59 protein-coding genes (2 of these 59 cut by a window edge) are annotated in these 57,260 nt (G+C 43.6%); 46 read left to right on the top strand and 13 right to left on the bottom strand.

What is annotated here, in order from left to right:
- From I5J82_RS16175 to pyrG, 7 genes are all read left to right on the top strand, one after another.
- Positions 1-482, top strand: partial view of an acyl-CoA dehydrogenase gene (locus I5J82_RS16175; RefSeq protein WP_198768702.1) — the 3' portion only. The gene continues 658 nt to the left of window position 1, outside the view; only the last 482 of its 1,140 coding nucleotides appear in the window; its start codon lies off the left edge, out of view; its stop codon occupies positions 480-482.
- A 15-nt stretch (positions 483-497) separates the two neighbouring features.
- Complete coding sequence (locus I5J82_RS16170) at positions 498-1,640, top strand: acyl-CoA dehydrogenase (RefSeq protein ID WP_066399058.1); 1,143 nt, start codon at positions 498-500, stop codon at positions 1,638-1,640.
- Between the two features lie 318 nt (positions 1,641-1,958).
- Complete coding sequence (meaB, locus tag I5J82_RS16165) at positions 1,959-2,915, top strand: methylmalonyl Co-A mutase-associated GTPase MeaB (RefSeq protein ID WP_198768701.1); 957 nt, start codon at positions 1,959-1,961, stop codon at positions 2,913-2,915.
- 10 nt (positions 2,916-2,925) lie between these two features.
- Positions 2,926-3,549, top strand: a complete 624-nt coding sequence (locus I5J82_RS16160) for a TetR/AcrR family transcriptional regulator (RefSeq protein WP_198768700.1) — start codon at positions 2,926-2,928, stop codon at positions 3,547-3,549.
- A 15-nt stretch (positions 3,550-3,564) separates the two neighbouring features.
- The gene (gene icmF, locus I5J82_RS16155; RefSeq protein WP_198768699.1) at positions 3,565-6,828 is read left to right on the top strand and encodes a fused isobutyryl-CoA mutase/GTPase IcmF; all 3,264 of its coding nucleotides are present in this window, start codon (positions 3,565-3,567) and stop codon (positions 6,826-6,828) included.
- 623 nt (positions 6,829-7,451) lie between these two features.
- Positions 7,452-7,970 (top strand): DNA-directed RNA polymerase subunit delta, encoded by a 519-nt coding sequence (rpoE, locus tag I5J82_RS16150; protein WP_198769048.1) that lies wholly within the window; start codon positions 7,452-7,454, stop codon positions 7,968-7,970.
- A gap of 483 nt (positions 7,971-8,453) precedes the next feature.
- On the top strand, positions 8,454-10,055 hold the full coding sequence (gene pyrG, locus I5J82_RS16145; RefSeq protein ID WP_198768698.1) for a CTP synthase: 1,602 nt from the start codon (positions 8,454-8,456) through the stop codon (positions 10,053-10,055).
- Positions 10,056-10,357: 302 nt separating this feature from the next.
- Here pyrG and I5J82_RS16140 read toward each other — a convergent pair whose 3' ends face one another.
- Complete coding sequence (locus I5J82_RS16140; RefSeq protein WP_198768697.1) at positions 10,358-10,900, bottom strand: DUF2529 family protein; 543 nt, start codon at positions 10,898-10,900, stop codon at positions 10,358-10,360.
- 164 nt (positions 10,901-11,064) lie between these two features.
- Here I5J82_RS16140 and I5J82_RS16135 point away from each other — a divergent pair, with 164 nt between their 5' ends.
- From I5J82_RS16135 to I5J82_RS16095, 9 genes are all read left to right on the top strand, one after another.
- Entirely contained in the window at positions 11,065-11,445 is a 381-nt protein-coding gene (locus tag I5J82_RS16135) for a response regulator (RefSeq protein WP_171005594.1), read from the top strand.
- 248 nt (positions 11,446-11,693) lie between these two features.
- Positions 11,694-12,557 (top strand): class II fructose-1,6-bisphosphate aldolase, encoded by an 864-nt coding sequence (fba, locus tag I5J82_RS16130; RefSeq protein WP_198768696.1) that lies wholly within the window; start codon positions 11,694-11,696, stop codon positions 12,555-12,557.
- 197 nt (positions 12,558-12,754) lie between these two features.
- Complete coding sequence (gene fsa / locus I5J82_RS16125) at positions 12,755-13,405, top strand: fructose-6-phosphate aldolase (RefSeq protein WP_066399032.1); 651 nt, start codon at positions 12,755-12,757, stop codon at positions 13,403-13,405.
- Between the two features lie 617 nt (positions 13,406-14,022).
- Positions 14,023-15,315 carry a UDP-N-acetylglucosamine 1-carboxyvinyltransferase gene (murA, locus tag I5J82_RS16120; RefSeq protein WP_137791147.1) on the top strand — a complete coding sequence of 431 codons (1,293 nt, stop codon included), beginning with the start codon at positions 14,023-14,025 and terminating at the stop codon, positions 15,313-15,315.
- A gap of 84 nt (positions 15,316-15,399) precedes the next feature.
- Complete coding sequence (gene glpX, locus I5J82_RS16115; protein WP_066244703.1) at positions 15,400-16,368, top strand: class II fructose-bisphosphatase; 969 nt, start codon at positions 15,400-15,402, stop codon at positions 16,366-16,368.
- Between the two features lie 332 nt (positions 16,369-16,700).
- Positions 16,701-17,987, top strand: a complete 1,287-nt coding sequence (gene rho, locus I5J82_RS16110; RefSeq protein WP_137791145.1) for a transcription termination factor Rho — start codon at positions 16,701-16,703, stop codon at positions 17,985-17,987.
- Positions 17,988-18,091: 104 nt separating this feature from the next.
- The gene (locus I5J82_RS16105; protein WP_066399025.1) at positions 18,092-18,337 is read left to right on the top strand and encodes a type B 50S ribosomal protein L31; all 246 of its coding nucleotides are present in this window, start codon (positions 18,092-18,094) and stop codon (positions 18,335-18,337) included.
- Between the two features lie 212 nt (positions 18,338-18,549).
- On the top strand, positions 18,550-19,176 hold the full coding sequence (locus I5J82_RS16100) for a thymidine kinase (protein WP_198768695.1): 627 nt from the start codon (positions 18,550-18,552) through the stop codon (positions 19,174-19,176).
- 299 nt (positions 19,177-19,475) lie between these two features.
- On the top strand, positions 19,476-19,946 hold the full coding sequence (locus tag I5J82_RS16095) for a hypothetical protein (protein ID WP_198768694.1): 471 nt from the start codon (positions 19,476-19,478) through the stop codon (positions 19,944-19,946).
- Between the two features lie 45 nt (positions 19,947-19,991).
- Here I5J82_RS16095 and I5J82_RS16090 read toward each other — a convergent pair whose 3' ends face one another.
- Positions 19,992-21,326: an FAD-dependent oxidoreductase gene (locus I5J82_RS16090; RefSeq protein ID WP_198768693.1), complete on the bottom strand. Its 1,335-nt coding sequence runs from the start codon at positions 21,324-21,326 to the stop codon at positions 19,992-19,994.
- A gap of 154 nt (positions 21,327-21,480) precedes the next feature.
- On the opposite strand from I5J82_RS16090, the gene I5J82_RS16085 reads away from it, so the two are divergent.
- The 4 genes from I5J82_RS16085 (at position 21,481) to prmC (ending at position 24,580) form a co-directional block, all read left to right on the top strand.
- On the top strand, positions 21,481-21,807 hold the full coding sequence (locus I5J82_RS16085; protein WP_137791141.1) for a hypothetical protein: 327 nt from the start codon (positions 21,481-21,483) through the stop codon (positions 21,805-21,807).
- 42 nt (positions 21,808-21,849) lie between these two features.
- Entirely contained in the window at positions 21,850-22,494 is a 645-nt protein-coding gene (locus I5J82_RS16080) for an MOSC domain-containing protein (RefSeq protein ID WP_198768692.1), read from the top strand.
- A 144-nt stretch (positions 22,495-22,638) separates the two neighbouring features.
- Complete coding sequence (prfA, locus tag I5J82_RS16075; protein WP_198768691.1) at positions 22,639-23,712, top strand: peptide chain release factor 1; 1,074 nt, start codon at positions 22,639-22,641, stop codon at positions 23,710-23,712.
- A 1-nt stretch (position 23,713) separates the two neighbouring features.
- Positions 23,714-24,580: a peptide chain release factor N(5)-glutamine methyltransferase gene (prmC, locus tag I5J82_RS16070; RefSeq protein ID WP_198768690.1), complete on the top strand. Its 867-nt coding sequence runs from the start codon at positions 23,714-23,716 to the stop codon at positions 24,578-24,580.
- A gap of 145 nt (positions 24,581-24,725) precedes the next feature.
- Here the strand turns inward: prmC and rbsB are convergent, their stop codons facing one another.
- Genes rbsB through I5J82_RS16040 form a run of 6 tightly spaced genes read right to left on the bottom strand, consistent with a single transcriptional unit; the run spans position 24,726 to position 30,366 of the window.
- Positions 24,726-25,646, bottom strand: a complete 921-nt coding sequence (gene rbsB / locus I5J82_RS16065) for a ribose ABC transporter substrate-binding protein RbsB (protein WP_198768689.1) — start codon at positions 25,644-25,646, stop codon at positions 24,726-24,728.
- Positions 25,647-25,658: 12 nt separating this feature from the next.
- On the bottom strand, positions 25,659-26,615 hold the full coding sequence (gene rbsC, locus I5J82_RS16060; protein ID WP_144696880.1) for a ribose ABC transporter permease RbsC: 957 nt from the start codon (positions 26,613-26,615) through the stop codon (positions 25,659-25,661).
- A gap of 1 nt (position 26,616) precedes the next feature.
- Positions 26,617-28,098, bottom strand: a complete 1,482-nt coding sequence (locus I5J82_RS16055; protein WP_198768688.1) for a sugar ABC transporter ATP-binding protein — start codon at positions 28,096-28,098, stop codon at positions 26,617-26,619.
- A gap of 15 nt (positions 28,099-28,113) precedes the next feature.
- The gene (rbsD, locus tag I5J82_RS16050) at positions 28,114-28,509 is read right to left on the bottom strand and encodes a D-ribose pyranase (RefSeq protein ID WP_198768687.1); all 396 of its coding nucleotides are present in this window, start codon (positions 28,507-28,509) and stop codon (positions 28,114-28,116) included.
- Complete coding sequence (gene rbsK, locus I5J82_RS16045) at positions 28,506-29,384, bottom strand: ribokinase (protein ID WP_198768686.1); 879 nt, start codon at positions 29,382-29,384, stop codon at positions 28,506-28,508. Before rbsK ends, rbsD begins: the two co-directional genes overlap by 4 nt.
- On the bottom strand, positions 29,377-30,366 hold the full coding sequence (locus I5J82_RS16040; protein ID WP_198768685.1) for a LacI family DNA-binding transcriptional regulator: 990 nt from the start codon (positions 30,364-30,366) through the stop codon (positions 29,377-29,379). Before I5J82_RS16040 ends, rbsK begins: the two co-directional genes overlap by 8 nt.
- Positions 30,367-30,775: 409 nt before the next feature.
- Between I5J82_RS16040 and spoIIR the strand changes: the two genes are divergently transcribed.
- The 3 genes from spoIIR to I5J82_RS16025 all read left to right on the top strand — a co-directional run bounded on the left by spoIIR (position 30,776) and on the right by I5J82_RS16025 (position 33,223).
- Positions 30,776-31,441, top strand: coding sequence for a stage II sporulation protein R (gene spoIIR, locus I5J82_RS16035; RefSeq protein ID WP_198768684.1), 666 nt, complete (start codon positions 30,776-30,778; stop codon positions 31,439-31,441).
- A gap of 165 nt (positions 31,442-31,606) precedes the next feature.
- Positions 31,607-32,044, top strand: a complete 438-nt coding sequence (locus I5J82_RS16030; RefSeq protein WP_066398985.1) for a GNAT family N-acetyltransferase — start codon at positions 31,607-31,609, stop codon at positions 32,042-32,044.
- A gap of 123 nt (positions 32,045-32,167) precedes the next feature.
- Positions 32,168-33,223: an L-threonylcarbamoyladenylate synthase gene (locus I5J82_RS16025; protein ID WP_198768683.1), complete on the top strand. Its 1,056-nt coding sequence runs from the start codon at positions 32,168-32,170 to the stop codon at positions 33,221-33,223.
- Positions 33,224-33,298: 75 nt separating this feature from the next.
- Here I5J82_RS16025 and I5J82_RS16020 read toward each other — a convergent pair whose 3' ends face one another.
- Positions 33,299-35,518 carry a PAS domain S-box protein gene (locus tag I5J82_RS16020; RefSeq protein WP_198768682.1) on the bottom strand — a complete coding sequence of 740 codons (2,220 nt, stop codon included), beginning with the start codon at positions 35,516-35,518 and terminating at the stop codon, positions 33,299-33,301.
- A 195-nt stretch (positions 35,519-35,713) separates the two neighbouring features.
- Between I5J82_RS16020 and I5J82_RS16015 the strand changes: the two genes are divergently transcribed.
- The 4 genes from I5J82_RS16015 to I5J82_RS16000 all read left to right on the top strand — a co-directional run bounded on the left by I5J82_RS16015 (position 35,714) and on the right by I5J82_RS16000 (position 38,463).
- Positions 35,714-36,256 (top strand): manganese efflux pump MntP, encoded by a 543-nt coding sequence (locus tag I5J82_RS16015; protein ID WP_233096663.1) that lies wholly within the window; start codon positions 35,714-35,716, stop codon positions 36,254-36,256.
- Positions 36,257-36,690: 434 nt separating this feature from the next.
- Positions 36,691-37,299 carry a low molecular weight protein arginine phosphatase gene (locus tag I5J82_RS16010; protein WP_198768681.1) on the top strand — a complete coding sequence of 203 codons (609 nt, stop codon included), beginning with the start codon at positions 36,691-36,693 and terminating at the stop codon, positions 37,297-37,299.
- 108 nt (positions 37,300-37,407) lie between these two features.
- Complete coding sequence (gene rpiB, locus I5J82_RS16005; RefSeq protein ID WP_066398975.1) at positions 37,408-37,848, top strand: ribose 5-phosphate isomerase B; 441 nt, start codon at positions 37,408-37,410, stop codon at positions 37,846-37,848.
- Between the two features lie 42 nt (positions 37,849-37,890).
- The gene (locus I5J82_RS16000; protein WP_198768680.1) at positions 37,891-38,463 is read left to right on the top strand and encodes a TIGR01440 family protein; all 573 of its coding nucleotides are present in this window, start codon (positions 37,891-37,893) and stop codon (positions 38,461-38,463) included.
- A 280-nt stretch (positions 38,464-38,743) separates the two neighbouring features.
- On the opposite strand, the gene I5J82_RS15995 is transcribed toward I5J82_RS16000, so the two are convergent.
- Positions 38,744-39,214, bottom strand: a complete 471-nt coding sequence (locus tag I5J82_RS15995) for a GNAT family N-acetyltransferase (protein ID WP_198768679.1) — start codon at positions 39,212-39,214, stop codon at positions 38,744-38,746.
- Positions 39,215-39,391: 177 nt separating this feature from the next.
- Between I5J82_RS15995 and I5J82_RS15990 the strand changes: the two genes are divergently transcribed.
- Positions 39,392-40,930 carry a gluconokinase gene (locus tag I5J82_RS15990; RefSeq protein ID WP_233096509.1) on the top strand — a complete coding sequence of 513 codons (1,539 nt, stop codon included), beginning with the start codon at positions 39,392-39,394 and terminating at the stop codon, positions 40,928-40,930.
- Positions 40,931-40,946: 16 nt separating this feature from the next.
- On the opposite strand, the gene I5J82_RS15985 is transcribed toward I5J82_RS15990, so the two are convergent.
- Complete coding sequence (locus I5J82_RS15985) at positions 40,947-41,402, bottom strand: hypothetical protein (RefSeq protein WP_198768678.1); 456 nt, start codon at positions 41,400-41,402, stop codon at positions 40,947-40,949.
- 188 nt (positions 41,403-41,590) lie between these two features.
- On the opposite strand from I5J82_RS15985, the gene I5J82_RS15980 reads away from it, so the two are divergent.
- From I5J82_RS15980 to I5J82_RS15960, 5 genes are all read left to right on the top strand, one after another.
- The gene (locus I5J82_RS15980; protein WP_198768677.1) at positions 41,591-42,826 is read left to right on the top strand and encodes a serine hydroxymethyltransferase; all 1,236 of its coding nucleotides are present in this window, start codon (positions 41,591-41,593) and stop codon (positions 42,824-42,826) included.
- Positions 42,827-43,014: 188 nt separating this feature from the next.
- Positions 43,015-44,379 carry a copper amine oxidase gene (locus I5J82_RS15975; RefSeq protein ID WP_198768676.1) on the top strand — a complete coding sequence of 455 codons (1,365 nt, stop codon included), beginning with the start codon at positions 43,015-43,017 and terminating at the stop codon, positions 44,377-44,379.
- Between the two features lie 72 nt (positions 44,380-44,451).
- Positions 44,452-45,099 carry a class F sortase gene (locus tag I5J82_RS15970; RefSeq protein ID WP_198768675.1) on the top strand — a complete coding sequence of 216 codons (648 nt, stop codon included), beginning with the start codon at positions 44,452-44,454 and terminating at the stop codon, positions 45,097-45,099.
- A 405-nt stretch (positions 45,100-45,504) separates the two neighbouring features.
- Positions 45,505-46,134: a uracil phosphoribosyltransferase gene (upp, locus tag I5J82_RS15965; RefSeq protein ID WP_137791119.1), complete on the top strand. Its 630-nt coding sequence runs from the start codon at positions 45,505-45,507 to the stop codon at positions 46,132-46,134.
- 63 nt (positions 46,135-46,197) lie between these two features.
- Positions 46,198-46,398 carry a hypothetical protein gene (locus tag I5J82_RS15960; RefSeq protein WP_198768674.1) on the top strand — a complete coding sequence of 67 codons (201 nt, stop codon included), beginning with the start codon at positions 46,198-46,200 and terminating at the stop codon, positions 46,396-46,398.
- Between the two features lie 54 nt (positions 46,399-46,452).
- Here the strand turns inward: I5J82_RS15960 and I5J82_RS15955 are convergent, their stop codons facing one another.
- Positions 46,453-46,863, bottom strand: coding sequence for a DUF3889 domain-containing protein (locus tag I5J82_RS15955; RefSeq protein WP_198768673.1), 411 nt, complete (start codon positions 46,861-46,863; stop codon positions 46,453-46,455).
- A gap of 291 nt (positions 46,864-47,154) precedes the next feature.
- On the opposite strand from I5J82_RS15955, the gene I5J82_RS15950 reads away from it, so the two are divergent.
- The 10 genes from I5J82_RS15950 (at position 47,155) to I5J82_RS15905 (ending at position 54,324) form a co-directional block, all read left to right on the top strand.
- Positions 47,155-47,379 carry an AtpZ/AtpI family protein gene (locus I5J82_RS15950; RefSeq protein ID WP_066244770.1) on the top strand — a complete coding sequence of 75 codons (225 nt, stop codon included), beginning with the start codon at positions 47,155-47,157 and terminating at the stop codon, positions 47,377-47,379.
- Positions 47,379-47,762: an ATP synthase subunit I gene (locus tag I5J82_RS15945; RefSeq protein WP_233096508.1), complete on the top strand. Its 384-nt coding sequence runs from the start codon at positions 47,379-47,381 to the stop codon at positions 47,760-47,762. Before I5J82_RS15950 ends, I5J82_RS15945 begins: the two co-directional genes overlap by 1 nt.
- Positions 47,763-47,768: 6 nt before the next feature.
- On the top strand, positions 47,769-48,479 hold the full coding sequence (gene atpB, locus I5J82_RS15940) for a F0F1 ATP synthase subunit A (protein ID WP_137791116.1): 711 nt from the start codon (positions 47,769-47,771) through the stop codon (positions 48,477-48,479).
- 83 nt (positions 48,480-48,562) lie between these two features.
- Positions 48,563-48,775 (top strand): F0F1 ATP synthase subunit C, encoded by a 213-nt coding sequence (atpE, locus tag I5J82_RS15935; RefSeq protein ID WP_066244772.1) that lies wholly within the window; start codon positions 48,563-48,565, stop codon positions 48,773-48,775.
- A gap of 112 nt (positions 48,776-48,887) precedes the next feature.
- Entirely contained in the window at positions 48,888-49,406 is a 519-nt protein-coding gene (atpF, locus tag I5J82_RS15930; RefSeq protein ID WP_144696913.1) for a F0F1 ATP synthase subunit B, read from the top strand.
- Positions 49,403-49,954 carry a F0F1 ATP synthase subunit delta gene (locus tag I5J82_RS15925; protein WP_066398940.1) on the top strand — a complete coding sequence of 184 codons (552 nt, stop codon included), beginning with the start codon at positions 49,403-49,405 and terminating at the stop codon, positions 49,952-49,954. Before atpF ends, I5J82_RS15925 begins: the two co-directional genes overlap by 4 nt.
- Positions 49,955-49,973: 19 nt before the next feature.
- Positions 49,974-51,473: a F0F1 ATP synthase subunit alpha gene (gene atpA / locus I5J82_RS15920; RefSeq protein ID WP_198768672.1), complete on the top strand. Its 1,500-nt coding sequence runs from the start codon at positions 49,974-49,976 to the stop codon at positions 51,471-51,473.
- A 123-nt stretch (positions 51,474-51,596) separates the two neighbouring features.
- The gene (gene atpG, locus I5J82_RS15915) at positions 51,597-52,448 is read left to right on the top strand and encodes an ATP synthase F1 subunit gamma (protein WP_066398937.1); all 852 of its coding nucleotides are present in this window, start codon (positions 51,597-51,599) and stop codon (positions 52,446-52,448) included.
- A 57-nt stretch (positions 52,449-52,505) separates the two neighbouring features.
- Complete coding sequence (atpD, locus tag I5J82_RS15910) at positions 52,506-53,894, top strand: F0F1 ATP synthase subunit beta (protein ID WP_066398935.1); 1,389 nt, start codon at positions 52,506-52,508, stop codon at positions 53,892-53,894.
- Between the two features lie 22 nt (positions 53,895-53,916).
- Positions 53,917-54,324, top strand: a complete 408-nt coding sequence (locus I5J82_RS15905) for a F0F1 ATP synthase subunit epsilon (RefSeq protein ID WP_198768671.1) — start codon at positions 53,917-53,919, stop codon at positions 54,322-54,324.
- Between the two features lie 590 nt (positions 54,325-54,914).
- On the opposite strand, the gene I5J82_RS15900 is transcribed toward I5J82_RS15905, so the two are convergent.
- On the bottom strand, positions 54,915-55,094 hold the full coding sequence (locus I5J82_RS15900) for a hypothetical protein (protein ID WP_198768670.1): 180 nt from the start codon (positions 55,092-55,094) through the stop codon (positions 54,915-54,917).
- Positions 55,095-55,287: 193 nt separating this feature from the next.
- On the opposite strand from I5J82_RS15900, the gene I5J82_RS15895 reads away from it, so the two are divergent.
- From I5J82_RS15895 to glpK, 3 genes are all read left to right on the top strand, one after another.
- Positions 55,288-55,833 carry a glycerol-3-phosphate responsive antiterminator gene (locus I5J82_RS15895; RefSeq protein ID WP_198768669.1) on the top strand — a complete coding sequence of 182 codons (546 nt, stop codon included), beginning with the start codon at positions 55,288-55,290 and terminating at the stop codon, positions 55,831-55,833.
- Between the two features lie 203 nt (positions 55,834-56,036).
- Positions 56,037-56,864 (top strand): MIP/aquaporin family protein, encoded by an 828-nt coding sequence (locus I5J82_RS15890; protein ID WP_198768668.1) that lies wholly within the window; start codon positions 56,037-56,039, stop codon positions 56,862-56,864.
- A gap of 36 nt (positions 56,865-56,900) precedes the next feature.
- A protein-coding gene (glpK, locus tag I5J82_RS15885; protein ID WP_197221529.1) for a glycerol kinase GlpK crosses the window boundary here: on the top strand, positions 56,901-57,260 show its start. Its footprint extends 1,143 nt past the window's final position; the window shows 360 of its 1,503 coding nt (coding positions 1-360); it begins with the start codon at positions 56,901-56,903; its stop codon lies beyond the right edge, outside the window.

Here is a 57,260-nt window from a genome sequence, read left to right as displayed (position 1 = left end):
CTGCTGAAAATCTTTTAGGGAATGAAGGCGAAGGCTTTAAAATCGCGATGAGCAACCTCGATGCGGGCAGGATCGGAATTGCTGCTCAATCACTTGGTATCGCTGAGGCTGCCTTAGAGTTTGCGACGAACTATGCAAAAGAAAGAAAACAGTTCGGTAAGCCGATCGGCGCTAACCAAGGGCTCGGATTTAAGCTTGCAGACATGGCCACTGAAGTTGAAGCGGCCAAACTTTTAACTTATCGTGCAGCAGATCTTAAGACAAACAATTTATCATGCGGAAAAGAAGCTTCGATGGCAAAGCTGTTTGCTTCTGAAACCGCGATGAAGTCAGCGATTGAAGCTGTGCAAGTTTACGGAGGGTATGGCTACACAAAAGAGTATCCGGTAGAAAGACTGTTCCGGGATGCGAAGGTGTGTCAGATCTATGAAGGAACAAGTGAGATTCAACGCATGGTATTAAGCAAACATTTACTAGGATAAGAGGGAGAGATAGAAATGCAATTTATGTTATCTGAAGAACATGAAATGATTCGTAAGATGGTGCGTGATTTTGCTAAAAATGAAGTAGAACCTACAGCAGCGGAACGTGACGAGGAAGAGCGTTTTGACCGTGCTATTTTTGACCAGATGGGTGAACTTGGCCTTTGCGGAATTCCTTGGCCAGAAGAGTACGGCGGAATTGGCGGGGATTATTTAGGCTATGTAATCGCAGTCGAAGAACTATCGCGTGTTTGTGCATCAGTCGGTGTAACACTTTCTGCACACACTTCTCTTGCAGGATGGCCGATCTTTAAGTTTGGTAACGAAGAGCAAAAGCAAAAGTTTCTTCGTCCGATGGCAGAAGGTAAGAAAATCGGAGCATACGGCTTAACAGAGCCAGGATCCGGATCAGATGCAGGAAACATGAAAACAACAGCGAAAAAAGACGGTGATGACTATATCATTAACGGCTCAAAAATCTTCATCACGAACGCCGGCGACGCTGAGATCTATGTCGTGTTTGCGCGCACGGATATTGAAGCAGGGTCAAGAGGAGTTTCTGCGTTTATCGTAGAAAAAGGAACGCCAGGCTTTTCTTTCGGTAAAAAAGAAAAGAAACTAGGCATCCGTTCATCTCCAACATTAGAGATCATTTTTGAAGATTGCCGTGTACCAGCTGAAAACCTTCTAGGAAAAGAAGGGGAAGGCTTTAAGATTGCCATGATGACGCTTGATGGTGGACGAAACGGAATCGCAGCTCAAGCGGTTGGAATCGCCCAAGGTGCACTCGATGCTTCTGTAAATTACGCAAAAGACCGCAAGCAGTTCGGTAAGCCGATTGGTGTTAACCAAGGAATCGGTTTCAAGCTTGCAGACATGGCAACAAAAGTGGAAGCAGCTCGACTATTAACCTACCAAGCGGCTTGGAGAGAGTCTGAAGGTCTTCCATACGGAAAAGAATCCGCGATGTCGAAGCTGTTTGCTGGAGATATCGCAATGGAAGTTACAACAGACGCGGTTCAAGTGTTCGGCGGATACGGCTACACGAAAGAATATCCAGTAGAACGTTACATGCGTGACGCAAAAATTACGCAGATCTACGAAGGTACACAAGAAATACAGCGTCTCGTTATTTCTAAGATGCTTTTGAAAGATTAAGAGCGTGGAGTTTTGCGACACACTGGCTAGGGAAACTCCTTGCTAAGTCAGTTATCTATGGGTGAGGTGCTCTCAAGAAGACTCTAGGCTAATCATCCCTGAAGTTGCAGGTGATGTTCTTAACAGAGTGTTGCTAAGAAAGGTTTTATAACACCTTTGCAGTTGAATGGAGCGGAAGGATGCGAGACTCCTGCGGGACAGGCGGGCAGGTGAGACACTTAATGGCGCAAAGCGGCAAGTGGCTCACCGCCTGCCCCGCGGAAAGCGAGTATCCTGGAGCGGGAATCAACTACCCCGAAAAAGTTTTAGGAGGATATTATGCATCCATTAGCACAGCGCATCCAGCAAAAAGAGGAACGTGCTCTCGCGAAAGCGATCACGCTTGCCGAAAACAACGGTGAAGACAAACTCGAGCTTTTAAAGAGCATCTACCCACAGCAAAAAGGCGCTCATTGGATCGGCATCACCGGTTCACCGGGTGCAGGGAAAAGCTCGCTCGTTAATCGTCTCATCTCTTTTTTGCGTAAAAAGAAGATGACTGTAGCGGTTGTTGCCGTTGATCCAACGAGTCCTTTTAGCGGCGGCTCAATTCTTGGAGACCGTGTGAGGATGGCTGACCATTTTACCGACCCTGGTGTTTTCATCCGAAGCATGGGGACGCGCGGCAGTCTTGGCGGCCTTTCACGGTCGACCAAAGAGACGGTAAGGCTGATGGATGCTTATGGTTTTGATGTGATTTTAATAGAGACGGTAGGAGTGGGGCAGTCTGAGCTCGACATTATGAAGCTAGCGGATTCGGTTGCGGTGGTATTGAATCCGGGTAGCGGAGATGTTGTTCAAGTGTTTAAAGCGGGAATCATGGAGATCGCGGATCTGTTCGTTGTGAACAAAGCGGATATGCCAGGGGTTCCGAAGCTTCTCGCTGAGATCGAAGCGATGCTTGACCTTGTGAAGCACGACAGCCCGTACCGCCCGCCAGTCGTTCAGACGATTTCTACTGAAAATAAAGGATTGCAAGAATTATGGGAATCTCTTCTAGCGCACCGTGAATATTTAGAGAAGAGCGGCGAAGGCAAGGAAAGAAAGCTTTCCAACCTGAAACGTGAGGTGATGGAAGTGGTTCAGCACGAAATTTATCAGCAAGTGTGGACAAACGAACAGAAAAACGGGTTCTCCTGGCTGGCCGACTTAGAATCAGGTACGACAGACCCTTATACAGCTGCAGAAGAGATTTTAACAAAACGATTGCAGCCGGCTGACGGGAAACAGAAATGAGGGAGGCCAATTGGGTAAGAAAGAAGTGCCGTCGCTCGTAAAAGACGAAAAATTGATTCAGAGACGACGGGAAGAGATGGTGAAAGCGGCGGTCTCTCTATTTAAAGAGAATGGTTTCCACCGCACGACTACCCGTGAGATCGCAAAAGCTTCTGGCTTCAGCATCGGCACACTTTACGAGTATATCCGGTCAAAAGAAGATATTCTCTATCTCGTCTGCGACAGCATATATGATGGAGTAAAGCTGAGGCTGCAGCAGGATATCAATGGGGAAGATAGCGGCATTCAAGGAGTCGAGCGTGCGATCGCGGCTTATTTTAAAGTGATGGACGATATGCAGGATGAAGTGCTTGTCATGTATCAAGAAGCAAAGTCGCTCTCTCATGAGGCTCTTCCATATGTACTCAAAAAAGAGTTAGAGATGACGGCGATCTTTGAAGAACTGCTTTTTAAAGTAGTAAAGCAAGGTGAACTGCATTTAAGCGAAAACGAGATTCCGGCAGCGGCTCACAATATTGTGATCATCGGACAGATGTGGACGTTCAGACGTTGGGCGCTGCAGAAGATCTATACATTAGAAGAGTATACACAGTTACAGCTTCAGCAATTGTTGTACGGCATTAAAGGAGCGTAAGAAAGGATGAATGAAATGACTCAGACTGATATTTACCGGCCAAAGAATCCGGTTCGATTTGTAACCGCTTCCAGTCTTTTTGATGGTCACGATGCGTCGATTAACATCATGCGAAGAATCATTCAGTCGAACGGCTGTGAGGTGATCCACCTCGGTCACAACCGTTCTGTAGATGAAGTGGTGAGTGCTGCCATCCAAGAGGATGTTCAAGGGATCGCGATCTCTTCTTATCAAGGCGGACACGTTGAATATTTTAAATACATGATCGATCTATTAAAAGAACGCGGTGCAGAACATATCAAAGTCTTTGGCGGAGGCGGGGGCGTTATTATCCCACCTGAGATCAAGGAGCTGCATGCTTATGGCGTAACTCGCATCTTTTCACCTGAAGATGGAAGATTGCTAGGACTTCAAGGCATGATTAATAAAATGGTAGAAGAGTGTGATTTTCCGACGGTTACCTCGTTAACAGATGAGATTGAAAAAGTGAAAGAGAAAGACGTACGCTCTGTTTCGCGTCTCATCACGTTAGCAGAAAACGTGAAGCAAGCACCAGAAGAGATCGCAGCAACGGCTGAACAGGCGCTAAACGAATTAAAAAGCCTGCAAAAACAAGTGCCAGTTCTAGGCATTACAGGAACAGGCGGAGCGGGGAAAAGTTCATTAACGGATGAGCTCGTTCGACGCTTCCTAAACGAATGTGAAGACAAGACGATCGCGATCATCTCGATCGATCCGACAAAACAAAAGACTGGCGGAGCGCTTTTAGGTGACAGAATCCGTATGAACGCGATCTATCACCCTCGAGTGTATATGCGTTCACTTGCAACACGTGGTTCACGTTCTGAGCTGTCCGATGCAATTAAGGATGCGATTGCGGTAACGAAAGCAGCTGGATTTGATCTGATCGTAGTTGAGACGAGTGGAATCGGCCAAGGGGACGCAGGGATCTCAGAGATCTCCGACGCTTCTCTATACGTGATGACGAGTGAGTTTGGTGCACCGTCACAATTAGAGAAAATCGATATGATTGATTATGCAGATATTATCGCGATCAATAAATTTGAGCGCAAAGGCTCTGAAGATGCGCTTCGTGATGTGAAGAAGCAATATCAGCGTTCTCGCAACTGGTTTGATAAAGACCTTGATGAGATGCCAGTTTACGGAACAATCGCAAGCCAGTTTAACGATGCGGGCACGAACGTCCTTTTTTATCATCTGATGAAAGTGATCGAAGAAAAGTCAGGTATGGATTGGGGCATTCAGCCAGCTCATGATGCTATGACTGCGAAAAAGAACGTCATCATTCCAGGTGAACGTGCGCAATATTTAAACGAAATCGCACAAACGGTTCGCAAATACCATGAAACGGTGAATGAACAGGCGAAACTAGCTCGCAAGTCGTTCCAGATCCAAGGGACGCTTGAAACAGTAAGAGAATATGACGCAGCAGGTGAAGAAGTAGAGGCGAGTTTAAATAAGGCGCTTGAAAAAGTAGAAGAAAAACTTTTGCCAACGACTTCAAAAATGCTGAAACAATGGCCAGAGCTAAAAGAAATGTACAGCAAAAAAGAGTTTGTCACAAAGATCCGCGACAAAGAGATCGTGACCGAGCTTACGACGAAAAGTCTTTCAGGCCTTGATATTCCAAAGGTTGCTCTTCCGAAGTTTGAAGACTGGGGAGACATCGTAAAGTGGATCATGAAAGAGAACGTTCCAGGTTCGTTCCCTTACACAGCGGGTGTGTTTCCTTTTAAACGTAAAGGAGAAGATCCGAAGCGCCAGTTCGCTGGTGAAGGAACGCCGGAACGTACGAACCGCCGATTCCACTATCTATCAAAAGATGACGACGCGAAGCGCCTAAGTACAGCGTTTGACTCGGTAACCCTTTATGGTGAAGATCCGGATCACCGACCAGACATCTACGGAAAAGTCGGCGAGAGCGGTGTAAGTATCTGTACGCTTAACGACATGAAGAAGCTGTATGACGGCTTTGATCTGATCGCTCCTTCCACATCTGTTTCAATGACGATCAACGGTCCGGCGCCGATCATTCTTGCTATGTTCATGAACACGGCGATCGATCAGCAAGTGAAAATCTTTGCAGATACGAATGGCAGACAACCGAACGAAGCAGAGTACAATGAGATTAAGGAGAAGACCCTTGCCTCTGTTCGTGGAACGGTTCAAGCAGACATCTTAAAAGAAGATCAAGGTCAGAACACGTGTATCTTCTCTACGGAATTCGCGCTTCGTATGATGGGTGATATTCAGCAATACTTTATCGACCACCAAGTTCGCAATTATTATTCGGTTTCGATTTCTGGCTATCATATCGCAGAAGCTGGTGCGAACCCGATCACGCAGCTCGCGTTTACACTCGCAAACGGATTTACGTACGTGGAATATTACTTAAGCCGCGGAATGGATATTAACGCATTCGCGCCAAACTTATCGTTCTTCTTCTCAAACGGCCTCGATCCAGAATATAGCGTGATCGGCCGTGTAGCTCGCCGAATCTGGGCTACGGTTATGCGTGATAAATACAAAGCGAACGAGCGCAGCCAGAAGCTTAAGTATCACATTCAAACATCTGGACGTTCACTTCACGCACAAGAGATTGATTTTAACGATATCCGTACGACGCTTCAAGCGTTGATGGCACTCTATGATAACTGTAACTCGCTTCACACAAACTCGTATGACGAAGCGATCACGACACCAACAGAAGAATCCGTTCGCCGCGCGATGGCGATTCAGATGATCATTACAAAAGAGCTTGGTTTGGCTCGTAATGAGAACTCTCTACAAGGCTCGTTCATCATCGAAGAGTTAACGGATCTAGTAGAAGAGATGGTTCTTCAAGAGTTCGAGCGCATGAACACAAGAGGCGGCGTGCTTGGTGCGATGGAAACACAGTATCAGCGCGGAAAGATTCAAGAAGAATCTATGTATTATGAGATGAAAAAACATGATGGATCCCTACCGATCATCGGTGTGAACACGTATCTCAACCCGAACCCACCGTCAGAAGAAGAGTTCAACATGCAGCTCGCTCGTGCAACAAAAGATGAGAAAGAGCAGCAGATTCAGAATCTGAATGCGTTCCAAGAGTCAAGCAAAGATCAAGCGGGTGACGCTCTGAAACGTCTAAAAAATGTTGCCCTATCCGGCGGAAACATTTTCGATGAGCTCATGCATACCGTAAAATTTGCAAGCCTCGGTCAGATCACGAGTGCGCTCTATGAAGTAGGCGGGAAGTATAGAAGAAACATGTAGTGTGAGAGGGGAGAGAGCCGCCATTTTGAGCGGTTCTCTTTTCTTTGCGAGAGTTTTAAGAGAGTTAATTTCCGCTCTTTGTTCTATTTATAACATTCATGCAAGGTTAGAATAACTACCATAGAAAGATCTCTTGAAATTTAGTTCGTTTAGAAGGTTTTTGTTTTTAGTTTTCTTATTTTCCTCCTATGCAAGTTGATTGGAGCAGAAGGTTGCGAGACTCCTGCGGGACAAGCGGTCAGTTCGAAAAGTGGAAGTGGCTCGTTCAGCCCCGACAAGCAAAAGGTGAATGGGCCAGGAAGGCGCACTTTGCCTTCTTGACCATTTAACTTTTGATCTCGAGGGGCTAGCCACTGCAACTAGACAGGTGAGACACTTAAGGGCGCGAAGCGGCAAGTGGCTCACCGCCTGCCCCGCGGAAAGCGAGCAACCTGGAGCGGAAATCAACCACTTTCAAAAGCATCAGAGCCAGACCATAAAACCTTTTATGGAAAAAAGATAGATTACTACTGGCATATACGCATGGGATTTGTTTATAATGAAGAGTATGATTCTTCTAAAGAATGAGCACAATGTGTTGATATAAATGAGTGTGGAGAAGGAAAGGAAGTGCCGATGTGGCTATGTTGAACACGTACACGAAAGAACAAGTCGTTGAAATGTCAATGGTCGAAATCGCATTTGAAATTTTGCAAAATGCTAAGCAACCTGTTCAATTCTATGATTTAGTTAAACAGATCGCTGAAATCAAAGGTTTGTCTAAAACAGCTGTGGAAAACCGAATTGCGTATTTTTACACAGATATGAACATTGACGGCCGATTCGTTTCACTAGGCGATAATAAATGGGGATTAAAAACGTGGTACCCGGTTGAGAGCTCTGAAGAGGAACTTGGTGCAACGAACAAACCAACAAAACGTAAAAAAGCGTCTGAAGATGACTATGACTTTGAAGAGGACTTCGATGATGAAGACTTCGATGAGTTGGAAGTGGAAGATGAGTTCGTTGATGAAGACGATGATCTTGCTGACGACGATGATGACGATGACGATGATGACGAAGAATTAGAGTTTGATGAAGAAGATGAAGACTTCGACGAAGACGACGAAGATGAAGATGCAGATGAGGAAGAAGAGCTGTAAGTTCGATTGTGAGTCGTGAAAACCAGTGCCCTTGTGGCGCTGGTTTTTGTTTTTTTAGATGCAATTCGTGGATTGAAGGCCAAAACTTTTGGATTCAGGGTCGAAACTCGTGGATTGAAGGTCAAAACTTTTGGATTCAGAGCCTAAACTCGTGGATTGCAGGCCGAAATTCGCCGATTACCTAGGCTGAGCGCTATTTCACAACCTTGTCACAAGAATAAATGGATTCTCACAGATCATCTTGACATGTGCTCTAGACTCGGGTAATATTCTTTTTGGGCTATTCCTGTATCTTTTATTTAAAAGACTAATTTTATATGATATCAAAGCAAAAGTGCCCCCTAACCATAGGGGAAGTGTCTTTTGCTTTTTATTTTTTTACGGATAGGACTGTGTAAACAACACGCACATAACCCTCTCCTGATAGTAGAAAAAGCGTTAAACGCACATACTTATTTTAGAAAATTTAGGGGGATTGAAAACATGGCAAAATATATTTTTGTTACAGGCGGTGTTGTTTCTTCTTTAGGAAAAGGAATCACTGCAGCATCATTAGGCCGTTTATTAAAAAACCGCGGAGTGAAAGTGACGACGCAAAAATTCGATCCTTACATCAACGTGGATCCAGGGACGATGAGCCCTTATCAGCATGGTGAAGTTTTCGTAACGGATGATGGTGCGGAAACGGACTTAGACTTAGGTCACTATGAGCGTTTTATCGATATTAACTTAAATAAATACAGCTCAGTAACGACTGGTAAAATTTATTCTACCGTTCTTAGAAAAGAGCGTCGCGGTGAGTATCTTGGTGGAACAGTTCAGGTTATTCCACACATCACGAACGAGATCAAAGAGCGTGTTTTCCGTGCTGGTCGCGAAACAAATGCAGATGTAGTAATCACAGAAATCGGCGGAACAGTTGGGGACATCGAGAGCTTGCCGTTCCTAGAAGCGATCCGTCAGATCAAAAGTGATGTAGGCTCAGAAAATGTTATGTATATCCACTGTACACTGATTCCTTATATCCGTGCAGCGGGTGAGTTGAAGACGAAGCCGACACAACATAGTGTAAAAGAGCTTCGTAGCCTTGGTATCCAGCCAAATATTATCGTTGTTCGCACGGAGATGCCGGTTCCTCAAGAAATGAAAGACAAGATTGGTCTTTTCTGTGATATCGATCCAAAAGCAGTTATCGAAGCGAGAGATGCAGATACGCTTTACCAAGTACCGATCGATCTTCAAGAGCAGAAGATGGACGAGCTTGTTTGCAAACACCTTAAGCTTGAAACGCATGAGCCAGACATGGCAGAGTGGAAAGAATTGATCAACCGAGTGACGAACTTAAAAGGGAAAGCAAAGATCGCATTAGTCGGAAAATATGTATCTTTACAAGATGCTTATATTTCTGTTGTTGAAGCGCTTCGTCATGCAGGCTATCACTTTGATACAGATATTGAGATAGACTGGATCAACTCTGAAAACGTAACAGCTGAAAACGTGAAAGAACTTCTTCAAGATGCTGATGGTATCTTAGTTCCTGGAGGATTCGGTGACAGAGGGGTAGAAGGTAAGATTCTAGCTACTCAATATGCACGTGAGAACAAAGTTCCTTTCTTAGGAATCTGTCTTGGTATGCAGCTTGCTTCCGTAGAGTTTGCTCGTAACGTCCTCGGACTTGATGGTGCTCACTCTGCAGAACTTATGCCTGGTACACCGTTCCCGGTTATCGATCTTCTTCCTGAACAAAAGGACATCGAAGACCTAGGTGGTACACTTCGCCTTGGACTGTATCCGTGTAAGATTAAAGAAGATACAAAAGCGTTCGCAGCATATAACGATGAAGTTGTTTACGAAAGACACCGTCACCGTTATGAGTTCAACAACGAATACCGTGAACAAATGGAGAAAGCAGGATTTATCTTCTCTGGAACATCTCCGGATGGACGTCTTGTTGAGATCATCGAGTTAGAAGATCACCCGTGGTTTGTTGCGTCACAGTTCCACCCAGAATTCACATCACGACCAACACGCCCGCAAGCACTATTCCGTGACTTTATCGGTGCGGTAACACAATTGAAGAACTAAGAATGTATGAACCGGCAGCTTCCTATTCAGTGGGAGCTGTCGTTTTTTATGTGGGTGAGGGGTATTTGTTGCTTGGAATTTGTCGAAATAGATCGACTCGCCGATATATGGGCAAAACTCGCCGGAATAATGGAAAAACTCGCGGGAATATCTTCATAATTCGCGGGATTATCTCAGATATTTCTCGAATTAACGGCATGATTACCCGGGTGGGTATACCACTAAAATGGTTTTCTACGTGAATCTGCACTAATTGTTACTCATAAACAAGAAAAAGCTAGGCACTAAGCCAAGCTTCCACTTTATTCCTCATCATATTCTTCTAAAATCTCTTCTGTCGTTAAAAATAGGGCGTAATACGCGAATAAAGCAGTCAATCCAGACGGAAAACCTAGTCGTGAACCATCATCAAGCGGCACTAATCCACGAACGGCCTTCGTGTCGATCACGATATCGGCTAATTCATCAAGATTCACGTCCATTTCTGCTTCTTTTCTTCGTCCGCCGATCAAAATGACGTTGCAACCAACATTTTTACGTACTTCTGAACATAGCGCCACAGCTTTTTTATCATCTAAAAAGCGCGAAGCCACTACTACACTATCGACCGGCAGCAGCTCAGATAACAATTCATCTGAAAAATTAGCCCCGGCGCGGAATTTATTCTCTCCATATAGTGCTTCACTCACAACGGCTTCCATTTCGTCGAATCCCTTAAAATATACAGTTCCTTCTGACAAAACGGTCTGTGCCAGTAAACGTGAAGCTTCTTCAATCGACTGTTCTTCTTTATCCGAAATGGATTTTAGTAATCCTGCAACTTGTGTTGAAAATATTTTTAACATGAAAAAGGACTCCTTATTTTTCAAATCATCGTGTTTTTATTTATTAATTTAGTATACTTAATTTAACAATACAAATCATGGGGAACAGCAGGAATTGATATCCTCTGTCTCGAATGGTATAGGGACAAATTGGTTTTGTAAAGAAACTCTAGATGAGGTGAGCAATAATGAGCGGGAAAATTTTAATTGTAGACGATCAGTATGGCATCAGAATTCTTTTAAACGAAATCTTTCAAAAAGAAGGTTATAAGACGTATCAGGCAGCGAACGGAGTACAAGCTCTTTCGATTGTGGAGAAAGACCGCCCTGATCTTGTCATTTTAGATATGAAGATTCCTGGAATGGATGGTTTGGAAATCCTTCGTCGTGTAAAAAAACATGATGAGACGATTCAAGTGATCATTATGACAGCTTATGGTGAGCTGGACATGATTCATGAGGCTATGAAGCTGGGAGCAATCACTCATTTTGCAAAACCTTTTGATATTGATGAGATCCGTGCAGCTGTTAGGAAAGAACTTCCATTAAACACGCCATCTTCATAAAAGATTAAGAAATGCAGGCGTGTCGCCAATGATAGCGGTTACACCCCGAAAACGTTGATGTGTTGCGGTTTTCAGGCGATATTGGTATGCTATACTAGAATGAAATATGAGCATAATGAAATGTTTAGCAAGACGCCATGAAAGGTAAACTAAAGTGGCTTCTTTTTGCTGTGTATGCACATTTCAGCAAATATACTATACAAAATGTAGTTGGTCTGCTCGTGCCAATATCTAAGGAGGACATTACTATGCCTTTAGTTTCAATGAAAGAAATGCTTGAAAAAGCAAAAGCGGAAAATTATGCAGTTGGTCAATTTAACTTGAACAACCTTGAGTTCACTCAAGCGATCCTTAAAGCTGCACAAGAAGAGAAATCTCCAGTAATTCTTGGTGTTTCTGAAGGTGCTGCTCGTTATATGGGCGGATTCAAGCTTGTAGTTGCTATGGTTGAAGCGCTTATGGAAGAGTACAAAGTAACTGTACCTGTAGCGATCCACCTTGACCACGGTTCTAGCTACCAAAAGTGTGCTGAAGCGATTCATGCAGGTTTCACATCTGTAATGATCGACGGATCTCACCACCCGTTAGAAGAGAATATCGCTCTTACTAAAAAAGTGGTTGAACTTGCTCACTTCCACGGTGTTTCTGTTGAAGCAGAACTTGGCCGTATCGGTGGACAAGAAGACGATCTAGTTGTTGAAGATGCTGATGCAGCTTACGCGATCCCTTCTGAGTGTGATCAACTTGTTCGTGAGACTGGTGTTGACTGCTTCGCGCCTGCACTAGGATCTGTTCACGGACCTTACAAAGGTGAGCCTAACTTAGGATTCGACCGCATGAAAGAAGTTATGGAACTAACTGGTGTACCTCTTGTACTTCATGGTGGTACTGGTATCCCAACAAAAGATATCCAAAAAGCAATTTCTTTAGGAACTGCTAAAATCAACGTAAACACTGAAAACCAAATTGCTTCTCACAAAGCTGTTAAAGAATACATCGGATCTAACCCGGACAAGTATGATCCACGTAGCTATTTAACTGCAGCTCGTGATGCGATCCAAGCTACTGTAGCTGGAAAAATGCGTGAGTTTGGTTCTTCTAACAAAGCTTAATATAACCTTTCTCATGAAACCGCCTATACATCATAGGCGGTTTCATTTACACTATAAGAGTGAAAAACAGAATCCACGTATAGATAACAAAAGTGTAATGCGAAGTTTTGTAAGCGTAATCCTTCGTGTATGAAGACGAACATGTTATAAAAGAATATAAAAGATAGACATACTCAAAAAAACAGGAGTGATTATTTTTGAAATTCTTTATTGATACTGCAAACATTGATGATATTAAAGAAGCCTATGACCTGGGCATTTTATCTGGAGTAACGACGAACCCTTCTTTAGTCGCTAAAGAAAAAGGCGTTGATTTTCATGAAAGATTAAAGGAAATCACAAGCCTTGTACCGGGTTCTGTTAGTGCTGAGGTGATCGGAACTTCTTATGAGGAAATGGTTTCAGAAGGTCGTGAACTAGCAAAGATCGCACCAAACATCACGGTAAAAGTTCCAATGACTCTGGACGGATTAAAAGCAGTGAAAACGTTCTCTGATGAAAACATTAAAACAAACGTAACGCTTATTTTTAATGCAAACCAAGCATTGCTTGCAGCACGTGCTGGGGCAACTTATGTTTCACCGTTCTTAGGCCGCTTAGATGATATCGGTCAAGATGGCTTGGAGCTTATCTCACAAGTGGCACAAATTTTTGCGATTCATGAGATACCAACAGAGATCATCGCAGCATCGATCCGCCACCCTGTTCACGTAACAGAAGCGGCATTACGAGGCGCGCACATTGCAACAATTCCACCAAACGTAATCAAAGGTCTAGTAAAGCACCCACTAACAGACCAAGGGATCGAGAAATTCCTAGCTGACTGGGACGCTGCAAACAGGAAGTAATTGCAAATAACACTTTTGGAAGTGGTTGATTTCCATTTCAGATGCTCGCTTTCCGTGGGGCAGGCCGTGAGCCACATTCAGACGTTTCACTCTTAAGTGTCTCACCTGTCTAGTTGCAGTGGCTAGACCCTCGAGGTCAAAAGTTAAATGGCTAAGAAGGCAAAGTGCGCCTTCAAATCCATTCACCTTTTGCTTGTCGGGGCTGAACGAGCCACTTCCACTTTGAGGACTGCCCGCCTGTCCCACAGGAGTCTCGCATCTTACACTCCAATCAACAGTCATAGAAGGCGAGATTTGAAAGTACTATCTTTTAGAAAAAGAGTGTCCTTATTAAAAGTTCTTAGCATCTTCATTGCAAGTTGATTGTAGCGGAAGGTTGCCGACTCCTATGGGACGAGCGGTCAGGTGGAGACTCCTAATGGCGCGAAGCGGCAGGAGGCTCACCGTTCGCCCCATGGAAAGCGCGCAACCTGGAGCGGAAATCAACATGCCCGCAAGAAACAACAAAGCAACACACAAATTTTTATACATGAAAAGAAAATATTGGTAAATAATAGTACTATCTAAAAAGGTAACACAATCACAACTTTTGTGACTCTTACTGAAAGGAGTTTACCATGGAAAAACTGATGATTGAAGGGGGCTATCCTCTAGAAGGAACGGTCCATATAAGCGGAGCAAAAAACAGTGCGGTGGCGTTGATCCCCGCAACGATATTAGCAGAATCTACCGTTACCATTGAAGGTTTGCCTAACATATCAGACGTTCGTATTCTACGTGATCTGTTAGAGGAAATCGGAGGGGAAGCTTACCTGGATGAGAATCAGACTCTAACGGTTAACCCTGAAAAAATGATTGCGATGCCGCTGCCGAGCGGAAAAGTGAAAAAGCTTCGTGCTTCCTACTATTTGATGGGTGCGATGCTTGGCCGTTTCAAAAAAGCGGTCATCGGATTGCCAGGAGGCTGTAACCTAGGACCTCGTCCGATCGATCAGCACATCAAGGGCTTTGAAGCGTTAGGCGCAAAAGTAACGAACGAGCAAGGAGCGATCTATCTTCGTGCGGACGAGCTCGTTGGTGCACGAATCTACTTGGACGTTGTTAGTGTTGGGGCGACCATCAACATCATGCTAGCAGCAGTAAGAGCTAAAGGCCAAACAATCATTGAAAACGCGGCAAAAGAACCTGAGATCATTGATGTGGCTACCCTTTTAACGAGCATGGGTGCCAAGATCAAAGGAGCAGGAACGGATGTTATTCGTATCGATGGTGTCGATGAGATGCATGGCTGCCGTCACTCGATCATTCCGGACCGCATTGAAGCGGGAACTTACATGATTCTAGCAGCATCTATGGGTCAGCAAGTCTTGCTAGATAATGTTATACCTTTACACTTAGAATCTCTCATCGCAAAATTAAGAGAGATGGGCGTTTACATTGAAACAAAAGATGATCAAGTGCTCGTGTATCGCGGAAAAGATCCACTGAAGAGCGTTGATATCAAAACGCTCGTCTATCCAGGATTTCCGACGGATCTTCAGCAGCCGTTCACTTCACTTTTAACGAGCTCAGAAGGAACGAGCATTGTAACCGATACGATCTACAGTGCACGTTTTAAACATATCGACGAACTTCGCCGTATGGGAGCGAATGTGAAAGTAGAAGGACGTTCTGCTATAATAAATGGGCCAGCGAAACTGGAAGGCGCAAAAGTAAAAGCTTCTGACCTTCGTGCTGGAGCAGCGCTTGTTGTAGCAGGTCTGATGGCTGAAGGTGTTACAGAGATCTCTGGTCTTGAGCACATCGATCGCGGCTACGAATCTTTAGTAGACAAGTTAAAAGGGCTTGGCGCTAAAGTTTGGCGTGAGAGCTTAGGTGCGGAAGAGATGGAAGAGCTTAAGAATTCATAAGTTAAAACGAGAAATCACCATCACCTGGTGATTTTTCTTCAGGATAATTATGTAAGCGGTTAAAGTATGGGGAGGGAAACACACATGGAGAGAAGTTTATCGATGGAGCTTGTTCGTGTAACAGAAGCGGCGGCTCTTGCATCAGCACGTTGGATGGGAAGAGGAAAGAAAGACGAAGCGGATGATGCAGCAACAACTGCGATGCGTAACGTTTTTGATACGGTTCCGATGAAAGGGACAGTTGTGATCGGTGAAGGCGAGATGGATGAAGCTCCTATGCTTTATATCGGAGAGAAACTGGGGACAGGCTATGGTCCTCGCGTAGATGTTGCAGTCGATCCGTTAGAAGGAACGAACATCGTTGCATCGGGAACGTGGAACGCTTTGGCCGTTCTAGCGATCGCAGACCACGGAAACCTTCTTCACGCACCAGACATGTACATGGACAAGATCGCGGTTGGGCGTGAAAGTGTAGGGAAGATCGACATCAACGCACCGGTTATTGATAACTTACGAGCAGTAGCAGAAGCGAAAAATAAAAACATTGAAGACTTGGTGGCAGTAATCCTAGACCGACCTCGTCACGAACAGATCATCCAAGATATTCGTGAAGCGGGTGCGCGTATCAAGCTGATATCTGATGGCGATGTAGCAGCAGCGATCAATACGGCGTTCGATGATACAGGCGTTGATATTTTATTCGGTTCAGGAGGAGCTCCTGAAGGTGTAATCGCAGCTGTTGCGTTAAAATGCCTCGGTGGAGAGCTTCAAGGAAAGCTTCTTCCTCAAAACGACGAAGAATTAGAACGCTGCAAACGTATGGGCATCGACGACGTGAATCGTGTTTTGTACATGGACGACCTTGTAAAAGGCGACGATGCGATCTTTGCTGCAACAGGCGTTACAGACGGCGAGCTTTTAAAAGGCGTACGTTTTGACGGATCAACGGGTACAACGCAATCCGTAGTTATGCGTGCGAAGTCAGGAACCGTACGATTTATCGATGGAAGACATAGCTTGAAGAAGAAACCAGATCTTGTGATCAAACCATAAATGAGAGGGAAGGCCGGACAAGTAGTCCGGTCTTTCCGTTACAATTACATGAATTAATCTTAGTTTCAGTTGCAAAAGCTCAGCATGTATTGTAAATTCTCGTTAGAAGTCATTTACTTCTGAGTTTCTGTTGCTTGATTAAAGACTCAATATGTGGTTAAAATAAGAAGTATGATTCATTAGGTTAATATTTTCTTCATACCCACTAATACCCTTAACTTTCAAAGGAACTCCTTCCATTAAAAAAACCAAAACCAAACCAACATAAAAAATCCCATTTCAAGCATAAACAAAATAAAAGATAGTTATTAATAGAAAAGCGTGGTGTCACTATGGGGATAGATTTAGCAACATTAGAGACAAAGAAATTAAAAGAGCTTTATGAGCTCGCCAAACAATATAATATTCAGTATTACGGTAAATTAACAAAGCGTGAATTGATGTTTTCTATTTTGAAAGCACAAGCAGAGCTTGATGGTTATTCCTTTATGGAAGGTGTATTGGAGATCATTCCAAACGAAGGATTCGGCTTCTTGCGTCCGATCAACTATTCACCAAGTTCTCAAGATATCTACATCTCAGCTTCACAGATCCGTCGATTCGATCTAAGAAACGGAGACAAAGTATCTGGGAAAGTTCGTCCTCCAAAGGAAAACGAACGTTATTATGGACTTTTACAAGTGAATGCGGTCAATGGTGAGGACCCTGAAACGGCAAAAGAACGCGTGCATTTCCCTGCACTGACGGCTCTTTATCCGGAAAAGAAAATGGTTATGGAGACAACGAGCAACAACATTTCAACGCGTATCATCGACATGATGGCGCCAGTTGGTTTTGGTCAGCGTGGTCTGATCGTCGCTCCTCCAAAAGCGGGTAAGACAAGCTTGCTGAAGGAAATCGCACACAGTGTGACAACGAACAACCCACAAGTAGAGCTGATTGTCTTGCTTATCGATGAGCGTCCTGAGGAAGTAACGGATATCGAGCGTTCTGTAAAAGGAGACGTTGTAAGTTCAACGTTTGATGAAGTACCAGAAAACCATATTAAAGTGGCAGAGCTTGTTTTAGAGCGTGCGATGCGACTTGTTGAGCACAAAAAGGATGTTGTGATCCTGCTCGATAGCATCACTCGTCTGGCTCGTGCATACAACCTTGTTATTCCGCCAAGCGGCCGTACACTTTCTGGTGGTATCGATCCTGCTGCGTTCCACCGTCCGAAGCGTTTCTTCGGTGCGGCTCGTAACATCGAAGAAGGCGGAAGCTTAACGATTTTAGCAACGGCTCTAGTGGACACTGGATCTCGTATGGATGATGTCATCTACGAGGAGTTCAAAGGAACAGGAAACATGGAGCTTCACTTAGACCGTAAGCTTGCTGAGCGCCGTATTTTCCCTGCGATCGACATTCGCCGTTCTGGAACGAGAAAAGAAGAGATGCTTATCGCAAAAGATCATCTTGAGGCACTTTGGTCGATCCGTAAGACGATGGATGACTCGTTTGATTTCGTTGATAAATTCATGAAACGTATGCGTAAAACAGAGAATAACGAAGAGTTTTTCGAGCTGTTTGAAAGTGAAAAAAAGGGAACGCCAAAGAGAGCTAAACCCGTAACAAACTAACGAAAAAGTATGGTTGCAAATGGGTTTTGTCCCTGTTATACTATTTTTATGTGTTTATAACTCTGTCTCCGCATAGGAAACAGGGCAGAAGGAGTGGAATTAGAATGAAACAAGGAATTCATCCGAATTATAAAAAGGTTATCTTTGTTGACGCTCAAAGCGGATTTAGCTTCCTTTCAGGATCAACTTTGTCTTCAAGCGAGACAATGAAGTGGGAAGACGGTAACGAATATCCAGTAATCAAAGTGGATGTTAGTTCTGACACTCACCCGTTCTACACAGGACGTCAGAAGTTCTCTGATGTTGGTGGACGTGTTGACCGCTTTAAGAAGAAATACAACCTTAAGTAATTTGTTGCAAGTAAAAGGGCAGGAGTCTTTCTTGCCCTTTTTTCTTTTGTATTTTATAGAAAACAAGAACTCGGTAACTGTTTTGATGGACCGGGTTTTTTATACGCCTTAAAAGGAGTCAAGCACTCCAGTACCGAACGTTTATGTATGGTAGAACATCATACATTTCGTACATACTAAAGGAAAGATTGTTGCGAAAGGGGGAGCAGGCCATGTATGTGATGAATCAAAATGGCTGGATCGAATTGATCTGCGGCAGCATGTTCTCTGGGAAATCAGAAGAACTTATTCGCCGCGTAAGAAGAGCGACGTATGCAAAGCAAAAAGTACAGGTGTTTAAGCCGCTGATCGATAACCGCTATAGCGAGGAATCGGTTGTGTCTCATAATGGAACAGCTGTTATGGCTGAACCGGTCGGACGTTCTGTGGAGATCTTAAAAAACGTATTGCCTGAAACCGAAGTCGTAGCGATCGACGAAGTGCAATTCTTTGATGAAGATATCATCCCAGTTGCTCAAGAATTAGCGGATCAAGGACTGCGCGTTATCGTGGCAGGACTAGACCAAGATTTTAAAGGCGAGCCGTTCGGACCCGTTCCAAAAATGATGGCTCTTGCTGAACATGTGACAAAGCTTCAAGCGATCTGCATGGTTTGTGGATCACCTGCGAGCCGCACACAGCGTTTGATCGATGGCAGACCTGCTTCTTACGATGATCCAGTAATCCTAGTGGGCGCATCCGAGTCGTATGAACCGCGCTGCCGCCATTGTCATGAAGTACCAGGAAAGAAAAGAAACCTCCTATCAAGCGCAGAGGGCTTTGAAGGTCGGTTGAAATAAGGTTTGATACGATATTGTCCGGGAGCTAAGTGCTCTCGGGCTTTTTTTGATGTTGGTAGGACTGAGGTAGCATGCAGGTGAAGTCGAAAAATGTCGCGGTATGTCGACTCGTGGATAAATGGCTAAAACTTGTGGATTGAACGAAAGAAATTATGGATTGAAGGCTAAAACTTTTGGATTTAAGCTCCAAATTTGTGGATTCATCGCTACCTTTGACAATCATCCTCCTAGAAACGGCCATCAACTTAACATAATCACCTCCTAAACAGGAAATCCTAACGATATGGGAGGTGTTTATAGTGAAAAAGGCATTGTATGCGCCGCTTTTTACACTATTGGTAACAACAGCATGTTCACCTATGCAGTCTTATAAAGAAGAAGGGGCTAAAATTGAGCCTGCCGCTCATGAAGATAAACGGGATATTCGGGATAACCTGTTTGGTCATGGGATTATCAATTACCACCTAACCAAAAACGAACCACGAACTAACTACAGCTATGACACGAACATGAATCCAAATGATTATCGGACGATGAACACCACTCGATTTGATCTTTCCGATGATCAGGATATGATTCGTCAGGCTGTTATTGATTCATCTGGAATCAATCCGCAGATGGTCACAGTTAACGGAAATTATGCCCACATTCATGTGAACGTGCCACATGATATGTCCAAAAAAGAACGAGCAGCTACGCATCGTAAAATTATGAACGCCGTAGAACGAGCTGTTCCGCGATATAACTTCTCACTAAAGATCGATCACTAATGTGGGAAATAAAACGGGAAATGGGGTCAGACCCCATTTCCCAATTTATTTCCCAAGTCTTCGTGCAGCCTGCTGAATTGGATCCCATGAACCGTTATAGGGAGGAGCGTATGCTAGATCTAAATCTGCCAATTCCTCTACATCCATATCATGATAAAGAGCGGTTGCGAGCACATCGATACGTTTATCAACGCCTTCTTCACCGATAATTTGCGCACCTAATAACTTTTCTGTTTCTTTGTGATACGTTAATTTTATTTCTAACTTCTTTGGATCCGGATAATAACCAGCATGACTTTTTGAAGTTATCTTGATTTCTGCAAAAGGAATGTTCAGCTTTTCTGCTTCTCTACTCGATAAGCCTGTTTTTCCAAGTGTTAGATCCATAAATTGAATGATAGACGTTCCTACGATTCCTCTAAAAGGTTTCTTCACACCTACCATGTTCAATCCGGCGATACGCCCTTGTTTATTAGCTGTCGTCCCCAATGGAATATGATCATTTAGTTTTTTAACTCGGTGATAGTGGGTCGCGCAATCACCAGCGGCATACACACCCTCTACACTCGTTTCCATCATCTCATTTACAACGATAACTCCCTGTTCATTGAGTGCTACGTCCGTTTCTTTTAAAAAGTCTGTGTTTGGAGAAACACCAACGGAAACGATAACTAAGTCAGTTGGATAATCTTTTTTAGCTGTTTTTACGAATTGAACGTGATCGTCGCCTTTAAAACCAAGCACTTCTTCTTCTAAACAAAGTTCGATCCCGTGTTTTTCTGCTTCTTCATGAATAAATGGAGCAAAATCACCATCAAAGATATTTCCAAGCTGGTTGCTGCGCTGGATGATACGTACCTTTTTACCAAGTCTTAGCACGTTTTCAGCCATCTCGAGGCCGATGTATCCTCCACCGATAATGGTTACGTTCTGAACATTTTTTAACCCGGCCATGAGATTCTCGGCATCAGGAATCGTCTTAAGCGGATAGATTCCCTGTAGATGCAGTCCTGTCCATTGCTTCGGTATGATCGGACTCACACCTGTGGCAACTAAAAGCTTATCATAAGGCACCTCAAATGGTTTCCCTGTCTTCGTATGTAAACCAGACACTGTTTTAGAGTGCGTATCTATAGCCTTTACCTCGTGAAACGTACGAGCATCCATGCCGTATTTTTCACGGAACGTCTCAATACTGCGAGCAATAAGCTCATCAGTAGAAGGGATGAGCCCGCCTACAACATAAGGAAGTCCACATTGTCCATAAGAATAGATACCGCCTTTTTCAAGAACTGTTATGTCAGCATCTTTTTCATTTCGAACAATCTGCATCGCGGCACTCATGCCAGCCGCATCGCCACCAATAATGCAATATTTCATCTGATCAGCTCCTTACGTCTCTCTAACCATATAGTATTCCCATTGTTCCGAAAAAAGTAACGTTTATAAGTATGATGCCACAACTCTCTTCACTTTGACCAACAAGAAGTACAGAGTTAAAACGAACTATGATAGTAGAAAGAGGTGGTGGACTGTGCTAGAGATCAAATCGAACGGAACGGACTGGAACGCACCGGTTCAGCCGATTCATACACTGATAAAGAAGCTTGAACAAAAACCATTGGATCCTGTCTATGAAGGCATGGGCAATTTTATCATTAAATATAAACATGATTACCAAACTGACAATCCGCGTTATGTCGGTTGTACACATTTTCTGGGGCATTTTGCGACCATTCCTTATGTGTTTAATGTGATTACGAACGAAAAAGTGGTGATCGAGGAGCTGACGAAAGCGATTCGAATGAACCAAGAACGTATCGATTACGAGCAGTTGCGTCGGAATATCTTTTCCTATTAATTTCCTTTTGTCCTGTGCTATGCTTTTCGTGAGGTGAGGGGAATGAAGGGGAATATAGCTTCGTTAAACATTAAGCTGCCAGAAGAAGTGGAGACTCAAAATAAAACTTTTTTTACAGCCTACAACAAAACGCCGCAGCAACAACCTGTGTATTTACATAAAACACACTTTGAAGGTGACGGAGTGGGGAATACGAAGCACCATGGTGGATCCGATAAAGCAGTCTGTGTGTATCCCTTTGAGCATTATGAAAAGTGGACGACGGAACTGAATTTAGAAGTGCCGTTATCTATCCCATCTTTCGGTGAAAACCTTACAGTTATGGGTCTTTTAGAGGATGATGTTTTTATCGGTGACGTGTTTTCTCTGGGAGACGCGATCGTGCAGATCACCCAGCCTCGTCAACCCTGTCAGACATTAGCATCAATTCTTTGTCGGCCGGATATGATCAAAAAGGTAGTAGATACGGGCCGAACCGGTTATTACCTTCGTGTTCTAAAAGAAGGGATGGTTGCAGCAGGTGATGAGATGTTGCTGATCGAAAAACACCCAGCACGGATATCCGTAACAGAAACCAATCAGATCAAGTATGGGTTTGTAAAAGATGCTGAAAAAGTTCAAAGATTGATCGACGTGAAAGAATTGGCTGAATCGATGAGAGAGTCGCTGCAAAAACGAAAAATGTAAATATCGTCTCAAGTTTCATAAAGGCTCTCTTTTTAAGGAAAGGGCGGCCTTTTTTATTGATTTCGTTCCTTTTTGCTTTTGACTGTAAGCCCTGTAATAGTCTATAATTATAATGTTATGCATATAAAACAGAGGTGAAAAACCATGTTAGAACGTTTAGAGACGATCGAAGCAAGATATGACAAGTTAAATGAATTACTCAGCGACCCTGAGGTTATAAATGATACGAACAAGCTGCGCGATTATTCAAAAGAGCAATCTTCCCTTCAAGAAACGGTAGCGGTTTATCGTGAGTTTAAAGAAGCGAAAGAGCAATTGGATGAAGCTAAAATGATGCTCGAAGATAAGCTTGATGCTGAAATGACTGCGATGGTAAAAGAAGAGATCTCTGGTCTTAATCAACAGATCGAAGAGTTTACCGCTCAGTTAAAGATCCTATTGCTTCCAAAAGATCCGAACGACGACAAGAACGTTATCGTCGAGGTTCGTGGTGCAGCAGGTGGAGACGAGGCAGCTCTTTTTGCAGGCGACCTTTACCGTATGTACACACGCTATGCAGAGATGCAAGGATGGAAGTCCGAAGTAATCGAAGCTTCATACACAGAACTTGGCGGATACAAAGAGATCATCTTTATGATCAATGGTGCTGGGGCTTATTCGAAGCTTAAATATGAAAACGGCGCACACCGTGTTCAGCGTGTCCCTTCAACAGAATCAGGCGGACGTATCCATACGTCTACAGCGACGGTTGCTGTACTTCCAGAGGCTGAGGAAGTTGAAGTTGAGATTCACGAAAAAGACGTTCGTGTTGATACGTTTACATCTTCTGGTCCTGGGGGTCAGTCTGTAAACACGACTCAATCAGCGGTTCGTTTAACACATGTTCCTACAGGTACGGTTGTATCGTGTCAGGATGAAAAATCACAGATCAAGAACAAAGAAAAAGCGATGAAGGTTCTTCGTGCGCGTGTTTATGATAAGATTCAACGAGAAATACAAAAAGAGTACGATGAGACACGTAAGAGTGCGGTAGGATCAGGTGACCGTTCAGAGCGTATTCGTACGTACAACTTCCCGCAAAACCGTGTTACCGATCACCGTATCGGTCTAACAATTCAAAAGCTAGATCAGATCTTACTTGGTAAGATGGATGAGTTCGTTGAAGCACTCATTACAGAAGACCAAACAAGCAAGATGAAAGCTCAGGCGGACGCGTAAAATGAGTACAAAAGTTCATGAAGCCCTCGCGTGGGCTTCTTCTTTTTTAGCTGAAAACGGACGTGAAAGCTTTGCGGCAGAAATTTTGATGAGACATGTTTTAGGCGATGTAAACCGAACAGAGATGCTCATGCGCCTTCATGATGTGATGAGTGAAGAGAATCTTGATCAGCTTAAGGCTGCTGTCGCTCGTCACGTTGAAGGCGAGCCTGTTCAGTATATTACCGGTAAAGAAGAATTTTACGGCCGAACGTTTTTTGTGAACGAAGAAGTCTTAATCCCAAGACCGGAAACAGAAGAGTTAGTCGAACACACACTAACTCTTATCTCAGAGCATTTTCGTGATGATGAGACGGTTACAGTTGCAGATATCGGAACGGGAAGTGGAGCCATTTCGATCTCATTAGCTCTTGAAGATAAACGTTTGAACGTATTCACGGTTGATATTGCAGAAGAATCGATTGAGGTAGCAAAAGGAAACGCTGATCGACTTGCTGCAGAGGTTACATTCCTGCATGGTGACCTTTTACAGCCTTTTATTAGTAGTGGGGAAAAACTTGATGTAGTCGTATCGAATCCGCCTTACATTCCTGATCATGAGATCGCGGTCCTTGAAACGATCGTAAAAGACCGTGAACCGATGAGGGCACTAAGTGGCGGGGAAGACGGCTATGTGTTCTATCGACGATTCATGGAAGAACTGCCGCTCGTTCTAAAAGAAAAAGCGATCGTAGGCTTTGAAGTAGGAGCGGGGCAGGGGGAGACGGTAGCGGGCATGCTTCGTGTCACGTTTCCTGGTGCGGATGTGTATGTAAAGGAAGACATCAGCGGCAAAGACCGCATGGTGTTCGCCATCTTCGGGAAATAACGTGGGAAATGGGGTCTGACCCCGGGTCAGACCCCAAACAATTTACACACAATTCAAAAGGCCGACTAGGTACAAGCATGTAACGCTTGCATCCAGTCGGCCTTTTCTAACTTCATTCATTCTACTATTATTCTACTCTGTTCAACTATTCTTCTTTCACCATCAACTTCAGTGGTGCTGCAATTTTCTTTTCTACTTTCTTTCCTGCTAGTACGTCAGACGCTGCTTTTACTGCAAGTTCACCGATCAGGTCAGGCTGTTGTGCGACGGTTGCTGCAAGCTTTCCTTCTTTTACAGCATTGATTGCGTCTTCATTTCCGTCAAAGCCAACAACGAGCACATCTCGACCAGAGCTGTTGATCGCCTGAAGTGCGCCTAGCGCCATCTCATCGTTATGAGCGAAAACCGCTTTAATATCTGGATTTCCTTGAAGGACGTTCTCCATGACGTTTAATCCTTTTGTTCGATCAAAGTCAGCCGTTTGTTTGGCAACAACGTCTAACTTTTGATCAGCTACATTGTGGAAGCCTTTTCCACGCTCACGTGTTGCTGAAGCTCCAGGTACGCCTTCTAATTCAGCTACCTTTGCTCCTTCACCGAGCTTTTCTGCTATAAAGTCACCCGCCATCTGGCCGCCTTTTACATTATCTGAGGCAACAAGCGTGGCTACATCTCCCTTATCTGTTGAGCGGTCTAGTGTGACAACCGGAACATCAAGGTTGTTCGCAGATTGAACAGCGGTTGAGATCGCTGCTGAATCTGTTGGATTGATCAACAGAGTATCAATGCCTTGCTGCAAAAGATCTTCTACATCGTTTACTTGTTTCGCAGAATCATTCTGTGCATCGACAACAATTACTTCCGCACCTTGCTTTTTCGCTTCATCGATCACGCCGTTTTTCATCGATACGAAGAACGGATTGTTAAGCGTTGAAACGGATAAACCAATTTTAATTTTTTCGCCATCACCTTTTTTAGCCGGCTTTGCCCATGAAGGGGGCTCTAAAGAACAGGCACCTAATAAGAAAACAGATAAAGACATGACGAGTAATAATGCTTTTTTCATTTAGAAACCCTCCTAAGCTGCTTTTTTACGGTCGATCAATACCGCGATCAGAATAACGATACCTTTTACGACCATTTGGAAGAACGAAGATACACCTAATAGATTCAAACCGTTGTTCAACGTTCCGATGATTAATGCGCCGATCAATGTTCCAACGATCAGTCCGCGGCCACCCGATAAGCTTGTTCCACCTAGAACAACTGCTGCGATCGCGTCGAGTTCATACGAGGTACCGGCAGTCGGTTGAGCAGAGTTTAAACGGGACGTAAGGATGGCCCCAGCTAGTGCTGCTAATAGTCCTGCTAGTGAATAGATCATGACTTTTACTTTAGTTACTTTAATTCCTGAAATGATTGCTGCTTTTTCGTTACCGCCGATTGCATACGTTTTTCGTCCGAACGGTGTTTTATGAAGGATCACCCAAAACGCTGCAAAAGCAAGCATCATCGTGATCGCTGGAACCGGAATACCTAAGAAATAGCCTCGTCCAAAAAGTTGGAACATATAGCTTTCGCCAAGACCCGTGATCGGATTACCATCCGTATATACGAGAGTCAGTCCACGGAAAATGGTCATCGTTGCGAGTGTAGCGATAAATGGAGCCATTTTTCCTTTCGTAATCAAAAGACCGTTGATCGCACCCATTACAGCACCTAGTAAACATCCGATCAAGATCGCTAGCATCGGATCAACGCCTGATACGATCATTCCCGCCATCAGTGCACTTGATAACGCGAGTATGGCACCAACGGATAAGTCGATTCCGCCCGTTAGAATAACGAATGTCATACCAAAGGCGATTAGTGCGTTGATTGCGACTTGGCGCAATAAGTTTAGTAAGTTAAGGGGTTCTAGAAAACTAGGGTTTAGGATTGAGACGATCGTGACGAGAATCAACAGTCCTAATAGAGGTCCAAGTTTTTGCATGAGATTTTCTACATGATTTACTTTAGCCGGTGACGTTTTCATTTTATTGTCCTCCCGTTGCATATGTCATAATTCTTTCTTGCGTTGCTTCGCTTTTAGTAAGCTCACCGCTGATCTGTCCTTCGTGAACGACAAGAATGCGGTCACTCATGCCAAGAACTTCTGGAAGTTCTGACGAGACCATGATGATCGCTACACCACGATCGGTAAGTTCGTTCATCAACTGATAGATCTCACGCTTCGCACCAACGTCAACGCCTCTTGTTGGCTCGTCCAAGATCAATACTTTTGGTCCGATTCCAACCCATTTTGCAATAACCACTTTTTGCTGGTTGCCTCCTGAAAGGTTCTTGGCGTTCGTCTCGCTCGATTCGGTCTTAATCTGCAAACGTTTGATGAGCATGTCAACAAAGTCAGTCTCTGTTTTATAATTGATCACACCATTTTTAGAAAAACTTCGTAAGTTCGGCAGTGCCATGTTTTCACGTATTGAAAAATCGAGCACCAAGCCTTCGTTCTTTCTGTCTTCGGTAATAAAACCGATCCCGCGTTTTACTGCTTCATATGGGTTTTTGATCGTTACCTTCTGACCGCCAATCCAGATCTCGCCAGAATCTAGCTGATCGAGACCGAATAACGCGCGCATGATCTCCGTTCGACCTGCACCCATCAGGCCGGAAATGCCAACGATCTCACCGCCTCTTACAGAGAAACTAATATTTTCAAAGATTCCATTTCTCGTTGCGTTCTTCACTTCTAAAATGGTCTCACCGACTTGTGGATTTCGCTCCGGAAAACGATCTGTAAGCTCACGGCCGACCATCTTTCGTACCACTTCATCAAAGCTAGTCTCTGAGATCGCTTTCGTATCAACCGTTCTACCATCTCTCATCACCGTTATTCGGTCACAGATCGCGAAAATCTCTTCCATACGGTGTGAGATGTAAACAATCGAAACGCCTTCTTTTCGTAGAGCGTTGATCACATCAAACAATTTTTCGATCTCACGCTCTGTAAGGGCAGCGGTGGGCTCGTCCATGATGATGACTTTGGCGTTTGTCATAAGCGCTTTTGCGATCTCGATCATCTGCTGTTGACCAACTGAACAGAGTCCTGCGTCTTTTTCAAGTGGAATCGTAACCGCTAGCTTTTCAAACTGCTTTTTTGCCAGCGCTTTCATTTCTTTTGTTCTTAAAAGACCGAACGGTGACTTCAGCTCTTTTCCGATAAAAAGATTATCGAGAACGGTCATATCAGGCCATACGTTCAATTCTTGGTGGATGAACGCGACTCCGTGCTTCTCGGCTTCTTTCGGATTATCAAAATATCGTTCTTGTCCATCGATCTGAATGGTTCCCGAATCTCTTTTATGAAGTCCGGTTAAAATGTTCATCAACGTTGATTTTCCAGCACCGTTCTCACCCATTAGGGCATGCACTTCGCCTGGTTGAAGGTCGAAGTGGACACCTGATAAGACTTGATTGGCACCAAAAGCTTTATATATGTCGTTCATTTGAATGTGCAAAACGATCACCTCTTTTTAGAAGATTACACCTGCTTGCAGGATACAGTTAGCATACGGCGTCACTTCACCGGTTCGAATGACTACTTTCGCCTGCTTTGTTAATTGCTTGAACGCTTCGTGAGAAACGAATTTTTGTTCTGGTTCAGAAAAAGTATCGTTCATATACGTTAACGTTTCTTCGTTCTTCTCTTTGATCTCACTTGCGAGTATCACTTGTTCCACGACCATATCCTCTGATACAGCGGAAACAACATCTTTAAAGCTCGGTACCCCGAGCGTGAGTGCCAGATCGATTCGCGGAACATCGCTCGGAATCGGAAGACCAGCATCCGCGATCACGATAAGATCTGTGTGGCCGAGGTCACTTAAAACCTTTGAGATATGACTGTTCAAGATGCCGTGTCTTTTCATAAAGATGCCTCCACTTCTGATCGATTCGGCATGCCGCCTTGCGCACCGAACTTCGTAACAGATAGGGAAGCGGCTCGATTGGCGAACTGCAAACTTTCAGTGATGCTTTTGCCTTCTGCTAAAGCAACAGCTAGTGCGGCGTTGAACGTATCTCCAGCTCCTGTCGTATCTGTTACTTCTACTGTGTAAGAGGGAACGGTGATCTCTTTTTCACCATTAAAATAACGAGCGCCTGCTTTTCCTTCTGTAATGAATACTTTGTTTGGATACTGTTTTAGGGCTGACTCTGTTGATAGACCATCAAAAAGAACCGCTGCTTCATGTTCGTTCGGTGTAAGGTAGCTAGCATTGTCGATCACTTTTTTAGAGAGTGGGCGAGCAGGTGCTGGATTCAATAACAACGGAACATCAAGCTCCTTGCAAAGCTCACTTACATATTCGACCGTTTCTTCAGGGATCTCTTGCTGAATGAGTACCATATTCGCTTGTTTGATGAGCGCTTCTGATTTCTCCACATAATAGGGAGTCACATGATCATTCGCACCTTTAACGACGACGATGCTGTTATCACCTTCAGCTAAAATAATATGAGCTGTACCGCTCTCTGTATCTGTAACCGGTTCCACATTCGTTACATCAACACCGTTTTGTTTAAAGTTGTCTAGGATTGCCGCTCCATAATGGTCATCGCCAACACATCCGATCATGTATACCTCCGCACCAAGTCGAGCAGCCGCAACAGCTTGGTTCGCCCCTTTTCCTCCTGGTACGGTTTTAAATGAACGTCCTAAAACAGTTTCTCCTGCTTCTGGACGTTGATCAGATGTAACGACGAGATCCATCGAAGAACTACCGATGACTACGATTTTAACCATTTTCATCAACCTTTCTTGTTGTGTTTCGATCTATAAATGTAACAGGCAGTTGAACCTGCTTATGGTGGACTTTTTCTTGATTGATAATTTTCACAAGCAGCTGTGCCGCTTCTTTTCCCATCTCATAAGCCGGCTGGCGAATGGTGGATAGGGAAGGGAACAACAAACTGCTTTGTGGTATATCATCAAACCCGATGATTTGCAGTTGTTCTGGAATCGATTTTCCGAGACGAAGAGCTTCATGTAAGACGGCTGTGGCCACAATATCGTTGCTCGCTAACACACCATCTGTATCAGGATACGTTGCAAAAAGTTCTTTCGCCCATTTCTCTGCGTCTTCAAAGGCAAAAGAAGTAGTCGACATCACATGAAAATCAATGTTCGATTGGCTTAACACTGCTAACGCACCTTGAAAACGGTCTTGAGCAGGCTGGATGTGCGCGGGACCTTTCAAAATCGTGATCCGTTTGCTGCCTCTTTTCACAATCTCTTCTGCGGCCATTCTTCCGCCTTCTTTTCCATCCGCATAGACCGATGGATAGTCCGTAGATGTTCGGTCTAAAAAAACTACGGGAATGGAAAGATTTTGATAGTTGTTTTTTGCTTTATTGTTCGTGGCTGAAATGATGCCGACTACATTGTTTTGAATAAACGTGTTCAAATAATCTAGCTCTTTCTCAGCATTCTCATCACTATTTCCAAAAAGAATACGATAACCGCCTTTTTGCATCTCATCTTCTACACCTCTTGCCAGCTGTGGAAAGAAGGGGTTCGTAATGTCTGGCAGCAACAAGCCGACCAGTTTGGATTTCTTTTTATAGAGGGAGCGGGCGACTTCATTTGGGCTGTACTTCAGCTCATCAACGGCAGCCATCACTTTTTTGCGTGTATCTTCATGAACGTATCCATTCGCATTCAAAACGCGAGATACGGTCGCAACCGATACACCTGATTTCTTTGCCACATCACGAATGGTAACCAAATTTCCGCCTCCTCTAAAACTAATATGTAACCGTTTACACATTTAAGTTAACAGAATTAGAAGCAGTATGCAAGTTGGTAAATTTTTCTCTAGTAATGCCCTTGAACGTGTTGACTTCCGCTCCAGGTTGCTCCTTTCCGCGGGGCAGGCGGTGAGCCCCTTGCCGCTATGCGCCCTTAAGGGTCTCACCTGACCGCTTGTCCCGCAGGAGTCGGCAACCTTCCGTTCCAATCAACTTGCCAATGACGAAGATAAATAATTCATCAGCTAACATCTATTTAGAAAAAGTTATATAGTGAGGAGTTTTTCTTTTGTCGAATCAAACAGAATGAAATTTACTAGATTACTAGTATGAAAAAATCCCACTCTGTCCAAACTGTGGTTAGATACGACGGGGGAGGAAAAAACAATGAAAAAACGCAATCATTTCTTTATTCTAGTTCTTATATCTCTAGCGGTGATGTTCTTATTTTTTGAAACACAAACCAAGGTGGCGAACGCAACAATGAACGCCTTTGTTAAGATACCTGAAGAATCGATCAGACTTCGCATTCTAGCAAACAGCAATACGGATGCTGACCAAAAGCTAAAGCGCGAGATCCGTGATGAAGTGAACGCCCAGATCACAACTTGGGTGGATGAGTTATCTACGATTTCTGAAGCACGTGAGATCATTCGTAAACAGCTGCCAACGATCGAAAAGATTGTTCAAAGTAAGCTGGATGAGGCAGGACTTGAGAAGACGTTTTCTGTAGAGTTAAACAAAGTGGCTTTTCCTACTAAAATGTACGGCGATTTCATCTATCCGGCAGGACAATATGAAGCAGTACTGATCACACTTGGCGAAGGTGAAGGGAAGAACTGGTGGTGTGTGCTCTTCCCGCCATTATGCTTTCTGGACTTTGAAAATGGGGATGCTGTAAAAGAAAATAAAGAAGGCAAAGGCGATGTAGTGGATACAGCCGCTGATGCGGAAGCTGCGGAAGCGAATGAAGCAGATGAAATTGAGACGAAATTCTTTGTGGTAGAAATATTTGATAGCCTGTTTAGCTTTGTAGGTTCCTTATTCTCTTAAAATGTGCATATTTTCCTCCCTATTTTCATAGATTATAGAAAATGAAGAAGGTAACCAAATGATGGTTAGCCTTCTTTTTTTAAGAGGTATCTCGATTTTCGCTACTTATATTATGAAAAACAGCCAAACGAAGGCTGAAATTATACAGGAATAGGGGAGTTAGTGATGACGATTATTTTAAGGCAGGCCATGCAACACGAAGCAAAAGATCTTTTACAGCTCGTCGGAAAAGCTGGACTTCAGTCAGAAGGAATCAAAGACAGCATTGAAAATTATCTAGTGGTTGTAAACGATCAAGGCGAGACAATCGGCACAGTCGGTTTGGAGAGAATCGGAAACGATGGCTTGCTGCGGTCTTTCGTACTGAAGCAGAAATATTCGTCAGAGACGCTTCTTCTTAAACTCATTGATAAAATTTTGGTATACTCAAAAGATAAAGGAGTTGAAACCCTTTATTTACTTACAAAAGCTGTGCATATGTTTGAACAACTTTCTTTTAAAACGATTCCGAAAGATAAAGTGCCTCCACACATTGAGAGCGCGGATCATATAAAAAATAACGCAACATCAGGAGCAGAACTTTTAGCGTATGCACTTGATTGATAAGAGATTGTCAACAAGTTGTCCACAATTTACGACATATTGTGTATAACTCTGTGGATATAAAAGTTTTGTAATCGACCTTTTCAAAGAAGGTGGACCTGAGTAATAGAAAGGATTTATCTCATGAAATCATTCCAAACGGAACGCTGGGCTGTGGATAAAACAGAAAACGCTCTAGAAAATCATCCACATATTATTCAGGCTTCCCTGTGGATAAATAAAAATGAAGTAGTCGCAATTCCAACAGAAACGGTTTATGGTTTGGCGGGAAACGCGAGAAGTGATGAAGCGATCAAACGCATTTTTGAAGCGAAGGGAAGACCGAGTGATAACCCTCTGATCGTTCACATCTCAGATCTCTCACAATTAGAGGGGCTTGTTTCTTCTGTTTCAGAGACAGCACAGAAATTAATGACCGCTTTCTGGCCGGGTCCATTAACGATTGTGTTGCCAAAAGGTGAAAACGTTAGTGAAAGAGTAACTGCTGGGTTATCCACAGTTGCTGTAAGGATGCCAGATCACGAGATCGCGCTCGCTGTCATCAGAGCTTCAGGTGTTCCACTTGCCGCACCAAGTGCGAACCTGTCTGGAAAACCAAGTCCCACTTCCGCTCAGCATGTTTATGAAGATCTAAAAGACAGGATTCCTGGCATTGTAGATGGCGGTTCAACAGGCGTTGGCGTAGAATCAACGGTTGTTGAATGCACAGGTGAACTTGTCACGATTTTACGACCTGGTGGAATCACGTTAGAAGAGCTAGAAAAAGTTGCTGGTGTAGGGCGAGTTGTTGTTGATCCGGGATTGGAGAACGAAAAGCATGCGCCTAAATCACCAGGTATGAAATATACACACTATGCACCTGACGCACCGTTCGTTCTTGTGGATGGAAGCCAGGAATTTTTGCAGAGACTTGTGGATAAAGAACGCGAAGCAGGAAAACGTATTGGAATTTTGACCACAGAAGAAAGAGCTGGCGTATATAAAGCGGATTGTGTCATTCCTGCTGGAAGTCGCTCCAATCCTGAAACGGTGGCTCAACATCTGTACGAAGCGTTACGAGCGTTTAATGAAGCTGGTGTCGATCAGATTTTCGGAGAGGTTTTCCCGAAAACAGGCGTCGGTGTTGCGATTATGAACAGACTTGAAAAATCGGCCGGTGGAAATCTTATAAAAGAATAAAAAAGGACCTGATTTCAGTTAAAAGTCAGGTAACCCTGTAGAGTTCGTACCAAACTAAAACAAGCCTGTGTCTACTTAAGACACAGGCTTGTTTTCATCGATCGGAAGCAGGATCGAGAAGGTCGTTCCTTCATCGATCTTGCTATTAATCAAGATTTTACCGTGATGATTTTCTACGATCTTGTAACAGATCATGAGGCCGAGGCCTGTACCTTTTTCTTTTGTGGTATAAAACGGTTCGCCCAAGGTTGGCAGACGTTCTTCTGAAATCCCGCAGCCATGGTCGATGAAAGAAGCAACTACATATCCGCCTTCTCTCTTTAACTGAATATGTACAGAGCCGCCGGTTGGCATCGCTTCGATCGCGTTTTTTAGCATGTTCACAAATACTTGCTTGATCTGATTGTCAACACACCATATTTCGGGCAGATCTGGTTCACTCTCGAAATAGATTTGGACATTTGTTAGGATCGCCTGTGTATCAAGAATCGATATAACGTGTCGCAACAATTGGCGAAGATCGGTTTGTGTAAAGTTCATCGCTTGCGGTTTGGCGAGCAGCATGAACTCTCCGACGATGCTGTTGATTCGATCGATCTCTGAGAGCATGATCTCGTAATAGTCCTCGTTCTCTGACGCCTTTGATTGCAGAAGCTGCAGAAAGCCGCGGATCGAGGTGAGCGGGTTGCGGATCTCATGCGCAACACCAGCGGCAAGCTGGCCGAGTACAGAGAGTTTGTCAGACTTTCTTAACATTTCTTCTGTCTTTTTTCGTTCGGTTAGGTCGCGTGCTACAACAACGAACGAGTCAGGCTGATCTGAATCGTTTGCGATAGGGGTCGCGTTCGCTTCAAGGGTTACCCAGTGGCCGTGTGCATGCTTGCATCGAACTTCAAACTTCACAGGCTTTTGAGTTTGAACCATCTCGTTCATCGCCATTCTTACTTTTGCCCGGTCATCTGAGTGGAAAAATCCTTGAATCTTTTTTCCATCATAAAGTGACGGGTCGAAGCCGAGTAGAAGACGATTTGAAGGGGAGACGTATTTGACGTTTCCCTCTAAGTCAACGACACCTACTAGATCAGTCGTATTCTCTGCAATTATCCGATACTTTTCTTCGCTTTCTTTCAACGCTTTTTCTTTTAATTTTTTTTCCGTAATATCTCTGGAGATCGCAGAGAGTGCGACGACTTCACCGTTTTCGCCATAGATCGGACTTAAGGAAAGGCTTACATTTAATCGTTTGCCACACTTCGTCAATCGTATAGTCTCTACCCCTTTTACATAACCTCCGTGCTTGACGATCGTCATTAGTCTTTCGGATTCAGCTTCTTTATCTTCAGGTACTACCGGAAGGATGTGTGAAGTCAAGTTCGTGAGCTCGTCTTGAGACCATCCGTATATGAATTCAAAAGCTGGATTCACTTTTACCGAGTAGTCGGTTAAGTGGACGACCGAGATCGCATCACTAGAATGATAGATAACAGACTCCAGCAGATCCTTTGTTTCGCGTAGTTCTTTTTCCGCTTCTCTTTTTGCGGTTACATCTTTAGCGATTCCGAAAACACCGAGCACTTTATTAAGAACAATAATCGGGGTAAGGGTGAACATGATCTGACGCGTTCCACCGTTTTTTTGCTGAATCCGCGTTTCATACATTTTGGCTTGTCCTTTTAGCGCATCCTTAAACTGATCGATCGCAGCCGCTCTTCGGTCAGGCATCATGAACGGATTAAAGGTCATGTTCAATAGCTCGGTCTCGCTATAACCGCTCAATGTCGTACAAGCTTTATTGACCGTCGTAAACTTGCCTTCGAGGTTCAGTGAAAACAGCGCATCGATGTTATGATCCATCAACGACCGGAAACGCTGTTCACTTTCGGCGAGCTGCGTCTCAACGGATACTCTTTCTGTCAGATCGACACAGAATCCATAGACTTCAGAAACGGTTCCATCCTTATTGTAGATTGGACCGATCGCAGCTAAAAAGGGAATGCCGTTCAGCTCAGATTCGTACGTAAGGCTCTCTCCGTTTAGGGCTCTTTCGTACATTTCTTTTTTAAAGGCTGCTATTTCTTTCGGGAAGATGTCTTCGATTCTCTTTTGCAGTACGTTTTCCCGCTCGAGGCCAAACAAGTCAAACAGTTCACCTTCGCTCTCGGTCATAATGAGCTCTTCATTATGCTTCATACATCGAAAAGTCATGCTTTTTTGGCGTGATAGGCCAGTTGGGAATGGCGACGATCGCCACATGTCTTTTTCATTTTCCGTAATGGCCGATGCGTTATGGACCATGCTTGTTCCTCTCCTTTACGTACAGATTCACTTCCTTTTATATACGATATAAATCACTTTATCCCTTCCTCTAAAGCGGTAAAGAGTTCATTTTTTCGTCTTCTCAACAGCTTGTATGTTTTTTAGTCTTTTTAAAAGTAGACATGCATAGTCTGAAAGTATGATGGTTAAGGGAGTGGGAAGTATTTGGCAACCATGGGAGAATGGATGACACTTTTATTTATGTCAGTTGCGCTAGGTATGGACGCTTTTTCGATCGGCCTAGGGATGGGGATGTTATCCCTTCGATTAAAACAAATTATGAAAATAGGAATTACAATAGGAATCTTTCATATGCTGATGCCGCTTGCTGGAATGTCGATCGGTAAACAGATCTCTGTTCATTTTGGCGGTATAGCAGCCATTATCGGTGGAATCTTGCTTGTGATACTAGGCGTTACGATGATTCGATCCTCTTTTTCGAATGAGGATGAACCGTTCGTACAGCCGATCGGAATCGGGCTACTCGTTTTTGCGCTTAGTGCTTCATTAGATAGTTTTTCAGTGGGATTGTCTTTGGGGATCTATGGGGCCAAAACATGGCTCACGATTACGATGTTTGGCTTGATGAGCATGGTCTTAACGTGGGCTGGATTAATCATGGGAAAAAAAGTGCAGAAGTGGCTCGGTTCCTATGGTGAAGCGTTCGGCGGATGTATCCTGCTTGCTTTTGGGGTGAAGATTCTTTTGCCGTTTTAAATGCTATTTCATCCTTACTGATATTCTTTAAGGTGTATCTTCCATTGGCAGGTTGATAGGAGTGGAAGGTGTGAGACTACGGCTAGGACGAGTGGGACAGTACCGAAAGTGAAAGCGGCTCGTTCAGCCCCGACAAGCAAAAGTTGAAGGGGCTAGGAAGGCGTACTTTGCCTTCTTGACCATTTGACTTTTGACCTCGAGGGGCTAGCCGTTGTAACTAGACAGGTGAGACCCTTAAGGGCGCAAAGCGGCAAGGGGCTCACCGCCCGCCCCGCGGAAAGCGAAGCACCTGGAACGGAGAGCAACTACTTACAAATCTACTTCGAATAAGAAAAACAGCCATTTTTTTATTCATTGATCCGATGATATACTTACTAATAAGAGCGTTAACCTATTGGAAAATAGGGAAAGATAGAATATGAGGTGAATTCACCATGAATGTTTTATTTATTTGTACAGGCAATACTTGTCGCAGTCCGATGGCTGAGGCCATTTTACGCAAAAAAGGAAAAGGTAAGTTCAACGTTAAATCAGCTGGTGTATTTGCTGGAAACGGTGCCGTGATGAGTTCGAACGCGACACAAGCTCTTTCGGAAAGAAGTATTAAAGAAAGTCATCAGTCACAAGGCGTGTCCGATTATTTGATCGAGTGGGCGGATCTAATTCTAACGATGACCGAGAGCCATAAGCATGCGCTCGTCGGACGTTGGCCAGATGCGGTGAATAAGACGTATACATTAAAAGAGTATGTTCTTGACGACGATGAGCAGAAGAAGATTGAAGAGATCTATGAGATCTACACGGAGATCGAGATGCTGAAGCTTCAGTATATGTCAAAGGACTCTGCAGATGAACAAGTGAGACAGGCGTTTGAAAGGGAAGTAAGACCGCTCGTTGAGAGAAGGATGAAGTTAGAAAGTGAAATACCTTCTTTAGACATCACAGATCCGTTCGGTGGACCACTTCATCTTTATCAAGAAACAAGAGATGAGATAGAAGCGCTAATTGAAAAATTAATGAAAAAAGACGATAGCAAGAAGTAGTAAGACAAAATGAGGTAAGGCTGTCCAAAATTGACTTGCAGTGACATTGAACAGGCGATTGGGACAGCATATAATGAAAAAAAGTATGAGAGAGCAGGTGCACACAACATGAAGGTAGCAATTGGATCAGATCACGCCGGAGTTGAATTACGAAAAGAAATCATCAGCATGATCGAAGAGCTGGGTATGCAAGTGGAGGATGTGGGCTGTGAATGCGATACATCTGTAGATTATCCAGACTATGCGATTCCTGTAGCAGAAAAAGTAGCCAACGGTGAAGCTGATCGCGGAATTTTAATCTGCGGTACAGGCATCGGAATGAGCATTGCAGCGAACAAAGTTAAAGGAATCCGCTGCGCCCTTGTTCATGATCTATTCAGTGCAAAAGCTACAAGACAGCATAACGACAGCAATGTACTTGCAATGGGTGAACGTGTCATCGGACCGGGTCTAGCACTCGAAATCGCAAAAGTATGGCTGACGACAGAATATGAAGGCGGACGTCACGGTCGCCGTGTAGATAAAATCTCTCAATATGAAGGCCAATAGCCATAAAGCTATAAACCTATAAAATGAAGGGAAGACCATCTCATGAGCGATGAGCTCCAACAAATTCAAGACCAAGTCCTGAATGTTTTGCAAGATCTGCAAAAGCATGCACAATTAAGACCGTCACAATTATTAGTAGTAGGCGCTAGCACGAGCGAAGTAATTGGTGAACGAATTGGCACATCAGGCACGATGGATACAGCGGGTGCACTTTACCGAGGTATCGTAGCGTTTCAAGAGGAAACTGGCGTGGCACTTGCCGTGCAATGCTGTGAACACTTGAACCGTGCGCTTGTTATGGAGCGCGAAGAAGCTGAACGACGAGGCTATGAAGAAGTGCGGGTCGTTCCAGCGCGATCAGCTGGAGGTGCGTTGGCAACACATGCCTATTACCATATGAATGAACCCGTGATCGTTGAATATATAAAAGCCGACGCAGGCATCGACATCGGTGACACCTTTATCGGAATGCACTTAAAGCATGTGGCCGTGCCGGTTCGCAGTGAAGTGAAAAAGGTCGGCGCCGCACACGTGACGTTGGCGAAGACACGTCCAAAGCTCATCGGCGGCGAACGCGCGGTGTATCCGAGTAAAGAAGACATACGTTGTTTTTAAATGTGGAAAGCCCTCTTGTTGAGGGCTTTTTTCTATTGTGATGTGATGTGATGTAATGTGACGTGCGCGGAGATGAAGGGAGGCTGTCGTAACGTGTCGAGGATTGTAGACTCGTGGATAAACTGCCAAAACTTTTGGATTCAAAGATAAAACTCGTGGATAAAGCACCAAAACTTGTGGATTCCAAGCCGAAACTCGTGGATTCACCGCCACTTTGTGTGGGATTACGGTTAACTAGCCTCCGCTCAACAGCTTCTTGGCGCCAGCCAAGCCCCCAATCTTATGAGTTGTGTTCAATCTCGTAGTGAATCCACTCTGAATTGATGTTTTTTCCGCCCATCTTCTTATAAAGTGCTTGAGCAGAGGTGTTATCGACCGCCGTTTGCCACGACATGTACGCGTAGCCTTCATTTTTCGTGTATTCCAGCACATGCAGAAACAGCTTTTCTCCTAAACCAGCACCACGGAATTCAGCGTCTACAAAAAGATCGTTCAAGATGGCGATTTTCTGCAAACGGGTCGTACTGAACGAAAAGTAGAGTGTTGCGAATCCTGCTAATCTGCCATCTTCTGTCTCAGCAACAAACTGGGTACCTGCTTCATCCGAAGCAAGCAGATGCTTGATATGATCCTCCAGCTTTGATCCCTCAGGAGATTTTCCTTTATAAAAATCAACGATGTAACGAAGCATCAAGTCCTTCAACTGCTCTAGATCTTCTAATACGACAGGGCGAATTCTAAGACTATTCATCGATCTATATCTCCTTTAATCTGGCGTCCCTAACAAAAGAAGCGCTCCTTTTACATCTATATTAAGTGATTCTTTCTGGTCTGAATAGTATGATGAAAAGGCGATGTAGAATGATGTGTTGTTTAGGAAGGGCATACTAGAGCTGCTTCCTTTTTTACGTGAAAGGAGAAAGTGATCTTGAGAAATTATGCGATCGGAATAGATATAGGTACAACGAGTACGAAGGTTGTTCTTTTTGATGAAAAAGGAGCGGCTGTTGCTCATCATTCGAAAAATTATCCATTACTATCGGAAGAAGCAGGGGCTGCAGAACAGAAGCCTGATGAAATTTATGAAGCAGTGAATGAATCGTTAAGAGAAACCGTACGGAAAAGTGGAGACCTAGCAGAAAGAATAGGCTTCATTTCTTTTAGCACGGCTATGCATTCATTGATTGCAGTAGATGCAGAAGGAAAACCACTGACAAACAGCATTACGTGGGCTGATATCCGGAGTGAGCCGTATGTAGCAGCTTATAAATCAGATTACGGTGGCGATGCGGTCGAACTTTATAAACGTACCGGTGTCCCTCAGCATCCGATGACACCTCTTTTTAAATTGCAGTGGTTAAAAAATGAACGTCCCGATATTTTTAAAAAAGCAGAAAAGTTTGTTGGAATTAAAGATTACATACTGTTCCGCTGGTTCAATGAGTGGAAGACAGATCATGCGTCAGCCGCAGCAACTGGCCTTTGGAACTTGCGTACAAAAACGTGGGATGAAGAAGCGCTGAAACTTGCAGATGTCACACCAGAAAAACTTCCAGACCTTCAGCCAACCACCTATTATTGGGAGAACCTGTCTGACATTCTGGCGAAGAAATCAGGTCTTGATTCCTCTGTAAAAGTGGTGATCGGTGCGACGGATGGCCCGTTGTCAAACCTTGGTGTCGGTGCGATCTCACCAGGAGATGTTGCGGTAACGATAGGGACGAGCGGCGCGATCCGAACAACATCGACTTCACCGATACTTGATACAGAAGGCCGTTCATTTTGTTATCCTCTTACAGAAAATCATTGGGTATCAGGTGGACCGGTTAACAACGGTGGAATCGCGTTTCAATGGATTCATGATCTTTTGCAAAAAGAGGATGAAAGTGTGGCTTATGAAAAGCTGTCTAAAGATGCTGAGCAAATTCAGCCGGGTGCTGAGGGCTTGGTATTCTTGCCTTATCTAACTGGAGAACGAGCGCCGTTGTGGGATGCACAGGCAAAAGCATCATTTCTTGGTCTGACACTCCGCCATAATCAAAATCATATGGTGCGCGCTGTGCTGGAAGGGGCGATTCTTAACTTATTTAGCGTGTACTCACTGATAAAGAGTCAAGTGGGGAAAAGTGAAGTTAAGATTTTTGCAACTGGAGGCTTTACGAACTCGTCGCTTTGGAAACAGATCTTAGCAGATGTTTTCCAAACAAAAGTGAGCATACCTGAACATACGGAGAGTTCGTGCTTAGGAGCTGTGTTACTAGGTCGATTCGCGATTGGTGAAACAAAAAAATTGGAAGAAGCGCCCGTTGAGACGAAGCAGTACGAAGAAATCATACCTAACCCCGATTACAAAAACGTCTACAAAGATCTTTTTCAACTTTATCAATCTCTGTCAGACACGATGCAAACGCAATATAAGGCACTTCATGATTTTCAAAATAAACATAAAAAAGAGAGCGGAGAATGATTCCGCTCTTTGTTTCTTAGTTGATATATGTCGCGTTGATCAGCGGAAGGCCAGTCTTAGCGTCCTTACCAGTCTTTACGTTACCGAATACTGTGACCTCAGAACCTTTTTCAAAACCGCTGCCCATCGTAAAGTTCATCACTCTAAACTTTGTTTCTCCAACTTGGAACTCAAAGCTTGAACCCATTCCTTTTTCGTTATCCGTTAGCACTTTCCCCGTAGCTTTAATGATTTTTTCTTCGTACGCTTTTGGGTCTGCTTCAAGTGCTTTAGGATCTAACTGAACGGCGTCTTTTTCCATGTTCTTAATGATCTCAGCTTGTTGACCTGCAAGATCATCTGTAGTGCTCTGTTCTTCGTTATCTCGTGTTTCTACTTTTTCCTTTGCTTCAGGCTTTGCTTTTTCTTCACTGCAGCCAGCCAAAGCTAGTACAAGAATAAGGAGACTCGCTCCAAACCACTTTTTCATCATGTTGTTAACACCCCTTATAAATAGCTCTCTCTCTATTATGTATCATCATACCATGTTCATCCCTATCAAATAAAATGAATTTTCACACTTGTGCATTTCCTCTTACAACTTAAAGCTTTAACGTGTAAGATAGAGGGGTATGTTACAATCATAATCATTTTTTCACATAAGGTAAGGGGGAAGCGAAATTGAACCATTTGAAAACAGCTGATCAAGAAGTTTACCAATCCATCATGGATGAATTGCACCGCCAGCGTACGAAAATTGAATTGATTGCTTCTGAAAACTTTGTAAGTCAAGCCGTAATGGAAGCGCAAGGCTCTGTACTTACGAATAAGTATGCAGAAGGCTACCCGTCCAAACGCTATTATGGCGGATGTGAACACGTGGATGTTGTTGAAAATCTAGCAAGAGATCGTGCGAAGGAAATCTTCGGTGCCGAACACGCTAACGTTCAACCTCACTCAGGTGCACAAGCAAACATGGCTGTATACTTTACGATCCTCGAGCAAGGCGACACTGTTCTTGGTATGAACCTTTCTCATGGCGGTCACTTAACACATGGAAGTGCCGTTAACTTTTCTGGCATTCAATATAACTTTGTGGAATATGGCGTAGATGCAGAGAAGAATGTTATCGATTATGAAGATGTTCGTCAAAAAGCATTAGAGCACCGTCCGAAGCTGATCGTAGCTGGAGCGAGCGCGTATCCTCGTGCGATTGATTTTGCAAAGTTCCGCGAGATCGCCGATGAAGTTGAAGCCTACCTAATGGTGGATATGGCCCACATCGCAGGACTTGTTGCAGCTGGCCTTCACCAAAATCCAGTTCCTTATGCAGATTTTGTAACAACGACTACACATAAAACCCTTCGTGGCCCTCGTGGCGGTATGATTCTTTGTAAAGAAGAGTTCGCGAAAAAAATTGATAAATCAATCTTCCCAGGCATCCAAGGTGGACCTTTGATGCATGTTATCGCAGCAAAAGCAGTATCGTTCGGTGAAGTATTAACAGATGAGTTCAAGAGCTACGCAGAGCAGATCGTGAAAAACGCGAAGCGCTTAGCGGAGTCTTTGAAAAAAGAAGGCATCACACTTGTTTCTGATGGTACGGACAATCACTTGATCCTGATCAATGTGAGTGAGCTTGCATTAACAGGAAAAGTGGCTGAAAAAGCATTAGATGATATCGGAATCACAGTAAACAAGAACACGATTCCGTTTGATAAAGAAAGCCCGTTCGTAACGAGCGGTATCCGTATCGGAACAGCTGCGGTAACTTCACGTGGTTTTGTTGAAGAAGATATGGACGAGATCGCTTCTATTATGGCGTCAGTGTTAAAAAACATCGAGGATGAATCGATGCTGAAGGATGCTGAGACACGCGTTGAGAAGTTAGCAGGTAAATATAAGTTGTACGAATAAAATAAAATTTTAGAGCTCCTTTAGCCAGCTGGCTAAAGGAGCTTTTTTATACCGATTTAGACGATAGACAATCACATTTTTTAAAGGTTCGACAAAAAAACAAAAACTTTTTTTAAAAAAAGTGATCCAAATAAAAACTCTCTCCGTTAGCTAAGTGTAAAAAAAAACAAAAAAAGGAGAGATTCCAAATGAAAATGAAAAAAGCACTTTTAGCAGTACCGTTAAGTGTTTCACTATTAATACCAACATTCACAGTGGCCAATGCACATGGTCATGAAAGTCACAGCAAAGGCCATATGTCTGCCGAAGTTTCAAATCCAGCCATTGATCTTCGTGCTTCATTGGATACTCTACTTTCAGAGCATGCATTCCTAGCTGTAGTAGCTATGCAAAAAGGAATTGACGGAAAAGAAGACTTTGAAGCAGCAGCAGGGCAGCTGAACCAAAATACAGAAGCTCTATCAAAAGCGGTAGGATCTGTTTATGGAGAAGAAGCTGGAAATCAATTTAAAGAAATCTGGAGCAGCCACATCGGCTATTTCGTAGATTATGTAACAGCAACAGCTGAAAACAACGAGGAAGGAAGAAAGCAAGCATTAGCGGAATTGGATAAGTACCGTGTAACGCAAGCGGATTTCCTTGATAAGGCAACTGAAGGCCGATTAAAAGCGAAAGATCTAGAAGAAGGGTTGAAAGTTCACATCGACCAACTGATCTGGGCATTTGAAAGCTACCGAACAGGGGACTACGACAAAGCGTATGACAACATTTCAGAAGCAATGCACCATATGTTCATGACAGGTAAAGGTCTTTCATGGGCAATCACGGATCAGTTCCCTGACAAGTTTGAAAACAAATCAGTCGATACACCTGCAGCAGATCTTCGTGCTGATTTAAACAGTGTGTTCTCTGCACATGCAGCATTGGCGGCATTAACGATGCAAAAAGGAATTGACGGCGCTAAAGACTTTGAAGCAGCGGCAGCTGAATTGAACGAAAACACAGATGATATCACAGCAGCTGTAGAATCCGTATATGGTGCGGAGGGTGCAGCGCAATTTAAAGAAATCTGGAGCAGCCACATCGGTTACTTCGTTGACTATGTAACAGCAACAGCAGAAAAGAATGAAGAAGGGAAAAAGCAAGCCATTGCTGAACTCGATGAGTACCGTATGGAACAAGCTAAATTCCTAGACACAGCAACAGAAGGACGTCTAAAAGCAGCTGACTTAGAAGAAGGCTTAAAAGTACACATCGATCAGTTACTAGCAGCATTCAACAGCTATACAGGCAAAGATTATCCAGCTGCTTACAAGAACATCTCTGAAGCTTATGCTCACATGTTCGGAGTAGGACAATCCCTATCTGGTGCGATCGTTGATCAATTCCCAGATAAGTTTGCTGGACAAAAGCCATCTGATATGCCGAAAACAGGTATGGGCGGAATGAGCCAATCAACAAACGATGCTATTCTTTGGAGCTTGTTCGGATTGATCTTAGCTTCCGCAACAACAGCAATGATTCTTCGCAAAAAAGCGACGAACAATTCTTAAGAGTTAAGAGTGGAGGGCAGCAAATCTGTCCTCCATCTTTTCTATCTATTGAAGATGGAAAGGAAGGTTTTTATGAAAAAATCACTTGCAAGTTTTTTGCTAGGTATGCTGATCGTAAGCGGCTGTTCAAGTGGGGAGGATGGAGTCAAAAGTGAGAGCTCTAATCAATCTGCAGAACCTGTGAAAAAACAAGAGCAGCAGGAAGAAGTGGCATCCTCATCAACGGAACTGACACCGCCAGAAGGCTTAAAGTTAAAAGCTGATACAGAGGGGATCACACCTTCTGTGATTGAAATTCCAGCATTGGAAATCATCACTAAAATTGAAAAAGTGGGTACGCTAAAAAATGGTCAGATGGGTGTTCCAAAGGGAATGGACACCGTTGGCTGGTTTGGTGATGGAGCTAAGCCGGGATCACCAGGAAATGCTGTAATGGCAGGGCATGTTGACAGCAAGACGGGTCCAGCTGTTTTTTATAAGCTAGAAGACCTTGAAAAAGGCGATGAAGTGATCGTTAAGGATAAAGAGGGAAAAACATTAACCTTTGAAGTAACTGGCAAAGAAAAGTACGACAGAAAAAACGCTCCTGTTGATAAAATATTCGACTATTCGTATGGCAGCAAGCTGAACTTGATCACGTGTACCGGTAACTTTAATCGAGATGAAGGGACACATGAAGAGAGATTGGTTATCTATACAGAGTTGAAAGCGGATGAGTAAAAAAAATTTATCATTACCTAAAAGCATCCATTCATATGGGTGTTTTTTGTTGTGCTGAAAAATAAGTGGACAGTATTATTTCGGAAGTGGACAGTAAAATGTGAAAAGTGGACAGTATTTATGCAGAAGTGGACAGTAAAGTCAGTAAAGTGGACAGTATTATTGCAAAACTGGACAGTAAATTTCAATTTGGGCTCCACCACGCCAGGCATATAGAATGTTTTTTTTTGGATTTCACCTCTAAATTCAGGGAATAGTAGTAGAGGAGTTTATATGTAAAATTTGGAGTTAGAAAACTATCGTTTCTGTGCTGATTTTCCTTGAAGTGAAGATTGTTTTTCTGTACAATGCTAGAGATGCTTTTTGAACGAAAATAAATGTTACATAAGGAGAGGTGCTTAAAACATGAGTGAGGTTTATGTCCTTGATCATCCGTTAATTCAGCATAAATTAACATACATCCGTGACGAACGTACGGGTACGAAAGAGTTTCGTGAGCTTGTTGATGAAGTAGCGGGGCTTATGGCTTTTGAAATTACACGTGATCTTCCATTACAAGAGGTAACGGTGAAAACGCCGGTTGCTGAAGCAACTATGAAGACGATCGCTGGGAAAAAATTAGGGCTAGTACCGATCCTTCGTGCAGGACTTGGAATGGTAGACGGAATCCTTAAACTTATTCCAGCAGCAAAAGTTGGACATGTTGGGCTTTACCGTGATCCTGAAACTTTAACACCGATCGAATACTACGTGAAGCTTCCTTCTGATGTAGAAGAGCGTGATTTCATTGTGATCGATCCGATGCTTGCAACAGGTGGATCTGCGGCAGCAGCGATTGAGTCTATTAAGAAACGCGGCGCGAAAAACATTAAGCTTATGTGTTTAGTGGCAGCTCCAGAAGGTATTAAAGTGATCCAAGACGAGCACCCTGATGTTGATATTTTCTTAGCAGCACTTGATGAAAAATTAAACGACCACGGCTATATCGTGCCAGGTCTAGGCGATGCTGGAGACCGTTTATTCGGAACTAAATAAGATTAAAAAGATAAAACTGACTCTTGCAGAGGTAAAATTGCCTGTGCGGGGTCAGTTTTTTTATTGAAAAACGTGTTTAGCGGTGGTGTGGACGAGTTTTCAGGTGGTCGAGATGCGGTTACAGGTGAAAACAGGCTAATCTCAGGTGGTCAGCGATTATTCACAGGTGGAAACTCGAAGTTTATCGGTGAACGTGTAAGAAATATAAAAACACGTACCGTAAAAACAGCAAAAAAGCTGACAAATTCCCGTCGTCAGCCTTAACAAGCCTATACATCTACGTTCATAACTCTTCCTAGTCCACTAACTAACCTAAAATCAATTTAACTCTTCAACCTTCATATCTATAAGCTTCTCATCCGTATGCATCACGCCGACTTTAACGAGACGTTTCTTTCCGTCCTCGTTAACCGTGAAATCAAAAAAATCTGAGATAGTACCATCCGGGCTTACACGTCGTGTGTCATATTGATAATCACTCACATCACTGTTCGGATATTTCTTTTTCGTTTCGGCTAGAGCCATCTTCCCCCATTTGCTGTAATCTACTGTCGTTCGATCAGTAGGGGTCTGGTCGTTATACTGAACGTTCAATGGCTTTGTACGATCGTTTTCCACGTTATCTCTCATGTCTGTAGATTCTTCCGTGGGCTTTTTGTCATTGTTCATGCAGCCGCCAGCTACCAAAATTCCAATTAACGCAAAGAAAATAAATATTTTTTGTTTCATGTCGAACAAGCTCCTTCCATATATTTAATGTAAGTATTTACCAAATAGGGTGATTTATTCAGGAATATGGAAACTGCAGGCAGAAGTAGTAAACAAAGTGAATAATAAACCATTGAAACAAGCCACAAAATTTCCACAATTTATTTAATAAACCGTCCCGGAAGTCGTTGACATAGAAATGGCACTATTGTATTCTTACAAAGGGAATATGGTAAGGTTTACATTCTTGTGTTTACAAGGGTTTTCAAGAAAATTATTACCAAATTTCCAGAAGGAAGGAGTCCATACGATATGAGCAACGGGAAACGCCCTTATAAAGCGATGGCTTTAATGTCTGGCATTCTTTCTCAGCTTGTTGGATGTATCTTAGTTGGACTTTTTGGAGGGAAATGGCTGGACGAGAAAGTCGGCAATGAATTTCCAATCTTCCTTATCATCGGGTTGTTTCTAGGTCTTGGAACAGGTGTTTACGGGATGATCCGCTTAATATCGAAGTTTTCAGGGGACGGGCAATGATGAATGAGTACAAATCGGTGTTTTTCAAATACATAAAGTACACATTATATCTTCTCTCTCTTTTTTTCGTCGGTTATGCTGTTACTCCTTACAAAGCTATCTTTTTAGGACTAGCTCTAGGAACTGCTTTTAGCCTCTATAATCTTTGGAGCATGTATTCGAAGATTGACCGCATGGGACAAGCAGTGATTCAGCAGAAAAGAGTGAAAACACTCGGTTCACTTTCAAGGCTCCTCTTTGCAGGGTTAGCGGTGCTCATCGCGATGAAATACCCGGAACATTTTCATTTATTAAGTGTGGTAGTGGGATTGATGTCAGTCTACATTATCATGTTAATAGATTCACTAACTCAAGTTACACGTACTCCAAAGGAAAAGAGGTGAACATAGGTGGAACATGGTGCAGTTACAGCTGATTTTCTAGGTTTGACTTTTAATCTGTCAAACGTACTAATGATCACAGTTTCATCCGTTATTGTTTTCCTTATTGCGGTACTCGCTACTCGAACCCTGTCAATGCGACCAGGAGGAATGCAAAACTTCCTTGAATGGGTAGTCGATTTCGTAAAAGGAATCATCAACAGCACAATGGATTGGCATACGGGCGGACGCTTTTTAGCTTTAGGACTTACATTAATCATGTATATTTTCGTTGCCAACATGCTGGGATTACCTTTTGCAGTAGTAGTCGACCATAATCTATGGTGGAAATCCCCTACTGCAGACCCAACTATTACTTTGACTCTAGCAGTTATGGTAGTGGCGCTATCACATTATTACGGTGTGAGAATGAAAGGTGTCAAGGAATATGGAGCTGAATTCTTCAAGCCGATGAAGTTCTTGTTCCCACTAAAGATTATTGAAGAGTTTGCGAACACATTAACGCTTGGTCTTCGTCTTTACGGTAACATTTTCGCAGGTGAGATGCTTTTAGGTCTATTGGTAGGTTTGACTAAGATGGGTATTTTTGCTGGCGTACTTGGAATCTTCCCACTAATCGTGTGGCAAGGCTTCTCAGTATTCGTTGGTGCAATCCAAGCATTTATCTTCACGATGCTAACAATGGTTTACTTGGCACATAAAGTAAGTCACGATCACTAATCTTTAGGAAATATCAAGCTTCTATAAAAAGAAGCCCATTTTCATAAAAACTTTAAGGGAATTCAGAAGGGAGAAATTTTATCATGAATCTTATTGCAGCTGCAATCGCGGTAGGTCTAGCGGCACTTGGTGCTGGTATTGGTAACGGTTTGATCGTAGGACGTACAGTTGAGGGGATCGCTCGTCAACCAGAACTACGTGGTACTCTTCAAACAACAATGTTCATCGGGGTTGCATTAGTTGAGGCACTTCCAATCATCGGTGTGGTTATCGCGTTCATCGCGCTTGGTTCTTAATCCTTAAAACAACCACTGTTTATTACGATTTCTATAATGGCGAAGCAAGTTTCCGTTGAGGGACTACCCTTCGCCATTCCTTATGTATGATTGATTGAAGGGAGGAAATGGTGTGCAAAACTTAATTCTAGGTGCTGCTGCAGGTGGAGGCCTGAACACAGGCGATATCCTTTACCAATTAGCTGCATTTTTAATCCTACTAGTATTATTGCGTAAATTCGCATGGGGCCCGTTAATGGGAATCATGAAGGAGCGCCAATCACATATCAACAGCGAAATTGATGCGGCTGAAAAATCCCGTCAAGAAGCTAAGAGCTATCTTGAGACTCAAGTTGCTGAGTTAAAGAAAGCGAAAGAAGAAGCAAAGTCTATTATCGACAATGCTAAAAAGCAAGGCGAAGCACAAGGTGAAGCAATCATTAAAGCATCTCGTGATGAAGCTGAGCGTGTAAAAGAAGCTGCATTAGCTGAGATCGCTTCTGAAAAAGAAAAAGCAGTTGCTACACTTCGTCAAGAAGTTGCTGCTCTATCCGTTAAGATCGCTTCTAAAGTTATTGCAAAAGAACTTGATGAGAGCTCTCAGGAGAAGCTTATTAACGAATACCTTCAAGAGGTAGGCGAGTCTCGATGAGCAAAGATCAAGCAATCGTAGCAAAACGTTATGCATTAGCACTATTTGAAGTAGTTGGTGTTACGAAACTTGAAGATACAGTTTCAGAATTGCGTCTTGTGAAGAACGTACTGGAGCTTAACAAAGAGCTTCAAAAAGTTCTATCACATCCAAAAGTATCAAAAGATCAAAAGAAAGCTTTGATCAAAGAGAGCGTTGGAGCTGAACTTTCTACGGCTGTAATGAACACGATCTATCTGATGGTAGACCGCAACCGTTACACATACATCACAGAGATGGCAGCGCAGTTCATTGAATTAGCAAATGAAGCACAAGGCATTGCCGACGCAAATGTATATTCTGTACGTCCTTTATCAGACTCAGAGATACAGAAGTTGGAGCAAACGTTTGCTGCCCGAGTCGGCAAAAGAGCGTTGCGCATTAATAATATTGTAGATTCTTCTCTTGTTGGAGGAATTAAGATCCGCATTGGCAACCGTATTTTTGACGGAAGCATCAGCGGAAAGTTGAATCGAATGGAACGTCAATTAGCTTCTAACGGAAGCTGAGAGGATAGGGGTGAAATTCATGAGCATTAAAGCTGAAGAAATCAGTGCTTTAATTAAAAAACAGATTGAAAACTATCAATCTGAGATCGAAGTTAATGATGTGGGTACAGTTATCCAGGTCGGTGACGGTATTGCCCGTGCCCATGGATTAGATAACGTTATGGCTGGTGAGCTAGTTGAATTTTCTAACGGTGTAATGGGTATGGCCCAAAACCTTGAAGAAAACAACGTAGGTATCATCATTCTTGGGCCTTACCAAGAAATTCGTGAAGGTGACGAAGTAAAACGTACAGGGCGTATCATGGAAGTTCCTGTAGGTGAAGAGCTTCTTGGCCGTGTAGTTAACCCTCTTGGACAGCCTATCGATGGCAAAGGTCCAATTGCTACTACAAAAACACGTCCTATCGAGCAAAAAGCTCCAGGCGTAATGGCTCGTAAATCCGTACATGAGCCGCTTCAAACAGGTATTAAAGCGATTGACGCACTTGTGCCAATCGGACGCGGACAACGTGAGCTTATCATCGGTGACCGTCAAACAGGTAAAACAGCTGTAGCGATCGACACGATCCTTAACCAAAAGGATCAAGATATGATCTGTATCTATGTAGCGATCGGTCAAAAAGAATCAACAGTTGCGGGCGTAGTAGAAACACTTCGTTCACACGGAGCGCTTGATTACACGATCGTTGTATCAGCATCTGCTTCTCAACCTGCACCAATGTTGTTCCTAGCTCCTTATGCTGGGGTATCTATGGCTGAAGAATTCATGTGGGCTGGCAAGCACGTATTGATCATCTATGATGATCTTTCTAAGCAAGCTGCTGCATACCGTGAGCTTTCCTTGCTACTTCGTCGTCCTCCAGGCCGCGAAGCTTACCCAGGGGACGTATTCTACCTTCACTCTCGCTTGTTAGAGCGTGCAGCGAAGTTGAATGACGAGCTAGGTGGCGGATCCATCACAGCGCTTCCGTTCATTGAAACGCAAGCATCTGACGTATCTGCTTATATTCCAACAAACGTTATCTCTATCACAGACGGACAGATATTCTTACAATCTGACTTGTTCTTCTCCGGAGTTCGTCCGGCGATCAACGCAGGTATCTCCGTTTCTCGTGTAGGGGGAGCAGCTCAGATCAAAGCGATGAGCAAAGTATCTGGTACACTTCGTCTAGATCTTGCTTCATACCGTGAACTAGAAGCATTCGCTCAGTTCGGATCTGACCTTGATAAAGCGACTCAAGCTAAACTAAACCGTGGTGCACGTACAGTTGAAGTACTTAAGCAAGGACTTCACAAGCCACTAAAAGTTGAGCACCAAGTTGCCATCCTTTATGCATTGACTCGTGGTTACATCGATGATGTAGCTGTTGAAGATGTAAACCGCTTTGAAGAAGCGCTTTACGCTCACATGGAAGCAAACTCTAAAGACGTTCTTGATGCAATCAAAACGACTGGTAAACTTCCTGAAGGTGACAGCCTAGACGAAGCGATCAAAGCATTCAAAAAGACATTCGCGTAAGATTAAATAGACTTTAAAAGCAGAGGTGCAGTTGCAGTGATGAGCTGCGCCTTGCAACCAGCTTACTATGTTTAAAATGAGGTTAACCGATTTTTAAACTACCAATAAAGGTGGTGAAAATGAATGGCATTGAAAGATATTAAAGCTAGAATAGATTCTACTAAAAAGACGATGCAGATCACAAAAGCGATGGAGATGGTTTCAGCTGCAAAGCTAAACCGCGCTGAGCAAAATGCGAAATCTTTCGGCCCTTACGTGGACAAGATCCAAGAAGTGGTAGGAAGCATCGCATCTGGAAGCAACGCGAAACACTCTATGCTTTTAACACGACCAGTGAAAAAGACGGGTTACTTCGTCGTTACAGCTGACCGTGGATTAGCTGGAGCTTATAACTCGAATATTTTGCGCCACGTTTACCGTACGATTCAAGAGCGTCACAAATCAGCAGATGAGTATGCATTGATCGTGATCGGTAAAGTTGGGGTGAACTTTTTCAAAAGCCGTAAGATGTCTATCTTGGACAGCATCACAGGCGTGGCAGACCAGCCATCCTTTGCTGAGATCAAGGCGATCGCATCAAAGGCAGTCGGTCTTTATGCGGACGGAACATTTGATGAGCTTTACATGTATTACAACCATTTTGTAAGTGCCATTCAGAGCGATCTGACGGAGAAGAAGCTTCTTCCGTTAACAGATATCGCTGCAACAAAATCAAAATCTTCCTATGAGTATGAACCATCAGAGGACGAGATCCTTGAAGTGCTTCTTCCTCAATATGCGGAGAGCTTGATTTATGGTGCTTTACTTGATGCGAAAGCAGCCGAGCATGCTTCTCGTATGACTGCGATGAGAAATGCAACGGATAACGCTAATGAACTGATCGGCCAATTGAACCTCTCGTACAACCGTGAGCGTCAAGCAGCTATCACTCAGGAAATTACGGAAATCGTCGGCGGTGTAGCAGCTCTAGAATAGACTTTTTTAAAAGTGATTCTAGCAGCTAATGTGCAAAGTAAGATAGGAGGGAAACCGATGAATAAAGGCTATATTACTCAAATTCTTGGACCGGTCGTTGACGTTAAGTTCGAAGGCCAGCTTCCAGAATTGCTTAACGCTTTAACTGTTAGCGCTGAGGGTGTTGACTTAACACTAGAAGTAGCACTTCACCTTGGTGATAACATGGTTCGTACAATCGCAATGGATTCAACGGATGGTCTTGTTCGTGGAATGGAAATCGCTGACTCAGGTAAGCCGATCTCTGTACCAGTAGGTGAAGCAACACTTGGACGTGTATTTAACGTAACAGGTGATCACATTGACCTTGGTGAGGCAGTACCGGCAGATGTTCGCCGTGACCCGATCCACCGTTCAGCACCTTCTTTTGAAGAATTAACAACAAAAACTGAGATTCTTGAAACAGGAATCAAAGTAGTTGACCTTATCGCTCCATACGTAAAAGGTGGAAAAATCGGTCTTTTCGGTGGTGCGGGTGTAGGTAAAACGGTTCTTATCCAGGAGCTAATCAACAACATCGCACAAGAACACGGTGGTATCTCCGTATTCGCAGGTGTTGGTGAGCGTACTCGTGAAGGAAATGACCTTTTCCACGAGATGAGTGACTCTGGTGTTATCAAGAAAACGGCAATGGTATTCGGACAAATGAACGAGCCGCCTGGAGCACGTGCACGTATCGCTCTTTCCGGTTTAACAATGGCTGAATTCTTCCGTGACGAGCAAGGACAAGACGTTCTTTTCTTCGTAGATAACATCTTCCGTTTCACGCAAGCAGGTTCTGAAGTATCTGCCCTTCTTGGCCGTATGCCATCAGCGGTAGGTTACCAGCCAACTCTTGCAACTGAGATGGGTCAATTACAAGAGCGTATCACATCTACGAAAAAAGGTTCTGTAACATCTATCCAAGCGATCTATGTACCTGCCGATGACTATACGGATCCGGCTCCAGCTACAGCGTTCGCTCACTTAGATGCAACAACAAACCTTGAGCGTAAACTAACAGCTATGGGTATCTATCCAGCGGTAGATCCACTAGCTTCAACTTCACGTGCACTTTCTCCTGAAATCGTTGGAGAAGAGCATTACGAAGTAGCTCGTAAAGTACAGGCGACTTTACAGCGTTATAAAGAGCTTCAAGATATCATCGCAATCCTTGGTATGGACGAGCTTTCTGAAGACGATAAGCTAGTTGTACACCGTGCGCGTCGTATCCAGTTCTTCTTATCTCAAAACTTCCACGTTGCAGAACAATTTACAGGACAAAAAGGTTCATACGTTCCTGTTAAAGAAACAGTTCGTGGATTCAAAGAAATCCTTGAAGGAAAATACGATGATCTTCCGGAATCAGCGTTCCATCTCGTAGGCTCTATTGAGGATGCTATTGAAAAAGCAAAAACTTTGGCCTAATGCCTGAAAGGGGTAAGATTGGATGAAAACCATTCAAGTCAGCGTAGTAACCCCTGATGGTCCTGTGTTTGAAGGAAATGCGAAAATGGTCAGCGCGAAAGCAAAAAGTGGGGAGCTTGGAATTCTTCCAGGCCATATCCCTCTTGTAGCTCCTTTAACGATCAGCGCCGTGCGTGTTCACGACGTTGATGGGAAAACACAATATGTGGCCGTTAGCGGTGGATTTATTGAAGTGCGACCTGAAAAAGTCACGATTTTAGCAGAAGCTGCTGAGATCGCTGGCGACATCGAAGTAGATCGTGCACGCGCAGCAAAAGAGCGTGCCGAACAGCGTCTTGCAAGCAACAAACAAGACAACCTAGATGCAGCTCGTGCGGAGTTTGCGCTTAAACGCGCAATGAACCGTATCGACGTAGCAACAAAACGTTAAGTTTATAAAGCCCTGTAGCTCTCTTTATAGAGAGTTGCAGGGCTTATTTTGTGTTTCTAGGGGGTATGTGAGGGGTAAAGTTAGTGCGATAGATGTCGACGATTGTAAACTCGTGGATAAAGTAGCGAAACTTTTGGATTGAAGGCTGAAATTCGTGGATAAACAGGCAAAACTTCTGGATAAACCGCTTAAACTTTTGGATTGCACTAATTTAATACCCTAAAAGGTATCTAAATTGTTCAGTTTCGGGAACCGAAACTGTACCTTTATTCTTTTTAAGAACTCAAAAACCCCTCCGACTTGTCCAAAAACATAGTCAAAGGAGCTAAATACGAGGACATCACGTTCAGTTTGAGAAGGTTGAACATAGGATGAATCGTTTATTTATTTGGCTCTTTTCTAAAAGTCTCCCTATGCAAGTTGATTGAAGCATAAGGTTGCCGACTCCTATGGGACGAGCGGTCAGGTGGAGACTCCTAAAGGCGCAAAGCGGCAGGAGGCTCACCGTTCGCCCCATGGAAAGCGCGCAACCTGGAGCGGAAATCAACTACTTCCGGATAGCTACATCGCATACGAGAATCGTTTTCTATTTAGTTTCTTCCAAAAATCGGCCGAGCACATGAGACCCTACGTAACCATACTTGGTCGCCATTTTCACCAGCCATCGCGTTCGTTTCTGCTACCTCTTCCATTTGAACCACTTCATCACCAAACGGGTTTTGAAATTCGCCAACAGGAGAGATCACAGGTTTCTTTCTCTTTTTAATCATGCTTTTCACCTCCTCAAGCTAAGGAAGTGTCCTAAGAAATATAGCTCTTTGTAAAAGCTATATACTATTAAATGCTCGTCCGTCAGTAGTTGTATGTGTTATTATCACTTAATATGTAAAAAAGGCGGTTTCTTTAGGGTTTGCAATAAATTGTGAGATCTGGTGAATGATAAGATTGTAAGGAGTGTGCAGGATGAGCTTCCACGGACAAAAAGTTTTGCCGGCAGCGAGAAAGATGAAGGATTTTGAAAAGCTGCTGAATAGCAAATACACATATATCGTATGTTTGGATACGCATATCAGTCAGCTGAAATTTATGATTGCGATGGCCAATGAAAGAAAAAAGAAGGTTTTGGTTCATCTCGATCTGATTAACGGATTGAAGGCAAACGAATATGCGGTCGATTTTTTAGCACAGGAAATGAAGCCAGCTGGGATCATTTCTACGCGTTCTAACTGCATCATGCGTGCAAAAAAGAAGAACATGATCGCCGTTCAACGTTTGTTTTTATTGGATTCATTAGCACTTGAAACGAGTTATAAAGTCATTGAACGTGCTCAGCCAGACTATTTAGAGGTTTTGCCAGGCATCATGCCGGAAATAATAAGAGAAGTGAGCGAGCAAGCCGGTATTCCTGTAATTGCTGGTGGATTGATTCGTACAAAAGTGAATGTGATGGAAGCACTTGAAGCAGGTGCAGAAGCTGTGACGACTTCAAACCCTGAATTGTGGATTTAATGTTCTTGTGAAATAACGTTTGACAACGTTTTCATCCTTGTTATAATAGAGACAAGTTCATAAACGTGACGGAGAACATGGAGATCCACAGGGGTTACTTATAGCAAAACTATAGGTATCTTTTGCTGGGTCTTTTTTTGATGAAATCCGTTCACATGCTTGCACTTATAATTGATAGCGATTGCATAAAAGGAGGAAAATACATGTCAACATTTATGGCAGAACTGATAGGAACAATGATTCTAATCATATTTGGCGGGGGCGTTGTTGCAAACGTTTCCTTGAATAAATCAAAAGCCCAAGGTGGAGGCTGGATTGTTGTCGCACTTGCTTGGGGACTAGCCGTTGCGATGGCGGTATATGCAGTCGGAAGCTTTAGTGGTGCACATCTTAACCCAGCCGTTACACTCGGTCTTGCTTCAATCGGTGAATTTGCTTGGGCAGATGTACCAGCTTATATTCTTGCACAAATGATCGGCGGTATCTTAGGAGGAATGGTCGTCTACTTCCACTTCCTGCCGCACTGGAAAGCAACAGATGATCCAGCGGTAAAATTAGGAGTTTTTTCAACGGACCCTGCAATTCCGCATACGTTTTCGAATCTTTTATCAGAATTTATTGGAACTGCGGTTTTACTAGTAGGATTATTGTCAATCGGAGCGAATAAATTTTCAGATGGCTTGAATCCACTGATCGTCGGATTCTTAATCGTAGCGATCGGGTTGTCACTTGGTGGACCAACTGGATATGCGATCAACCCGGCACGTGACCTAGGTCCAAGAATCGCGCATTTCATCTTGCCTATTCCAGGTAAAGGCGGATCAAACTGGACGTACTCGTGGATTCCGGTTGTAGGACCAGTGCTCGGAGGCGTTTTCGGAGCATTGTTCTACCAAGCTGTTTTTACAGGGAAAGTTACAACATTATTCTGGATATGGACAGTGGTATCAGTAGCGATTTTCGCCATAACATTCTTCTTAGGAAGTAAAGGCACACAAGCACTGCCTCATGGAGATCAAATAGAAAACTAAAACAATAACAACAAACCAATTTGGGAGGGTTTACGTATGGAAAAGAAATATATCATTGCACTCGATCAAGGAACGACAAGCTCAAGAGCGATTCTTTTTAACAAAGCAGGAGAAGTCGTTGAGATCTCACAAAAGGAATTCAAGCAGCACTTCCCGAAGCCAGGCTGGGTAGAACATGATGCACAAGAAATCTGGGGAACGATCTTAGCAGTAGTTGCTGAAGTTCTTTCAAAAACAGATACAGACCCAGGCGAAATCGCTTCAATTGGAATCACGAACCAGCGTGAAACAACGGTCGTTTGGGACAAGAACACGGGAAAACCTGTTCACAACGCGATCGTTTGGCAGTCTCGTCAAACCGCTGAGATCTGTGATGAACTGAAATCTCAAGGCTTA

The sequence above is a fragment of the Fictibacillus halophilus genome (assembly GCF_016401385.1).
GTDB classification, from domain to species: Bacteria; Bacillota; Bacilli; order Bacillales; family Fictibacillaceae; genus Fictibacillus; species Fictibacillus halophilus.
The sequence above is the reverse complement of the archived record's forward strand: the minus strand, read 5'-3'. Positions and strand labels throughout refer to the sequence as shown.

What these genes read in the sequence shown, in the direction of transcription:
- I5J82_RS16170 (WP_066399058.1), top strand. Translation starts at nt 498, where the DNA reads ATGCAATTTATGTTATCTGAAGAACATGAAATGATTCGTAAGATGGTG.
- meaB (WP_198768701.1), top strand. Translation starts at nt 1,959, where the DNA reads ATGCATCCATTAGCACAGCGCATCCAGCAAAAAGAGGAACGTGCTCTC.
- icmF (WP_198768699.1), top strand. Translation starts at nt 3,565, where the DNA reads ATGACTCAGACTGATATTTACCGGCCAAAGAATCCGGTTCGATTTGTA.
- rpoE (WP_198769048.1), top strand. Translation starts at nt 7,452, where the DNA reads ATGTTGAACACGTACACGAAAGAACAAGTCGTTGAAATGTCAATGGTC.
- pyrG (WP_198768698.1), top strand. Translation starts at nt 8,454, where the DNA reads ATGGCAAAATATATTTTTGTTACAGGCGGTGTTGTTTCTTCTTTAGGA.
- I5J82_RS16140 (WP_198768697.1), bottom strand. Translation starts at nt 10,900, where the DNA reads ATGTTAAAAATATTTTCAACACAAGTTGCAGGATTACTAAAATCCATT.
- fba (WP_198768696.1), top strand. Translation starts at nt 11,694, where the DNA reads ATGCCTTTAGTTTCAATGAAAGAAATGCTTGAAAAAGCAAAAGCGGAA.
- murA (WP_137791147.1), top strand. Translation starts at nt 14,023, where the DNA reads ATGGAAAAACTGATGATTGAAGGGGGCTATCCTCTAGAAGGAACGGTC.
- glpX (WP_066244703.1), top strand. Translation starts at nt 15,400, where the DNA reads ATGGAGAGAAGTTTATCGATGGAGCTTGTTCGTGTAACAGAAGCGGCG.
- rho (WP_137791145.1), top strand. Translation starts at nt 16,701, where the DNA reads ATGGGGATAGATTTAGCAACATTAGAGACAAAGAAATTAAAAGAGCTT.
- I5J82_RS16105 (WP_066399025.1), top strand. Translation starts at nt 18,092, where the DNA reads ATGAAACAAGGAATTCATCCGAATTATAAAAAGGTTATCTTTGTTGAC.
- I5J82_RS16100 (WP_198768695.1), top strand. Translation starts at nt 18,550, where the DNA reads ATGTATGTGATGAATCAAAATGGCTGGATCGAATTGATCTGCGGCAGC.
- I5J82_RS16090 (WP_198768693.1), bottom strand. Translation starts at nt 21,326, where the DNA reads ATGAAATATTGCATTATTGGTGGCGATGCGGCTGGCATGAGTGCCGCG.
- I5J82_RS16080 (WP_198768692.1), top strand. Translation starts at nt 21,850, where the DNA reads ATGAAGGGGAATATAGCTTCGTTAAACATTAAGCTGCCAGAAGAAGTG.
- prfA (WP_198768691.1), top strand. Translation starts at nt 22,639, where the DNA reads ATGTTAGAACGTTTAGAGACGATCGAAGCAAGATATGACAAGTTAAAT.
- prmC (WP_198768690.1), top strand. Translation starts at nt 23,714, where the DNA reads ATGAGTACAAAAGTTCATGAAGCCCTCGCGTGGGCTTCTTCTTTTTTA.
- rbsB (WP_198768689.1), bottom strand. Translation starts at nt 25,646, where the DNA reads ATGAAAAAAGCATTATTACTCGTCATGTCTTTATCTGTTTTCTTATTA.
- rbsC (WP_144696880.1), bottom strand. Translation starts at nt 26,615, where the DNA reads ATGAAAACGTCACCGGCTAAAGTAAATCATGTAGAAAATCTCATGCAA.
- rbsD (WP_198768687.1), bottom strand. Translation starts at nt 28,509, where the DNA reads ATGAAAAGACACGGCATCTTGAACAGTCATATCTCAAAGGTTTTAAGT.
- rbsK (WP_198768686.1), bottom strand. Translation starts at nt 29,384, where the DNA reads ATGGTTAAAATCGTAGTCATCGGTAGTTCTTCGATGGATCTCGTCGTT.
- spoIIR (WP_198768684.1), top strand. Translation starts at nt 30,776, where the DNA reads ATGAAAAAACGCAATCATTTCTTTATTCTAGTTCTTATATCTCTAGCG.
- I5J82_RS16030 (WP_066398985.1), top strand. Translation starts at nt 31,607, where the DNA reads ATGACGATTATTTTAAGGCAGGCCATGCAACACGAAGCAAAAGATCTT.
- I5J82_RS16025 (WP_198768683.1), top strand. Translation starts at nt 32,168, where the DNA reads ATGAAATCATTCCAAACGGAACGCTGGGCTGTGGATAAAACAGAAAAC.
- I5J82_RS16020 (WP_198768682.1), bottom strand. Translation starts at nt 35,518, where the DNA reads ATGGTCCATAACGCATCGGCCATTACGGAAAATGAAAAAGACATGTGG.
- I5J82_RS16015 (WP_233096663.1), top strand. Translation starts at nt 35,714, where the DNA reads ATGGGAGAATGGATGACACTTTTATTTATGTCAGTTGCGCTAGGTATG.
- I5J82_RS16010 (WP_198768681.1), top strand. Translation starts at nt 36,691, where the DNA reads ATGAATGTTTTATTTATTTGTACAGGCAATACTTGTCGCAGTCCGATG.
- rpiB (WP_066398975.1), top strand. Translation starts at nt 37,408, where the DNA reads ATGAAGGTAGCAATTGGATCAGATCACGCCGGAGTTGAATTACGAAAA.
- I5J82_RS16000 (WP_198768680.1), top strand. Translation starts at nt 37,891, where the DNA reads ATGAGCGATGAGCTCCAACAAATTCAAGACCAAGTCCTGAATGTTTTG.
- I5J82_RS15995 (WP_198768679.1), bottom strand. Translation starts at nt 39,214, where the DNA reads ATGAATAGTCTTAGAATTCGCCCTGTCGTATTAGAAGATCTAGAGCAG.
- I5J82_RS15985 (WP_198768678.1), bottom strand. Translation starts at nt 41,402, where the DNA reads ATGATGAAAAAGTGGTTTGGAGCGAGTCTCCTTATTCTTGTACTAGCT.
- I5J82_RS15975 (WP_198768676.1), top strand. Translation starts at nt 43,015, where the DNA reads ATGAAAATGAAAAAAGCACTTTTAGCAGTACCGTTAAGTGTTTCACTA.
- I5J82_RS15970 (WP_198768675.1), top strand. Translation starts at nt 44,452, where the DNA reads ATGAAAAAATCACTTGCAAGTTTTTTGCTAGGTATGCTGATCGTAAGC.
- upp (WP_137791119.1), top strand. Translation starts at nt 45,505, where the DNA reads ATGAGTGAGGTTTATGTCCTTGATCATCCGTTAATTCAGCATAAATTA.
- I5J82_RS15955 (WP_198768673.1), bottom strand. Translation starts at nt 46,863, where the DNA reads ATGAAACAAAAAATATTTATTTTCTTTGCGTTAATTGGAATTTTGGTA.
- I5J82_RS15950 (WP_066244770.1), top strand. Translation starts at nt 47,155, where the DNA reads ATGAGCAACGGGAAACGCCCTTATAAAGCGATGGCTTTAATGTCTGGC.
- I5J82_RS15945 (WP_233096508.1), top strand. Translation starts at nt 47,379, where the DNA reads ATGAATGAGTACAAATCGGTGTTTTTCAAATACATAAAGTACACATTA.
- atpE (WP_066244772.1), top strand. Translation starts at nt 48,563, where the DNA reads ATGAATCTTATTGCAGCTGCAATCGCGGTAGGTCTAGCGGCACTTGGT.
- I5J82_RS15925 (WP_066398940.1), top strand. Translation starts at nt 49,403, where the DNA reads ATGAGCAAAGATCAAGCAATCGTAGCAAAACGTTATGCATTAGCACTA.
- atpA (WP_198768672.1), top strand. Translation starts at nt 49,974, where the DNA reads ATGAGCATTAAAGCTGAAGAAATCAGTGCTTTAATTAAAAAACAGATT.
- atpG (WP_066398937.1), top strand. Translation starts at nt 51,597, where the DNA reads ATGGCATTGAAAGATATTAAAGCTAGAATAGATTCTACTAAAAAGACG.
- atpD (WP_066398935.1), top strand. Translation starts at nt 52,506, where the DNA reads ATGAATAAAGGCTATATTACTCAAATTCTTGGACCGGTCGTTGACGTT.
- I5J82_RS15905 (WP_198768671.1), top strand. Translation starts at nt 53,917, where the DNA reads ATGAAAACCATTCAAGTCAGCGTAGTAACCCCTGATGGTCCTGTGTTT.
- I5J82_RS15900 (WP_198768670.1), bottom strand. Translation starts at nt 55,094, where the DNA reads ATGATTAAAAAGAGAAAGAAACCTGTGATCTCTCCTGTTGGCGAATTT.
- I5J82_RS15895 (WP_198768669.1), top strand. Translation starts at nt 55,288, where the DNA reads ATGAGCTTCCACGGACAAAAAGTTTTGCCGGCAGCGAGAAAGATGAAG.
- I5J82_RS15890 (WP_198768668.1), top strand. Translation starts at nt 56,037, where the DNA reads ATGTCAACATTTATGGCAGAACTGATAGGAACAATGATTCTAATCATA.